This window comes from Nonomuraea sp. NPDC050451, from assembly GCF_044458585.1.
In genome coordinates this window covers 1-56,444 of the sequence record NZ_JBITHZ010000022.1, presented here as the reverse complement: position 1 = coordinate 56,444, position 56,444 = coordinate 1, and the positions used below count along the sequence as shown (strand labels likewise).

At 71.1% G+C, this 56,444-nt stretch carries 48 protein-coding genes and 1 riboswitch (1 of these 49 running past the window's edge); of the genes, 24 read left to right on the top strand and 24 right to left on the bottom strand.

The genetic code is table 11. From position 1 onward, the window contains the following. The 8 genes from ACIBI9_RS43645 to ACIBI9_RS43610 all read right to left on the bottom strand — a co-directional run. Nucleotides 1–336, bottom strand: the 5' portion of a protein-coding gene (locus tag ACIBI9_RS43645) for a hypothetical protein (RefSeq protein ID WP_397231648.1). 225 nt of this gene lie to the left of the window's left edge; 336 of the gene's 561 nt are visible here — the first part of the coding sequence; it begins with the start codon at nucleotides 334–336; its stop codon lies beyond the left edge, outside the window. A gap of 94 nt (nucleotides 337–430) precedes the next feature. Continuing rightward, nucleotides 431–691 carry a 4a-hydroxytetrahydrobiopterin dehydratase gene (locus ACIBI9_RS43640; protein WP_397231646.1) on the bottom strand — a complete coding sequence of 87 codons (261 nt, stop codon included), beginning with the start codon at nucleotides 689–691 and terminating at the stop codon, nucleotides 431–433. A gap of 9 nt (nucleotides 692–700) precedes the next feature. Continuing rightward, nucleotides 701–1,546, bottom strand: a complete 846-nt coding sequence (locus ACIBI9_RS43635; RefSeq protein ID WP_397231644.1) for a carbohydrate ABC transporter permease — start codon at nucleotides 1,544–1,546, stop codon at nucleotides 701–703. Next, complete coding sequence (locus tag ACIBI9_RS43630; RefSeq protein WP_350728185.1) at nucleotides 1,547–2,461, bottom strand: sugar ABC transporter permease; 915 nt, start codon at nucleotides 2,459–2,461, stop codon at nucleotides 1,547–1,549. A gap of 4 nt (nucleotides 2,462–2,465) precedes the next feature. Then, nucleotides 2,466–3,905: an N-acetylglucosamine/diacetylchitobiose ABC transporter substrate-binding protein gene (gene ngcE / locus ACIBI9_RS43625; protein ID WP_397231642.1), complete on the bottom strand. Its 1,440-nt coding sequence runs from the start codon at nucleotides 3,903–3,905 to the stop codon at nucleotides 2,466–2,468. A gap of 162 nt (nucleotides 3,906–4,067) precedes the next feature. Next, on the bottom strand, nucleotides 4,068–4,985 hold the full coding sequence (locus ACIBI9_RS43620; RefSeq protein WP_397231640.1) for a hypothetical protein: 918 nt from the start codon (nucleotides 4,983–4,985) through the stop codon (nucleotides 4,068–4,070). Beyond that, complete coding sequence (locus ACIBI9_RS43615) at nucleotides 4,982–5,524, bottom strand: RNA polymerase sigma factor (protein WP_397231638.1); 543 nt, start codon at nucleotides 5,522–5,524, stop codon at nucleotides 4,982–4,984. The genes ACIBI9_RS43620 and ACIBI9_RS43615 overlap by 4 nt, the downstream gene beginning before the upstream one ends. A 398-nt stretch (nucleotides 5,525–5,922) precedes the next feature. Further along, nucleotides 5,923–6,231: a winged helix-turn-helix transcriptional regulator gene (locus tag ACIBI9_RS43610; RefSeq protein ID WP_397231636.1), complete on the bottom strand. Its 309-nt coding sequence runs from the start codon at nucleotides 6,229–6,231 to the stop codon at nucleotides 5,923–5,925. 96 nt (nucleotides 6,232–6,327) lie between these two features. On the opposite strand from ACIBI9_RS43610, the gene ACIBI9_RS43605 reads away from it, so the two are divergent. After that, a complete protein-coding gene (locus ACIBI9_RS43605) occupies nucleotides 6,328–6,930 on the top strand; it encodes an NAD(P)-dependent oxidoreductase (RefSeq protein WP_397231634.1) in 603 nt (200 codons plus the stop codon). On the opposite strand, the gene ACIBI9_RS43600 is transcribed toward ACIBI9_RS43605, so the two are convergent. Further along, nucleotides 6,924–8,132, bottom strand: a complete 1,209-nt coding sequence (locus ACIBI9_RS43600; protein WP_397231632.1) for a DUF4032 domain-containing protein — start codon at nucleotides 8,130–8,132, stop codon at nucleotides 6,924–6,926. The genes ACIBI9_RS43605 and ACIBI9_RS43600 overlap by 7 nt on opposite strands. Nucleotides 8,133–8,154: 22 nt before the next feature. Here ACIBI9_RS43600 and ACIBI9_RS43595 point away from each other — a divergent pair, with 22 nt between their 5' ends. After that, a complete protein-coding gene (locus tag ACIBI9_RS43595; protein WP_397231631.1) occupies nucleotides 8,155–9,723 on the top strand; it encodes a DUF885 domain-containing protein in 1,569 nt (522 codons plus the stop codon). On the opposite strand, the gene ACIBI9_RS43590 is transcribed toward ACIBI9_RS43595, so the two are convergent. Together ACIBI9_RS43590 and ACIBI9_RS43585 are read right to left on the bottom strand one after the other, a co-directional pair. Next, nucleotides 9,718–10,353: a class II aldolase/adducin family protein gene (locus ACIBI9_RS43590; protein WP_397231629.1), complete on the bottom strand. Its 636-nt coding sequence runs from the start codon at nucleotides 10,351–10,353 to the stop codon at nucleotides 9,718–9,720. The genes ACIBI9_RS43595 and ACIBI9_RS43590 overlap by 6 nt on opposite strands. Nucleotides 10,354–10,391: 38 nt before the next feature. Beyond that, the gene (locus tag ACIBI9_RS43585) at nucleotides 10,392–10,979 is read right to left on the bottom strand and encodes a TetR/AcrR family transcriptional regulator (protein ID WP_397231627.1); all 588 of its coding nucleotides are present in this window, start codon (nucleotides 10,977–10,979) and stop codon (nucleotides 10,392–10,394) included. 46 nt (nucleotides 10,980–11,025) lie between these two features. Here ACIBI9_RS43585 and ACIBI9_RS43580 point away from each other — a divergent pair, with 46 nt between their 5' ends. Together ACIBI9_RS43580 and ACIBI9_RS43575 are read left to right on the top strand one after the other, a co-directional pair. Beyond that, the gene (locus ACIBI9_RS43580) at nucleotides 11,026–11,943 is read left to right on the top strand and encodes a carbohydrate kinase family protein (RefSeq protein ID WP_397231625.1); all 918 of its coding nucleotides are present in this window, start codon (nucleotides 11,026–11,028) and stop codon (nucleotides 11,941–11,943) included. Continuing rightward, the gene (locus tag ACIBI9_RS43575) at nucleotides 11,940–13,154 is read left to right on the top strand and encodes an aminotransferase class III-fold pyridoxal phosphate-dependent enzyme (RefSeq protein ID WP_319719253.1); all 1,215 of its coding nucleotides are present in this window, start codon (nucleotides 11,940–11,942) and stop codon (nucleotides 13,152–13,154) included. Before ACIBI9_RS43580 ends, ACIBI9_RS43575 begins: the two co-directional genes overlap by 4 nt. Here the strand turns inward: ACIBI9_RS43575 and ACIBI9_RS43570 are convergent. The 4 genes from ACIBI9_RS43570 to ACIBI9_RS43555 form a co-directional block, all read right to left on the bottom strand. Beyond that, the gene (locus tag ACIBI9_RS43570) at nucleotides 13,151–13,996 is read right to left on the bottom strand and encodes an alpha/beta hydrolase (RefSeq protein WP_397231623.1); all 846 of its coding nucleotides are present in this window, start codon (nucleotides 13,994–13,996) and stop codon (nucleotides 13,151–13,153) included. The genes ACIBI9_RS43575 and ACIBI9_RS43570 overlap by 4 nt on opposite strands. 38 nt (nucleotides 13,997–14,034) lie before the next feature. Further along, nucleotides 14,035–14,724 carry a hypothetical protein gene (locus ACIBI9_RS43565; RefSeq protein ID WP_397231621.1) on the bottom strand — a complete coding sequence of 230 codons (690 nt, stop codon included), beginning with the start codon at nucleotides 14,722–14,724 and terminating at the stop codon, nucleotides 14,035–14,037. Between the two features lie 186 nt (nucleotides 14,725–14,910). Further along, nucleotides 14,911–15,045, bottom strand: a riboswitch (cyclic di-AMP (ydaO/yuaA leader). Between the two features lie 166 nt (nucleotides 15,046–15,211). Further along, entirely contained in the window at nucleotides 15,212–15,412 is a 201-nt protein-coding gene (locus tag ACIBI9_RS43560) for a DUF5302 domain-containing protein (RefSeq protein ID WP_397231619.1), read from the bottom strand. A 48-nt stretch (nucleotides 15,413–15,460) separates the two neighbouring features. Beyond that, nucleotides 15,461–16,567: an MFS transporter gene (locus ACIBI9_RS43555; RefSeq protein WP_397231896.1), complete on the bottom strand. Its 1,107-nt coding sequence runs from the start codon at nucleotides 16,565–16,567 to the stop codon at nucleotides 15,461–15,463. A 26-nt stretch (nucleotides 16,568–16,593) separates the two neighbouring features. Between ACIBI9_RS43555 and ACIBI9_RS43550 the strand changes: the two genes are divergently transcribed. From ACIBI9_RS43550 to ACIBI9_RS43540, 3 genes are all read left to right on the top strand, one after another. After that, a complete protein-coding gene (locus tag ACIBI9_RS43550) occupies nucleotides 16,594–16,995 on the top strand; it encodes a PadR family transcriptional regulator (protein WP_397231617.1) in 402 nt (133 codons plus the stop codon). A gap of 92 nt (nucleotides 16,996–17,087) precedes the next feature. After that, nucleotides 17,088–18,065: a rod shape-determining protein gene (locus ACIBI9_RS43545; RefSeq protein WP_397231615.1), complete on the top strand. Its 978-nt coding sequence runs from the start codon at nucleotides 17,088–17,090 to the stop codon at nucleotides 18,063–18,065. Nucleotides 18,066–18,123: 58 nt separating this feature from the next. Beyond that, entirely contained in the window at nucleotides 18,124–18,564 is a 441-nt protein-coding gene (locus ACIBI9_RS43540) for a hypothetical protein (RefSeq protein WP_397231613.1), read from the top strand. An 85-nt stretch (nucleotides 18,565–18,649) separates the two neighbouring features. Here the strand turns inward: ACIBI9_RS43540 and ACIBI9_RS43535 are convergent, their stop codons facing one another. The 4 genes from ACIBI9_RS43535 to ACIBI9_RS43520 are packed head-to-tail and all read right to left on the bottom strand — an operon-like array spanning nucleotide 18,650 to nucleotide 22,216. Continuing rightward, nucleotides 18,650–19,870: an ABC transporter permease gene (locus ACIBI9_RS43535; protein ID WP_397231611.1), complete on the bottom strand. Its 1,221-nt coding sequence runs from the start codon at nucleotides 19,868–19,870 to the stop codon at nucleotides 18,650–18,652. Next, on the bottom strand, nucleotides 19,870–20,565 hold the full coding sequence (locus ACIBI9_RS43530) for an ABC transporter ATP-binding protein (protein ID WP_397231609.1): 696 nt from the start codon (nucleotides 20,563–20,565) through the stop codon (nucleotides 19,870–19,872). The genes ACIBI9_RS43535 and ACIBI9_RS43530 overlap by 1 nt, the downstream gene beginning before the upstream one ends. Next, the gene (locus ACIBI9_RS43525; RefSeq protein WP_397231607.1) at nucleotides 20,562–21,695 is read right to left on the bottom strand and encodes a peptidoglycan-binding protein; all 1,134 of its coding nucleotides are present in this window, start codon (nucleotides 21,693–21,695) and stop codon (nucleotides 20,562–20,564) included. The genes ACIBI9_RS43530 and ACIBI9_RS43525 overlap by 4 nt, the downstream gene beginning before the upstream one ends. Beyond that, nucleotides 21,695–22,216 carry a hypothetical protein gene (locus ACIBI9_RS43520; protein WP_397231605.1) on the bottom strand — a complete coding sequence of 174 codons (522 nt, stop codon included), beginning with the start codon at nucleotides 22,214–22,216 and terminating at the stop codon, nucleotides 21,695–21,697. Before ACIBI9_RS43520 ends, ACIBI9_RS43525 begins: the two co-directional genes overlap by 1 nt. A 144-nt stretch (nucleotides 22,217–22,360) precedes the next feature. Between ACIBI9_RS43520 and ACIBI9_RS43515 the strand changes: the two genes are divergently transcribed. From ACIBI9_RS43515 to ACIBI9_RS43505, 3 genes are read left to right on the top strand one after another with little or no spacing between them, the layout of a single operon-like run. Continuing rightward, nucleotides 22,361–23,017: a response regulator transcription factor gene (locus ACIBI9_RS43515; RefSeq protein WP_185067817.1), complete on the top strand. Its 657-nt coding sequence runs from the start codon at nucleotides 22,361–22,363 to the stop codon at nucleotides 23,015–23,017. Next, nucleotides 23,014–24,234 (top strand): sensor histidine kinase, encoded by a 1,221-nt coding sequence (locus tag ACIBI9_RS43510; protein WP_397231603.1) that lies wholly within the window; start codon nucleotides 23,014–23,016, stop codon nucleotides 24,232–24,234. Before ACIBI9_RS43515 ends, ACIBI9_RS43510 begins: the two co-directional genes overlap by 4 nt. Before the next feature lie 19 nt (nucleotides 24,235–24,253). After that, nucleotides 24,254–24,610 (top strand): ArsC/Spx/MgsR family protein, encoded by a 357-nt coding sequence (locus ACIBI9_RS43505; protein ID WP_397231601.1) that lies wholly within the window; start codon nucleotides 24,254–24,256, stop codon nucleotides 24,608–24,610. A 428-nt stretch (nucleotides 24,611–25,038) separates the two neighbouring features. Here ACIBI9_RS43505 and ACIBI9_RS43500 read toward each other — a convergent pair whose 3' ends face one another. The 3 genes from ACIBI9_RS43500 to ACIBI9_RS43490 all read right to left on the bottom strand — a co-directional run bounded on the left by ACIBI9_RS43500 (nucleotide 25,039) and on the right by ACIBI9_RS43490 (nucleotide 28,113). Continuing rightward, a complete protein-coding gene (locus ACIBI9_RS43500; RefSeq protein WP_397231894.1) occupies nucleotides 25,039–25,527 on the bottom strand; it encodes a hypothetical protein in 489 nt (162 codons plus the stop codon). A 61-nt stretch (nucleotides 25,528–25,588) separates the two neighbouring features. Then, nucleotides 25,589–26,791, bottom strand: a complete 1,203-nt coding sequence (locus ACIBI9_RS43495; protein ID WP_397231599.1) for an MFS transporter — start codon at nucleotides 26,789–26,791, stop codon at nucleotides 25,589–25,591. A gap of 665 nt (nucleotides 26,792–27,456) precedes the next feature. Beyond that, nucleotides 27,457–28,113, bottom strand: coding sequence for a class I SAM-dependent methyltransferase (locus tag ACIBI9_RS43490; RefSeq protein ID WP_397231597.1), 657 nt, complete (start codon nucleotides 28,111–28,113; stop codon nucleotides 27,457–27,459). A 132-nt stretch (nucleotides 28,114–28,245) separates the two neighbouring features. Here ACIBI9_RS43490 and ACIBI9_RS43485 point away from each other — a divergent pair, with 132 nt between their 5' ends. Further along, nucleotides 28,246–30,054, top strand: a complete 1,809-nt coding sequence (locus ACIBI9_RS43485; RefSeq protein ID WP_397231595.1) for a protein kinase — start codon at nucleotides 28,246–28,248, stop codon at nucleotides 30,052–30,054. Beyond that, on the top strand, nucleotides 30,051–31,841 hold the full coding sequence (locus tag ACIBI9_RS43480; protein ID WP_397231593.1) for a serine/threonine protein kinase: 1,791 nt from the start codon (nucleotides 30,051–30,053) through the stop codon (nucleotides 31,839–31,841). Before ACIBI9_RS43485 ends, ACIBI9_RS43480 begins: the two co-directional genes overlap by 4 nt. On the opposite strand, the gene ACIBI9_RS43475 is transcribed toward ACIBI9_RS43480, so the two are convergent. Beyond that, nucleotides 31,838–32,680: an SDR family oxidoreductase gene (locus ACIBI9_RS43475; RefSeq protein WP_397231591.1), complete on the bottom strand. Its 843-nt coding sequence runs from the start codon at nucleotides 32,678–32,680 to the stop codon at nucleotides 31,838–31,840. The two genes, ACIBI9_RS43480 and ACIBI9_RS43475, sit on opposite strands and share 4 nt — an antisense overlap. 87 nt (nucleotides 32,681–32,767) lie before the next feature. Here ACIBI9_RS43475 and ACIBI9_RS43470 point away from each other — a divergent pair, with 87 nt between their 5' ends. The 3 genes from ACIBI9_RS43470 to ACIBI9_RS43460 all read left to right on the top strand — a co-directional run bounded on the left by ACIBI9_RS43470 (nucleotide 32,768) and on the right by ACIBI9_RS43460 (nucleotide 36,075). Next, the gene (locus ACIBI9_RS43470) at nucleotides 32,768–33,508 is read left to right on the top strand and encodes a hypothetical protein (protein WP_397231589.1); all 741 of its coding nucleotides are present in this window, start codon (nucleotides 32,768–32,770) and stop codon (nucleotides 33,506–33,508) included. A gap of 228 nt (nucleotides 33,509–33,736) precedes the next feature. Then, complete coding sequence (locus ACIBI9_RS43465; protein WP_397231587.1) at nucleotides 33,737–35,119, top strand: phenylacetate--CoA ligase family protein; 1,383 nt, start codon at nucleotides 33,737–33,739, stop codon at nucleotides 35,117–35,119. Continuing rightward, nucleotides 35,116–36,075, top strand: coding sequence for a hypothetical protein (locus tag ACIBI9_RS43460; RefSeq protein WP_397231585.1), 960 nt, complete (start codon nucleotides 35,116–35,118; stop codon nucleotides 36,073–36,075). The genes ACIBI9_RS43465 and ACIBI9_RS43460 overlap by 4 nt, the downstream gene beginning before the upstream one ends. Before the next feature lie 15 nt (nucleotides 36,076–36,090). Here the strand turns inward: ACIBI9_RS43460 and ACIBI9_RS43455 are convergent, their stop codons facing one another. Continuing rightward, a complete protein-coding gene (locus ACIBI9_RS43455) occupies nucleotides 36,091–39,048 on the bottom strand; it encodes a BTAD domain-containing putative transcriptional regulator (protein ID WP_397231583.1) in 2,958 nt (985 codons plus the stop codon). Nucleotides 39,049–39,146: 98 nt separating this feature from the next. Here ACIBI9_RS43455 and ACIBI9_RS43450 point away from each other — a divergent pair, with 98 nt between their 5' ends. The 9 genes from ACIBI9_RS43450 to ACIBI9_RS43410 all read left to right on the top strand — a co-directional run bounded on the left by ACIBI9_RS43450 (nucleotide 39,147) and on the right by ACIBI9_RS43410 (nucleotide 56,351). Further along, complete coding sequence (locus tag ACIBI9_RS43450) at nucleotides 39,147–40,946, top strand: glycoside hydrolase family 15 protein (RefSeq protein WP_397231581.1); 1,800 nt, start codon at nucleotides 39,147–39,149, stop codon at nucleotides 40,944–40,946. Nucleotides 40,947–40,973: 27 nt separating this feature from the next. Further along, a complete protein-coding gene (locus ACIBI9_RS43445; RefSeq protein ID WP_397231579.1) occupies nucleotides 40,974–41,864 on the top strand; it encodes an SseB family protein in 891 nt (296 codons plus the stop codon). Beyond that, on the top strand, nucleotides 41,861–42,265 hold the full coding sequence (locus ACIBI9_RS43440) for a hypothetical protein (RefSeq protein ID WP_397231577.1): 405 nt from the start codon (nucleotides 41,861–41,863) through the stop codon (nucleotides 42,263–42,265). Before ACIBI9_RS43445 ends, ACIBI9_RS43440 begins: the two co-directional genes overlap by 4 nt. Before the next feature lie 103 nt (nucleotides 42,266–42,368). Beyond that, entirely contained in the window at nucleotides 42,369–42,773 is a 405-nt protein-coding gene (locus tag ACIBI9_RS43435) for a YbaB/EbfC family nucleoid-associated protein (RefSeq protein ID WP_397231575.1), read from the top strand. Continuing rightward, nucleotides 42,770–43,114 carry a hypothetical protein gene (locus tag ACIBI9_RS43430; RefSeq protein WP_397231573.1) on the top strand — a complete coding sequence of 115 codons (345 nt, stop codon included), beginning with the start codon at nucleotides 42,770–42,772 and terminating at the stop codon, nucleotides 43,112–43,114. Before ACIBI9_RS43435 ends, ACIBI9_RS43430 begins: the two co-directional genes overlap by 4 nt. Before the next feature lie 10 nt (nucleotides 43,115–43,124). Continuing rightward, the gene (locus tag ACIBI9_RS43425; RefSeq protein ID WP_397231571.1) at nucleotides 43,125–53,396 is read left to right on the top strand and encodes a hypothetical protein; all 10,272 of its coding nucleotides are present in this window, start codon (nucleotides 43,125–43,127) and stop codon (nucleotides 53,394–53,396) included. A 49-nt stretch (nucleotides 53,397–53,445) separates the two neighbouring features. Continuing rightward, nucleotides 53,446–53,970 (top strand): hypothetical protein, encoded by a 525-nt coding sequence (locus ACIBI9_RS43420; RefSeq protein ID WP_397231569.1) that lies wholly within the window; start codon nucleotides 53,446–53,448, stop codon nucleotides 53,968–53,970. Next, a complete protein-coding gene (locus ACIBI9_RS43415; protein WP_397231567.1) occupies nucleotides 53,963–54,511 on the top strand; it encodes a hypothetical protein in 549 nt (182 codons plus the stop codon). The genes ACIBI9_RS43420 and ACIBI9_RS43415 overlap by 8 nt, the downstream gene beginning before the upstream one ends. A gap of 115 nt (nucleotides 54,512–54,626) precedes the next feature. Beyond that, nucleotides 54,627–56,351, top strand: a complete 1,725-nt coding sequence (locus ACIBI9_RS43410) for a right-handed parallel beta-helix repeat-containing protein (protein ID WP_397231565.1) — start codon at nucleotides 54,627–54,629, stop codon at nucleotides 56,349–56,351. The last annotated feature ends 93 nt before the right edge of the window (nucleotides 56,352–56,444 follow it).

Here is a 56,444-nt window from a genome sequence, read left to right as displayed (position 1 = left end):
GTAGTGCGGCCCCGACTCGTCGGGCTTCTTCCCGCAGGGCTTGACATGGAGGTGGGCGCCGTAGCGGCGGTTGGGGAGCAGGCCCTCGACGACGAGGGTGGTGCGGGTCTGGCCGTCGGCCGACTCGACATGGGCGCTGCCCTGGGCCCCCTGCGGGACCAGCTTGCGGTCGTAGACGATGGCGGAGGTGTCGGAGGTGGTGAACTCCCCCTCGCCGGACAGCCTGATCGCCCCGCCGGTGGGCCCCTCGCTGGGGCTCATGACCTGCTGGAGCGGGGCGGGCGGCCCCGCGCAGGCTGCGGTGAGCATGATGAGCAGGAGTGCGGGCACGCGCATGAGACCCTCCATGGTTCGAGCCCCTTCGACAGGAGGGCTCGGGAGGGCACCCACTCTAACGAGTAATCGAGCTACTACGGTGAGTGTTCGGCGGTTAGGCGCCGTGTTTCGCCGCGATGTCGTCGATGATGGCGGCCAGCGTGAAGTCGAGGTCGGTGAGCCCGCCCGCGTCGTGGGTGGTCAGGGCCAGGTGGAGGGTACGCCAGCGGATATCGATGTCGGGGTGGTGGTTGAGCTCCTCGGCCTTCACCGCGATCTCGTCGACGATGCGGATGGCCGTGGGGAAGTCGGGCGCCTCGATCGTGCGCCGGATCTCGTCGCCCTCGCGCCGCCATTCGGGCAGGTTCTCGGTCATGGCGCCACGTTACTTCAGCGCCCCGGAGCCGAGCCCGGACTGGATCTGGCGTTGGAAGATGATGTACACGACCATGACCGGCAGGATCGTCATGCTCAGCGCGGCGAACAGGCCCGGCCAGTCCGCCTCGTATCCGGCCAGGGTGGAGATCTTGGCGATGCCCTGGGTGAGGACCCATTTGTCCGGGTCGCCGGCCAGGAGCACGAGGGGCAGCAGATACTGGTTCCATTGGCCGAGGACGTTGAAGATGGTGATGCTGATCAGGCCGGGGCGGGCCATGGGCACCATGATCTGGAAGAACGTCCGGGTGTGCGAGGCGCCGTCGATCATGGCGGCCTCGGCGACGGTTTCCGGCAGCGTCCGGAAGAACGCCGCCAAGAAGAAGACAGTGAAGGGGAGAGAATAGGCGATATATACGAGGACGAGGCCGAAGTGGGAGTTCAGCAGGCCGAACTGCTTGACGACGAAGAAGAGCGGCCCGAGAGCCAGGAACACCGGAAAAGCCAGTCCGGCCACGAAGTAGTAGTAAATCAGTTTGTTGCCGATGAATTTGTAGCGGGCCAGCACGTACGCCGCCATCGACCCGAACAACATCGTGCCCGCCGTGCCGAAGAAGACGACGACTACGGTGTTGAACATGTACTGCCCGATGTGCGCCTTGTCCCACGCCCGGCCCCACGAGTCCAGCCGCAGCGCCCCCGGGAGTTGCAGCGGGTCGCCGAAGATCTCGGTGTTGTTCTTGAACGACGCCAGGAACGTCCACAGCAGCGGCAGGACGATCAGCAACGCCCAGACGGCCAGCGCCACATGCGAGAGCCCGTTGAGCATGCCGGGCCGCGGCCTGTTTCTGGCCATCTAGAGCTCAACCCTTTCACGCCTGGTCGTACGCAAGGTCAGCACGGCGAAGGTCACGGTGAGGAAGAACAGCGCGACGCCCATCGCGGAGGCGTACCCGACCTTGTTGTAGGCGAAAGCCGTTTTGTAGATGGTGACCGGGAGAATGGTCGTGGCGCCGTCCGGCTCGCCTTTGTCGCCGGCCAGCACCTGCACCAACGCGAATCCGTCGAAGGCCGCGATCCCGAGATAGATCCAGCCGACCTGGATGGTGTCGCGGAGCAGCGGCAGCGTTATCGAGAAGAACAGCCGGACGCGTCCGGCGCCGTCGAGCGCGGCGGCCTCGAAATAGTCCTTGGGAATGGCCGCCATGCCCGCCGAGAACAGCACCACGTAAAAGCCGACGCCCTGCCAGATCATCACCGCGATGATCGACCAGAGGGCGAGGTCCGGCTCGGTGAGCCAGCCGACGGGCTCGGCGCCGAACCTGGCGAGCACGCCGTTGATGACGCCGTCCGCGTCGGGGCGGTAAACCGCCTGGAAGAGCACGCCCACCACGGCCACGGCCAGGACCTGGGGGAAGAAGAACACCACCCGGTAGAACTTCGACCCCCAGACCCCTCTCATGCCCGCGCCGCGCGTGCCGCCGCCCAGGTTCAGCAGGAACGACAGGAACAGCGCGATGACGATCGTCGCGATCGGCAGCACGAGCAGCATGATCCCGTGGTTGCGCAGGGCCTGCCAGAACACCTCGTCGTCGAACAGCCGGCCGAAGTTGTCCAGCCCCACGTACCGCACGATCGAGCTGTATCCGTTCCAGCTCGTCAGGGAGAGCTGGAACGCCTGGACATAGGGGCTGATGACGAAGACCGAATAGAGCGCCAGGGGTACGACGAGGAATCCGGCGACGAACCCGTACTTGCGCAGCCGCTCCATCTGCTCACTGGCTCCGCGTCTGCTTGGTGACCGCGTCGTCCTTCTTGATGTCGTCGGCCTTCTTCTGCATGTTCGCGCAGAACTTCTCCGGGGTGATGCGCCCGGCCATGACCACGTTGATCTGCTGGGTGCCGTAGTCGAACAGTTCCTTGTACCAGCCCTCGAAACGCGCGTCGGTGATGATGTTCTGGCCGGCCGCGTCCTGGGCCTTGGCGGCGCTCATCAGTCCGGCGGGCAGGTCGAGTCCGGCGGCGGCGCCGTTCACCACGGTGAGGTTCTGGGTCTTCTCCGTGAATCCGCGCGCCCCCTCCTTGGACAGCATGACGCGCAGGTATTCGAGGCCGCCCTGCGGATTCTTGCCCTTGGCCGCGACGACGAAGTTCTCGCCGACGCCTACCTGGATGGCGCCGTACGGCATCTTGTCGGCGGCGGTGACGTCGGGAATGGGGGCGATGGCGTATTCGAAGTCGTCGGGCTTGTCCTTGGCCATCTCGTTCTCGATCCAGGAGCCCACGGGGTAGAAGAGCAGCTTGTTCTGGAGCTGCTTGACCTGGGTCTGGGTGTGGTCGAGGCCGAAGTACGCTTTGTCGCCATATTTCGCCTGGACGTCCACCCAGGCCGCGACCGCCTGCTTCATCGGCTCGGCGTTCCAGGCGTTGTCGACCAGGTTGTCGATGTCAATGATGACCTGGTTTCCGCCGATCTTGGCGGCCGTGTAGAGGACGTTCCAGAGCTGGTAGTACGGGCCCTTCTGCCCCGGATACGCGAAGAGCAGGATGCCCTCCTGCTTGGCCTTGTCCCCCAGCGCCGTGAACTCGGCCCACGTCCTCGGCAGCGACCACCCCTTGGAGGCGAACAGCTTGGCGTTGTACCAGAGCGCGCGGTGGGAGACCGTGTAGTTCAGGACGAGGTCCTTGCCGTTGATCTTGGCGTTGTCGATCACGGCGGGGGTGACGGTGTCGCGGATCTTCTTGGCCGGGTCGTCGATCGACGGGGCGTCGAAGAGCACGGTCAGGTCGGCGAGATGGTTCTCGGCGGCCAGCGCGGCCAGGTCCATCGAGTCGGGGCCGGAGTTGTTGAGCACGTCGGGCACGTCGCCGCCGACGAAGCGCGGGCGTAACTGGGTGCCGATCTGCTGGGTGGCGTTGTGCTTGACCGACACGCCGGGGAACTCCTTCTTGTAGAGCTCCTCGTGCAGGTCCTTGGCGTACGCGTCGCCGTACCCGCCGCTGAAGATGACCACCTCCAGCGGCTTCTTGGGGTCGACGCCGAACGGGTTCTTGGTGTCGGCGGAGGCGGTGATGCTGGGGGCGGCCGAAGGCTCGCCCCCCGTGCCGGCCGTGGCGCAGGCGCTCAGGAGGCCCACACCGGGGCCGGCGACGAACGCGGTCATACCGAGGCGGCGCAGCATCTGACGCCGAGTGATCTCGCCCGGATGGGTCATGAGGGCTCCTGAATTAGGAAAGTTTCCTAAACGATTGCCCGAACGTACGAACGGCCGCCGACACGCGTCAAGGGGGCGCAATCGAGACGTGACCTTGCCGTGATCCCCTCGCCTGAACAGATGCCAGCATCGTGGACGGGGGCGTGGACGGCAAGAGCAGGTTCAGTCCCTCCACCAGTCGGGAGCCTCGAGCGGGGCGGCTTTGGGCAGCGAGTTCAGCGGCGCCCCGGGACCGGCTTCCACCGTCAGCCGGACAGCGTCGGACGCGGTCTTGCTGGCAAAAGCGACGATCCAGTCGTCGTTGATGTACGCGTCCTCCACGTGGTACCCCTCGCCGGCACCGTCGGGGCTGGTCGTCCACATCACCACATACGTGATCTTCAGCCCGAGACGTTCCATATCGGCCCTGACCTCGGCGACCCGCTTGCCATGAGCCTTATAGCCGTCGACGGGCCCGCCGTCGGAGGGCGGGGAGATCTGGCCCTGAGTGGCGTAGCGCTCCCCCGGCGCGGCCGGCCGGCCGATCCCGAAGATGACCTTCCCTTTGAAGTGGACAGGGATGGAGACCGTGCCACACCAGGCGGAAGAGCAATCGCCCTTACGGCTGCTCGTCACGCCCGCGCCGGGCGGGAACTCTCCGTCCATGATCGGGCCGACCAGCTCGCCCACGTCCTCCGGCGCCACCGGCGCCTTCTTCACCTCGGCGTCCAGCCCGACCGCCCGGAACGCCTCCGTGAACTCCGCCGCTTCTGCCTCGGGGTCGTTGATCGCCACTTCCAGGTAGTCGTCGCCGGCCTTGACCGAGACGGCGGCGTTGGCGTACTCGGTGACGGGGCCGCCGAACGGCACCCCGACGACGAGCGCGACGGACGCTGCGACCGCCACCGTGGCCAGCCCGAGCCACCGCCCTCTGCGCGGGGAACGCCTTCGTACCGGCACCCGCTCCTCGGCCATGATCGACTCCATCAGCGCCCGCGCCCCCGCGCCGGACGCCTGCCCCACCGGGTCCCCGGCCAGGTCCTCGTCGCGTACGCGGGCGAGCTCGGCGATGTTCACGGGCTGTTCCCTTCGGATGCTCACAGGCTGCTCCCTTCGATCGCGACGGCATTCGAGTACTCGACCCCGGCCTCGGCCAGACCCCGGGCGAAGCGTTTTCGGGCCCGGAAGAGCCTGACCCGCACGGCGTTGCGCGAGATGCCGAGGATCTTGGCGATCTGACCCGGATCCAGCCGCTCCCACGCGACCAGAGCGAGCAACTCCCGGTCGTCCTCGGACAGGGCCCGGAACACCATGCCCATCTGCGAGAGGTCGTCGCCGGGCAACTCCGCGACGAGCGGCGAGGCGGCCAGTTGCTCACGCAGGGCGGCGGTGCGCTGCTCATGCCGCCGCTCACCGCGCCGCTGGTTGGCCAGCACCCTCCTCGCCACCCCGAAGAGCCACAACCTCGCCTCGTCGCCTTCGGGCACCTCCTCTATCCGACGCCACGCGACCATGAACGTCTCCGCCACTACGTCGGCGGCGTCGTCCGGGTCCGAGCAGCGGCGTAACGCGTAGCCGAGCAGCTGGGGGTATGCCGCTTCGTAGATCGCCTCGAACCGGCTTTCGGGATCGACTCCCATCCGTTCTCCTCACTGTGGTTCACCACCACTCACCCCATGTCCGGAATTCCGCCCCCATTACCGACCATCGCGTCCGGGTGGGCAGTCCGCCTCACGGACGCGAACGATGAGGGCGCAACGATGCGAGGACGGACGCACCTGCGGGCAAGGAACGGGCACACCGACCCTCGACGGGCGCCCGACGAACGAGCACGGCGGACGGACACCACGAATGGGGAAGGCAACGAACGCCGAGGCGCACCGCTCGGGGTCCTCCGGCGCCGGTGCGGCGAGAGGGCACACGGCGGCACTCGGCGCAACGCGTACGGCGCATGGGTGGCGGACGCTCCGGCGGCGCGGTGCCGTCGTGAGCGGTGCCGTCGTGAGCGGTGCGGCCGCGGGCAGTGCGGTGGGGTGGGTCAGGCGGATTGGGTGCGGTGGGTGAGGATTTCGGTTATGTGGTCCTCGGCCCACGCCGCCACCGCCGAAACCGGCCCGCGCAGTGAGCGTCCCAGGGGCGTCAGCTCGTACTCCACCCGCGGCGGCACCTCCGCGAACACCTCCCGCGTCACCAGCCCGTCCGTCTCCATCGCCCGCAACGTCTGCGTCAGCACCTTCGGGGTGACCCCGCCGATCCGCCCTCGGAGGGCGGTGAAGCGCATGGGGCCGTGGGAGAGGCTGAGGAGCACCAGCACCGACCATTTGTCGCCGATCCGATCCAGAACCACTCGGGTCGGGCAATTAGGGTCGAAAACATCGCCAGTATCCATAAGGTACTTATAGCACGATGAAGTAACCAGTATCCGATGGATACTCTGGCGCACATGAAGATCCTGCTCTTTGGCGCGACCGGCATGATCGGCCAGCGCATTGCCGCCGAACTCACGAATCGCAACCACCAGGTGACCGCCCTCAGCCGCAAGGGGCCCGTCAAGGGTGACGTCCACGACGCCGCCGCCCTGGCCAAGGGCTACGACGCCGTCGTCTCCGCCATCGCCCCGCCGCGCGACGGCACCGAGCCCGAGCCGCCGTTCCTGGACGCCAACCGCGCGCTCATCGAGGGCGTGCGCGCGGCCGGCGTACGCAGGCTGATCGTCGTGGGCGGCGCCGGCAGCCTCCAGATCGCGCCGGGACAGGACCTGGTCGACACGCCCGACTTCCCGGAGCTCTACAAAAAGGAGTCCAAGGCCCAGAGGTCGGCCCTCGGCCTCTACCGGGAGGTCGAGGACCTGGACTGGACGTACATCTCACCGGCCGCGGAGATCGCCCCGGGCGAGCGCACCGGCGTCTACCGCATCGGCGGCGACACGCTGCTGGCCGACGCCGAGGGCCGCAGCTTCATCTCGGCCGAGGACTACGCGGTCGCCGTCGCGGACGAGCTGGAGAACGGGGCCCACCCGCGCAAGCGCATCACCGTGGCCTATTGAGCCGCCTCCTCCGGGAGCAGCGCCTTCTCGTCGGGCTTGTGAACGAGCACGTTGTCCACGTACGACTTCACGGCCGCGGCAAGACCCACGTCCGCGCCCGTCTCCTCGGACAGGTACCAGCGGTGGTCGAGTATCTCGTGGAAGAGCTGCGCGGGCTCCAGCTTGCCGCGCAGCTCCGCGGGGATGGCCTCGACCGTCGGCTGGAACACCTCCGCCAGCCACCGGTGCGCCACGATGGCCTCGTCCTCGTGCCGCAGCCCCTTGGCCACCCTGAACCCGTCGAGGTCGTTGAGCAGCCGCCGCGCCTGGTTCTCCTCCACGTCGAGCCCGGTCAGCCGGAGCAGCCGCCGCTGGTGGTGGCCGGCGTCCACGACCTTGGGCCGTACGATGAGCCGCCCGGTGCCGACCTTGCGCCGCACCATCATCTCGGCCACGTCGAAGCCGAGCAGGTTCAGCCGGCGGATCCGCTGCTCCACGCGGTGCCAGTCGACCTCCTCGATGATCTCGCTCTGGGTGATCTCGTCCCACAGGCGGTGGTAGCGGTTGACGATGTCCTCGGCGGTGTCCATGGGGTCGATGGACGGATGCAGCAGCCCGCCGGCCTCCAGGTCGAGCATCTCGCCGAAGATGTTCGTGTGCGCGGTGTCGATGTCGGCCAGCCGCTGCCCCTCGCTGATCATCGGGTGCATCTCGCCGGTCTCGGCGTCCACCAGGTACGCGGCGAAGGCCCCCGCGTCCCTGCGGAACAGCGTGTTGGACAGCGAGCAGTCGCCCCAGTAGAACCCGTTCAGGTGCAGCCGCACCAACAGCACGGCCAGCGCGTCCAGCAGGCGGGTGAGCGTGTCGGGGCGCAGCGTGCCCGACATGACGGCGCGGTACGGCAGCGAGAACTGCAGGTGCCGGGTGATCAGCGCCGCGTCCAGCCCTTCCTCGCGGCCGGTGACGTAGGCGACGGGCTCCACGGCGGGCGCGTCGAGGCGGGCCAGGTCCCACAGCAGCTGGTATTCACGCTTGGCGTACCGTTCGCTGATCTCCTTGATCGCGTACACCTTGCCGGACAGCCGGGCGAACCGCACCACGTGCCGTGATATACCGCGCGGCAGATCGACGAGATGGTACTGCGGCCAGTCTTGGAGGGGGACCTCCCAAGGGAGGCGGATCAGGTCAGGGTCGCCTAGCGCGCCAGTGATCTGCAGGGGCATTTCCACAGGATATGGTGCATCGGTGGACGAGTTTCTCAAGTGGTACTTTTCCGACCGTCCCGTCGTGGCCAGCTCATTGGGGGCCGACGGTTACGATCACACCCTCGGCGACTTCACCGCCTCCGCCTGGACCGCTCGCGAGCGTGAAGAGGCCCGCTGGCTCGACCGCCTCTCCGGACTCCAAACCGCCACCCTCGACGACGCCATCGACAGAGACCTGGTCCTCTCCCAGCTGAGAGGCTCGATCGCGCTCGCCTCCTGGCCCGAGTGGCGGCGTGACCCGGCCGTCTACCTGTCCGCGATCTTCGCCTCCATGTACACGCCGTTCCAGCGGCGCCTCAAGCCGGAGCCCGAGCTCGTGTCCTCGGCACTCTCCCGGCTGGCCGAGGTGCCCGGCGTGCTGGCCGCCTGCCGCGCCAACCTCGACCCCGAGCTGGCCTCCCCGCTGCTGGTCAAGCGCGGGCTCGGCCAGGCCCGTACCGGCCGCAACTTCCTCACCCGTACGGTCCCGTCCATGGTCGAGGACCCCGACCTGGCCGCCAAGCTGGCCGAGGCCGCCGAACCGGCCGCGCGGGCGTTCGACGAGCTGGTCGCGTTCCTCGAGGGCTTCGAGTGCGGCGGCACCTGGCGGATGGGCGAGAAGCTCTACTCCACACTGCTGCGCGAACGCGAGATGCTCGGCTACGGCGCCGCCGAGCTGCACGAGAAGGGCAAGGCCGCCTGGGCCGAGCTGGACGCCCGGATGCGCCAGGTGGCGCTGCGGGTCAACGGCGGCGAGGACTGGCGGGCGGCGATGGAGTTCCTCATGGACGACCATCCGCCGACCCTGGCCGACATGCGGGCCGAGTACGACGCCGAGACCCAGCGGGCCAGGGAGTTCGTGCGGGAGCGGGACCTGGTCACGTTCGCCGACGGCGAGGAGTGCGACGTGCTCCCGTCCGCCGAGTACACCCGTCCCGTCCTGTCCGTCGCCCACTACCTGGCGCCGCCCCCGCTCAGCGCCTCGCGCAAGGGCGTCTTCTTCGTCCCCTACACGCCCGACGACTTCACCCCCGAGCAGGTACGCCAGCGCCTGCGGACGAACTCGCGGGCCCAGATGCCCTCGATCTCCGTGCACGAGGCCTACCCGGGGCATCACTGGCACCTGTCGTACATGGCGGGCAATCCCCGTACCGTCAGGAAGGTCTTCCGCACCCCGTACTTCACCGAGGGCTGGGCCCTGTACGTGGAGAAGCTCCTGCACGAGCAGGGCTACTTCGACACCCCCGCCACCGAGCTGGCCCACCTGGACTGCCGGATCTTCCGCGCCGCCAGGATCGTCGTGGACACCGCGCTGCACTGCGAGGACATGTCGATCGAGGAGGCGGAGACGTTCATGGCGACCAGGGCGTCGCTGTCGCCGGGCACCGCTCAGGGCGAGGTGAACCGCTACTGCGCGTGGCCCACGCAGGCGCCTTCCTACCTCACGGGCGCGATCGAGATCGACCGCATCCGGGAGTCGTTCCAGGGGTCGCTGAAGGAGTTCCATGACCGGATCGCCGGGTCGGGCGGGCTGCCGCTGGGCCTGGCGGAGCAGGCCGCACTCTCATAGGCGGCGAGGGAACGTCGGGGGGTTCAGCGCGCGCTCGATCACCGCGTTGAGCTGCTCGTTCGTGAGGATGGCCGGCTTGCCCACGCTGAGCCCCCGGACGTACACCTCGCACAGCCACTCCAGCAGCCGGGTGGCCTCGAACGCCTCCTCCAGCGTCGCCCCGACGGTCACCCCGCCGTGGTTGGCCATCAGGGCGGCCTTCTTGCCCTCCATCGCCGCCCGGACGTTGGCGGCCAGCTCGGGCGTGCCGTACGTGGCGTACTCGGCCACCTTGACCACCCCGCCGAGCAGCAGCGCGTTGTAGTGCACGGGCGGCAGCTCGGTCATCGTGGTGGCCACGATCGTGCCGAACACCGAGTGCGTGTGCACGATCGCCTGGGCGTCCGTGGTGGCGTAGACGGCCAGGTGCATGGGGGTCTCGCTGGACGGCTGCAGGCCGCCCTCGACGAGGTAGCCCTCGACGTCCACGACCGGGCACATCTCCGGGGTCAGCCGGTCGAGCGCCACGCCCGAGGGGGTGACCGCGACCAGATCCCCCTCGCGCACGCTCAGGTTGCCGGACGTGCCGATGACCAGGCCGAGCTCGACCGCGCGCCGGCCGTACTCGCACAACTGCTCGCGCAGGCTCATGCGGGCAATTTAGTCGGTCGTCCGAATTCCATCAACGGTCACAGACGATCGAGCGCTTGGAGCATGAGGCGCTCGACGTCGACGCGCCTGAGCCGGCCCGGGTAGAGGAGCAGGTGCAGGCTGAGGCCGTCGACCAGGGCGAGCAGGTGCTCGGTCAGGTCGTCCAGGTTGTCGTCGGTGCTGCGCAGCTCGCCGGCCGCGCGCGCCTGTGCCAGCAGGTCGCGTACGGCGGCGCGCAGCTCGTCCGCCTCCGTGCGCTGGACCTCGGCCAGGCGTTCCGAGGCCAGGCTGCGGCTCCAGAAGCTGACCTCCAGGCGCGACTCCTGGGTGCGCTCGGCGTCCAGCGGCAGGTTGTCCAGCAGCAGCTCGCGCAGCGCGGCCAGCCCGGTCGCGCCCTCGACCTTGCGGGTCAGCCGGTCGCGGATGCGCTGGTGCGACTGGCGCAGCGCCGACAGCAGGATCTCGTCCTTGTCGGCGAAATAGTGGGCGAGCACGCCGTTGGAGTATCCGGCCTCCTTGGCGATGGCCCGCGTGGTGGCGGCGTCGATGCCGTCCCTGACGATCACCCGGCGGGCGGCTGACAGGACCTCGCGCCGGCGCTCGTCGTGATCGACGATCTTGGGCATCGGCTCCTCCATTGACTTTTTATTCGGACGTCTGTCTATTTAGACTATGACCGTCGCCACCGTCGGCGTCCACATCGTCGACATTCTCGCCAGGCCCATCGATCACATCCCCGAGGGCCAGGACACCGTACTGGTGGAGCAGATCCGCCTCACCGCCGCCGGCGCCGCCGCCGGGACCGCCGTCGATCTGGTCAAGCTCGGCAACTCCGTGGTCACCATGGGAGCCGCCGGCGACGACGAGCTGGGCGACTTCCTGGTGGCGGTGCTCACCAAGCGCGGCGTCGACGTCTCGCGCCTCGTGCGCAGGGCGGGCGAGCAGACGGCCGCGTCGATCCTGCCCATCAGGCCCGACGGCGGGCGGCCCAGCTTCCACGTGCCGGGGGCGAACCTCAGCGTGACGTACGCGGACCTCGACCCCGACGTGCTGCGCGGCGTGCGGGCGATCCACCTGGGCGGGATGGACGTCACCTTCGGCCTCGGGGATCCGACGTTCTTCGCCCTCCTGGACGAGGTACGCGCGTCCGGCACCATCATCACCATGGACCTCCTTTCGGAGATGCCTGACTTATTGGGAATGGCCCGCGCTTTCCTGCCGCACGTGGACTACGTGCTGCCGAACGAGTCGCAGGCCCTCCTCATGACCGGCGCCTCCGACGTCCACGAGGCCGCCCGGGCCCTGCTGGCCGACGGGCCGCGCGGCGTGCTCGTCACGCTGGGGGCGGCGGGCAGCCTGGTGGTCACCCCGGAAGGGGCGGAGACGGTGCCCGCGCTCAAGGTGGACGTCGCGGACACGACCGGCTGCGGCGACGCGTACTGCGCGGGGTTCCTGACGGGCCTCCTGCACGGGCAGGACGTGCTGACCGCGGCCCGCTGGGGCACGGCCGCCGCCGCCCGCGTCGCCACGGGGCTCGGCTCGGACGCCGGCCTCATCGATCTCGACTCGACTCTAAGGACTCTCGGATGACCGACGCAGAACTCCGTCAGCGCGCGCTGAAGGTCGTCCCCGGCGGCATGTACGGGCACCTCAACGCCGCCCTCTTCGCCCCCGGCTTCCCGCAGTTCTTCGAACGCGGCGAGGGCTGCCGCCAGTGGGACGTGGACGGTCGCGAGTACATCGACTTCATGTGCAGCTGGGGCCCGGTCGTGCTCGGCCACCGCCACCCGCGCGTGGAGGAGGCCGCCGCCCGGCAGGCCGCGCTCGGCGACTGCCTCAACGGCCCCGGCCCGATCATGGTCGAGCTGGCCGAGCTGCTGGTGGACACCGTGCCCAGCGCCGACTGGGCGATGTTCTCCAAGAACGGCACCGACGCGACCACGCAGGCGCTCATGGTCGCCCGCGCCGCCACCGGCCGGACCAAGGTCCTGATGGCGCACGGCGCCTACCACGGGGCGGACCCCTGGTGCACGCCCTCCCTGGCGGGCACGACGCCCAACGAGCGGGCGGACCTGGTGGAGTTCACGTACAACTCACTCGAATCGCTGGAGGCCGCGGCGGCGACCGTGGAGGGCGACGTGGCGGCGATCATCGTGACGCCGTTCAAGCACGACTCGTTCGAGGACCAGGAGCTGGTGGAGCCCGCCTTCGCGCGGGGTGCCCGCGCCCTGGCCGACCGGCTCGGGGCCGCGCTGGTGATCGACGACGTGCGGGCCGGGTTCCGGGTCGACCTGCGGGGATCCTGGGAGCCGTACGGGGTGCGGCCCGACCTGACCGCCTGGTCGAAGGCCATGGCGAACGGCTACCCGATCGCCGCCGTCACCGGCACGGACGCGCTGCGCGGACCGGCGCAGACGCTGTACTCGACGGGGTCGTTCTGGTTCTCGGCGGTCGCCATGGCGGCGGCCAAGGCGACCATCGAGACGCTGCGCGACACGGACGGCATCGGCGCCATGGAGCGCGCGGGCACGCAGCTCCGCGAGGGGCTCTACGCGCAGGCCAAGTCCCACGGGTTCGTGGTGAACCAGACGGGGCCCGTCACGATCCCGTGGCTCAGCTTCGACGGGGACGCCGACCTGTCCGTCGCGATGTGGTGGAGCGACGCCTGCCTGCGGCACGGGGTCTACCTGCATCCGTGGCACAACTGGTTCATGTCGGCCGCGCACACGGAGGCCGACGTGGCCAGGGCGCTGGAGGGCACGGACCAGGCGTTCGCGGAGACCCGTGCCCACTTCGGCTAGGTGGCGGTGAGCTTGGCGATCTCGGCCACGACCGACGGCCAGAGCGGGCGCGGCAGGTCGTGGCCCATGCCCGGGTAGGTCACCAGCCGGGCGCCCGGCACGGCCGCGGCCGTGGCGTGGCCGCCCGCGACCGGGACGAGCTGGTCCGCCTCCCCGTGCAGCACCAGCGTGGGCACCCGCACCCCGGCGAGCCCGAGGGTGCGGTCGCCCGAGGCCATGATGGCGGCGAGCTGCCGGGCCGTCCCCTCGGGGTCGAAGCAGCGGTCGAACGCGAGTCCGGCCAGCAGGGTGATCCGGTCGTGGTCCAGCTCGTATCCGGGCGAGCCGATGACCGACCAGGTGCGCACCGCCTGGGCCAGGACCGCTTCGCGGTCGGCGGGGGGCGCGGCCATGAGGGCGGCGAGCGCGGCCTCGGTGGGCGGGGCCACCGAGGGGCCGGGAGTTGACATGATCGAGGTCAGGGTCAGCACCCGGTCCGGGTGGCGGATGGCCAGGGCCTGAGCGATCATGCCGCCCATCGACGCCCCGACCACGTGGGCGGCCGGCCAGCCCAGCGCGTCCATGAGTCCCGCCGCGTCGTCGGCCAGGTCGTCCAGCAGATACGGCGAGGGCGCCCCCATCGCGGGAACGCCCTGATCGTGGAAGTGGGTGGACAGGCCGGCGTCGCGGTTGTCGAACCGTACGACGTGGTGTCCCTGGTCCGCCAGCAGCTCGCAGAGGCCTTCATCCCAGTGGATGAGCTGCGCGCCGAGCCCCATGATGAGGAGCAGGGGGCGTCCTTCGTGCGAGCCGAAGCTCTCGTAGGCGATTTCGATGCCGTTCGCGGCTACGCGGGTGGTCACGTGGACCAGAATGACATTCTGGTCCAGGTCCGTAAAGTTCAGCCCTTGAGGAGATTGCGTACGCGGTCGCTGGCGAGCGCCACGCCGCCGCCCACCGCGGCCACGGCGCTGGCCACGACGGCGCCCGTGCCGGCGCTCCACTCTCCGGCCTCGCGCGCGGGCGGCACGGCCGCGGCGCCCGCCGGGGGCTCGGCCGGGTTGTCGTCGTGTTCGGACCAGGCGCCGGTCGAGAACGGGACCGGGTAGTTCTTCTTGCCGGGACCGTTGCCCCACTTGGTGATGACGTAGTCGACCTTGATGTGCCCCTCGCCGCCGTTGCCGTCGACGCCGAGCGTGTCCATGTTGAACGTGCCGCCGGTCAGCTCCGCGAACGTCTTGCCGTCCAGGTCGAGCATGACCCCGTTGTTGGAGGGCACGCCCGGGCCGCGGTCGCCGACGAAGAAGGGCAGCTTCTTGCCGTCGTGGATCACGTAGCCCTCGGTCATGAGCGGCCAGCTCGGGCTGGCGGCCAGGCCTTTCTGCATGGGCTTGCCACTGGCGGGCAGGCCGGTGTCCCCGGCGCGGCCGGAGGCGTCGTCCCAGAAGTACGAAGCGGTGGTCGAGCCCTTGAGCAGGACCTTCTCGTCCGTGTTGGAGTCGGCGTGGGCCGCGGTGCCGGCGATGGTGAGCGCGCCGACGGTGGAGGCGGTGAGCAGAGCGAGGGTACGCAGGCCAAAACGTGCAGACATGAAAAGTAAGTCCTTCGCGAGGGGGCAGGGAGGTTGCGCTCGCTTGAAAAAGGGCGTAGCAGGGCAAAGCACCTGACAAGGGGGAAAGCTACGCGGAGCGCGAAACGAGCCTGGGGAAGGGACCGCTCAGAGGGCGGTCGTCATCACGCCGTGTGGATGTTCTACGTGATCATTCAAGTTATGCATATGTCCTCTCCATCTCGCCTACCGGGTTAGCTGACGGGTTCGGGCGTGGAGGTGCCCTACCGACACGTGGTCGGATTCACCCCAGGGAGGTGGGTCCCCGGCTCCCGAGTGATCGGGATTAGGCGCCAGCCGGCTGGTTCCTTCTGTGGTCCACGCCACCGGCTGGTAAGTGGGCATCACTCTAACCACGTATTCCGGACAAACACAAACAGTTCGTCATGAATCGGTGTAAAGATCTACCTGTCCCCGGGCATAGAGAAAGGGGGCACGGCATTGCCGTACCCCCTTGAAATTCCCGGCCTCAGCCGCCGCTCTTGCGCCTGAACGATCTTTTACTCGCAGCCGGACCATGCGTCCCGTGGATCTTTGATGGGTCGCCGCCCTTGCCACCCGCGCCCGAGCCCGCGTGCTGGCCGCGCTTGCGCTCCAGCGCCTCGCGGAACTTGCGCTTCAACTCGTCCTCGGGAGTCTCGCTGACTTCCGGCTCCGGTGTATCCGCCATGAGGACCTCCATGGTGTTGGGGACTATCACAGCTTCGCACGGCGCCGCTTATGACGCGAAACTGGCCTCCGCCCTGCTCTCCGGCGTGGCGGGCACCTCCAACCGCCTGGCCGGCATCGCCACCAGCGCCACCAGGGCGAGCAGCGCCCCCGCCACCCCCAGCGACGGGATGACCGCCGCCGCGGCGGAGGCGTGCGCGGCGGCCAGCCCGTGCGCGGGCGCGTCCGCGGTGACCGTCGAGGTGTAGAGGGTGCCGCCGACGGCCAGCGCCACGGAGCCGCCGATCTGGCGGAAGAAGGTCAGGTTCGCCGAGGCGACGCCGATGTACTGCGGCTCGACGGACTGCTGGGAGGCCACGGTCAGCCCGGACAACATCGGGCCCATGCCCAGCCCGATCAGCAGCATCCAGCCGGCCAGCAGCAGCCCGTCGGTGTGCGCGGTCAGGTTCAGGCAGAGCAGGGTGCCCGCGACGAGCAGGAACGGGGAGGCGACCAGCCACGGCTTGTAGACCCTCGTCCTGGACATGAGCGCGCCCATGACGACGCTGCCCACGACCATGGCCAGCGTCATCGGGTAGATCCTCAGCCCGGACTCGGTGGCGCTGACGCCGAGGGACTCCTGGAAGTAACGCGGCAGGAACACCACGCCGGCGTACATGCAGAAGGCCGTGAAGAACGACGTGACGTTCACGAGCGTGTAGGTGCGGTTGCCGAACAGGTGCATGGGCATGATCGGGCTGACCGCCCGCCTCTCGACCAGCACGAACACCGCCAGCAACGCGGCCGCCAGCACGATCGGCCCGGCCACGGCGGCGTCGTTCCAGGTGTGGCCGTCCAGACCCTTCTCCGTCAGGCCCAGCAGCAGCGCGCTGATGGCCACGGTGAAGACCGCGATGCCCGCGTAGTCGGGGCGCCCGCCGCCGCCCACGCCCGGCCGGTTCGGCAGGCGGCGCGCGACGATCGCGATCAACACGAGGCCGAGCGGCACGTTCACGTAGAAGGCCCAGCGCCAGGTCGCATGGTCGGTGAACAGCCCGCCCAGGAACGGCCCGGCCAGGTACGTCAGCCCCATCACGCCGCCGAGCGCGCCCTGGACTCGGGCGCCGTTCGTACCGGGCGGGAACATCTCCATCACCAACGCCATCGACAGCGGCAGGAGCGCGCCCGCGCTCGCTCAACCACGTGTGGCAGGCCGGGCACACGCAGATCTATCCCGAGCTGGTGAAGATGGCGGCCGACGGCCTGGTGGCGGCCTCGTCCGAGGGCGCGAGGGGGCGCAAGATCTACACGATCACCCCCGAGGGGGCGCGGGAGCTGCACACGTGGCTGGTGGAGCACGAACCGGTCTTCGTCGTACGCAACGAGACCGCGCTGCAGGCGTTCCTGCTGCCGCTGCTGTCCACGGAGGAGGCGATCGCGGTGGTCGAGCGGATCAAGGCCGGGTACGAGGCCCGGCTGGTGGCCCTGGACTGCCAGCCCGGGGACGGCTCCGGCCGCTACGCGCTGCGGCTCGGGCTGGCCCAGGTCCGCACCGGCATCGAGTGGGCCGAGGAGACCCTGGCCGCCCTCAGGGGCCTCAGGTAAAGGGGAACCACTCCGTTCCTGGTGTTGGGTTGGAGCGGCCCCGGAAATAGACCCGGCATGCCCGCCACGATCGCGACGTCCGCAGTCCTGTCATGAGTCTCCTCGGCCGCGACCTGGCGATGGACCTCGGGGGCGCCCGTACCCGGATCTACGTCAGGGGCAAGGGCATCGTGCTCGACGAACCCTCCGCGGTGACGATCGACGGCCGTACCGGCAAGGTCATCGGGTACGGCGCGGACGCGACAGGCGACGAGACGTGCTGGCCGGTCAGCGGCGGCCTGCCGGCCGACGGCGAGCTCACCCGACGGATGGTCAAGCACTTCCTGAGCAAGGTGCACCGGCGCCGCCCGCTCGCCAGGCCGCGCCTGGTCATGGCGCTGCCGGACGACTCCACGCCGATCGAGCGGGCCACGCTGCGCGACGTGGCGTACGAGGCGGAGGCCAGGCAGATCCGGCTGATCCCGCACTCGCTCGCGGCGGCGCTCGGCGCGGGCCTGCCGGTCCGCGACTACGTGGGGGGCATGGTGATCGACATCGGGCGCGACTCCGCCCGGATCGCCGTGCTCTCCGGCGGGGAGGCCGTGGCCACGACGACGGTCCCGAACGGCGGCCGGACCGTGGACCGGGCCATCGCCCGCCTGGTCGAACACGAGCACGGCCGCACCCTCGACGAACACGAGGCGGAGGCGGCCAAACACCACGCCTGCGGGAACCCGTCACACCGGGATGTGACGGTACGCGCCCGGGATCCGGAGACCGGCCAGGAGCACGAAGTGCGGCTGCCCGTGGAGCGGATCCGGGAGGCGGCCGGTCCGGCGATCGAGTCGATCGTGTGGGCGGCGATGGAGACCGTCCAGCGCTGCCCCGCCGAACTGACCGCCGACCTCGGGGAACGCGGCGCGGTGCTGGTGGGGGGCGGCGCGCTGCTCGCGGGGCTCGCGCAGCGGCTGCGAGAGTCCCTGGGCATGCCGGTACGGCGGGCGGAACGGCCGCTGGAGTGCGTGGCGCTCGGCCTCGGCACCTGCGTGGACGACCTGGGACTGCGCGCCCGGCTCCGCCGGCGTCGGTGATCATTCTGTTTTCTGTTTTTTCCGGGTGGCCCCGGACGATCTCGGATATGGTCCGATCGTGCGCGCCTGCCGTCACGGCTTATCCGCGGTGCTCTTCTGCGTCGCGGCGATGACGGCCTGCACGGCGGCCTCCGAGCTGCCCACTCTCAAAGACGCCGCCCGGCGGCTCGACTCCGACGGCGGCGCCCTGCTCAGCTCCGCCGGCCTCCGGCTGTCGCCCGGGTCGCCGGTGGATGCCGACTCGTGCGTGCCGGGGCAGGTGCGGCGGTACTTCCGCGCCGAGAGCGACCTCGCCTCCGCCTCCGAGGGGCTGCTGGATCGGCTCCAGGCGATGGGGTACGACAAGGTGGTCGACGACCTGGACCTGCGGGATGGGGATCAGGACGTTTCCGTGCTGCGTAATCCTGAGACACGGCTGACGTTCGAGCTGACCGTGCTCTCGGGCGACAAGCCCGGCGTCCGGGTCATCGGCAAGACCACCTGCTACGCAACCGACTGACCCCACCACCCCGCCCACCACAACCGCATCCGGGCCCCTGGTCGGCGTGGGTCCCGGTACGGCGGTGGGCCGGTCGCAGGGGGCGTCAGGGGGTGGACAGGGCCTCGGTCGGGGAGAGGCGGGAGGCGCGGATGGCGGGGTAGAGGCCGGCGGCCGCGCCGATGGCCAGGGTCGCGGCCAGGCCGCCGACGGTGGCCCAGGCCGGAACCACGGAGGGCCAGCCGCTGTACAGCGCATACCCCATCGTGACCCCCGTCCCCAGGAGGATCCCCCCTCCCCCGCCCAGCGCCGACAGCAGCAGCGACTCCGCCAGGAACTGGGTGCGGATCTGCCCCCGGGTGGCCCCGAGCGAGCGGCGGAGGCCGATCTCGGCGCGGCGCTCAAGCACCGAGATGACCATCGTGTTGGCCACCCCCACCCCGCCCACGAGCAGGGCCACCGCCCCCACCCCCAGCAGGAGGTTGGCGAACGCCTGGCTGGTCGCCTGCTTGGCGGCCAGGGCGTCGGACGGTCGGGAGACGTCCACCTCGTTGGGCGCCTCCGGGTTGGCGGTGCCGGCCAGCACCTCGCGGACGGCCTCCAGCTTGGACTCCTCCGAACGGGTGTAGAGCGCGGTCGGATGCCCGTCGAAGCCCAGCCTGGACTCCGCCACCGGCCAGCCCACCAGGACGCCGCTGTCCAGTTCGGTGGCGAGCGCGACCGGGTTCATGACCCCGACGACCGCGAAGCGGACGCCGCCGATCACGACCTGCGTGTCGGCCCCGATCGAGCCCACGCCGAGCCGCTGGGCGGCGGAGGAGCCGAGCACGGCGGCCGGGTAGCGTTCGGTGGCGGCGTTGAGCCAGGTCCCGCTTCGCAGCGTCGCGCCGACGGTGGCGGGCAGGTCGAGGCGGGCCGCGTACGTGGTCATGCCGCCGGTCTGGGCCTCGGGGATCTCCTCGGACCGGTAGACCTTGGCCTCGCCTATGCGTCCGATCGACGAGACCGCCTGGACGGGGCCGATCCGTTCGATCATCGCCTCCGCGTCCTTCGGCATCTGCGCGGCCTCGCCCATGATCGTGGTGCCGGACGAGACCGTGAGCAGGTTGGTGCCGAGCGCGGAGAGCGTACGGTCGAGTTCGGCGCCCGACGAGGACGAGAGCCCGACCACGCTGACCATCGCCGCGATGCCGATGGCGATGCCGAGCGCCGACAGGAAGGCCCGCAGCGGTCGCGTGCGCAGGCCGACCGCCCCGACGCGCATCACGTCGCGGGGCCGCATCCTGGCCGGGGACAACTTCGGCCGGGTCGCCTCCATGACGGCCATCACACCGCCTCCAGCGGGACCCGCGCGGTATCGGAGATGATCCGGCCGTCGCGCATCCGCACCTGCCTGGGCAGGCTGGCGGCGATCTCCCGGTCGTGCGTGATGATCACGATGGTGGTGCCGCCCGCGTTCAGCTCGTGCAGCAGCTCCATCACCCCCGTACCCGAAACCGAGTCCAGGGCCCCGGTCGGTTCGTCGGCCAGGAGCAGCGGCGGGTCGCCCGCCACCGCCCTGGCGATGGCCACGCGCTGCCGCTCGCCGCCGGACAGCTCGTGCGGCTCGTGGTCCATCCGGTGCCCGAGCCCCACGCGTTCCAGCGCCCCGGCCGCGCGGCGGCGCCGCTCCGACCTGCTCAGGCCGGTGTAGACGAGGCCGTCGGCCACGTTGTCCAGCGCCGGGACCTTCGCGGCGAGGTGGAACGACTGGAACACGAACCCGATCGTGGTGGCCCGCAGCGCCGACAGCTGGTTGTCGGAGAGCTTGGAGACGTCGTACCCGTCGATGTGGATGGTCCCGGACGTGGGCCGGTCGAGGGTGCCGACGACGTTGAGCATCGTCGACTTGCCCGAGCCGGACGGCCCGACGATGGCGGCCAGCTCACCGTGCTCGATGCGCAGCGACACCGACCGCAGCGCCGCCACCCCGCCGGCGTACGTCCTGGAGACGTCCGTCAGCGCGATCATGGGGTACGTCATTTCGGCATCCCCACGGTCATGCCCTCGGTGAGCCCGTCACCGCTGACCTCCACCCGTCCCCCGGCGAACAGCCCCGTCTCGACCTTGATGTAGCGGGACCCGCCCCCTTCGACGACCTCCAGGCCGTAGCCGCCCTCCCGCAGCGCCACCAGCGCCGCGACCGGCACGGTCAGGACGTTCTTGCGCTGGGAGGCCGTGAACGTCACGTCCACCGCCGCCTTGTCCAGCCCCTTGGCGGACTTGGAGTCGCCGATCGAGACGAGGGCCTCGACCCGGGTCTCCGGTTCGGCGTTCTGGCCCTCGCCCGGCTTGACGACCGTGGCCACCTCGGTGACCTTGCCCCGTACGTTCTTGCCGTCCGGCAGCGTGACCTGGACCTTGGCGCCCTTCTTGGCCATCCGCTGGTCCTCGGCCTCCAGCTCGACCGTGATCACCTTGGACGTGCCCGTGTAAGTCAGGACCTTCTGCCCGGGGGCGGCCGGCTGGCCCTCCTCGGACTCCAGGCTCTCCACCCGTACCTTGCCGGGTGCGAAGACGACCCGGCCCAGCTCGACCACGCCCGTCTCGTCCAGGCCGCGGTCCTCCTGCCACTCCTTGACGGCCTCGGCGGTGTCGTAGGTGTACTCGTCGTCGACCGTGAAACCGTCGTAGCCGAGCTTCTTGAGGTTGCGCTCCAGGTTCTCGACGTCCTTGCCCTCCACGCCGACCTTGAGGTCGCGGTAGGCGGGCGTGTCGCCGTACAGGAGCATGACCGGCTGGTTGTCCACCCGGTACAGCGACCGGCCGCGGGCGATCTGGGCGCCGCTGTCGGGCAGCCAGGTGATCGTGCCGGGCTTCCTGCTCACCGCCGTGGTCACGGGACCGTAGCCGAGCTCGCCGTCGGCGTCCCTGGTGTCGTTCAGGGTCTGCCTGGTCACCGGGGTGGTGGCCGGGGGCAGGGCGCTGGCCGACTGCGTGGGACCGGCGCCGCCCTTCAGCAGGCCGGCGCTGTTGATCGCCACGAATCCGCCGCCCGCCCCGACCAGCACGATCAGGAGCCCGGCGACCACCTTGCCCCGGCCACGCCGGCGGCGCGGCCGGGAGGGCGGGGAGCCGGGCTCCGCCTTCCCGTCGATGGTGGCCATCCCCATCACATGCCTCCCATGCCCGCCTCAGAGAGCTCCTTCTCGCACTTCTGCTGGGCGGACTTGAAATCGGGGTCCTCGCCGACCGAACCGGTGATGCGCATCCCGCCGCCCTCGGGGTCGGGGAAGGACTCGACGCCGTTGTCACGCATGCACTGGGCGACCTTGCGCAGTGCCTCGGCCCTCTGGGGGTCGACCTTGCCGCCCTGCCCGCCCATCATCGGCGCGTACTGCTTGCACGCCTGCTGGGCCGCCTCGACCTTCTCCTTCGGAACGCTGCCGTCGAACTTCATCATGATGCCCTTGCCGGGCTCGGGGTCGGGGATGTCGACGCCGTTCTCGCGCATGCACTGGGCGAATTTGAGACCGCGCTCGTGCGGGTCCTCGCTGGGCTTCGCGCTGGCCGCGGCCTGGGTTCCGGTGCCGGACACCGACGCCACGTCGGAGCCGCCGCCGTCGCCCGAGCCGCAGGCGGCCAGGGTCAGGGCGAGCGCCAGGGCCATCGCGCTGAGGACTGGTCCTCGCATGGGTGTTCTCCTCCGTCGAATGAACGTGGTTCGAGGGGAGATGCAATAGGGGCCGCTGTTTCCTCAGCGTTTCCGTCCGCGGCTTATTCGGAGCAAATGCCGTCTACGCCACACTCAGCTTCGTAAGCAGAAGAAAGGTGCACGATGCGGGTGCTGGTGGTTGAGGACGAGCCGCTGCTCGCCGACGCGATCGCCGAGTGGCTGCGCGAGGAGACGCACGCGGTCGATCTGGCGCATGACGGCGAGGCGGCGTTGGAACGGATCGCGGTCAACGACTACGACGTGGTCGTGCTGGACCGCGATCTGCCGCGCGTGCACGGCGACGACGTGTGCCGGGAGCTCGTCGCGTCCGAGCGCGACGCGCGGGTGCTGATGCTGACCGCGGCCGTCCAGCTCGACGACCGGGTGACGGGGCTGTCCCTGGGGGCCGACGACTATCTGTCGAAGCCGTTCGCGTTCCCCGAGCTGGCCGCGCGGGTCCTGGCGCTGGGGCGGCGCTCGCGGCCGGCCGTGCCGCCGGTGCTGCGCAGGGCCGGGATCACGCTGGACCCGGCACGCAGGGAGGTCTTCAGGAACGGGCGGTTCGTCCCGTTGTCGAAGAAGGAGTTCGCCGTCCTGACGGAGCTGATGCGGGCGAACGGCACCGTGGTCTCGGCCGAGCGGCTGCTGGAGAAGGCGTGGGACGAGCACGCCGACCCGTTCACGGGCGCGGTCAGGCTCACCATTCTCAAGCTGCGCCGCAAGCTCGCCGACCCGCCGGTGGTGGAGACCGTGCCGGGGGTCGGGTACCGGATCGCATGAGCTTCCTGAGGCGGCTCGTACGGCCGCGGCCCACGCTGCGGCTGCGGCTCACCCTGTTGTACGGCGCCCTGTTCATGCTCGCCGGGCTGACCCTGCTCGGCGTCACCTATCTGCTGTTCAACCAGCAGCTGACGCAGTCGTTCGAGAGCCGGTTCATCGCCCCGCCGGGCAAGTCCAAGCAGCTGTTCTTCGTCGAGGACGGCGTCAGGCTCTCCGGCGACGCGGCGTACGAGTGGCTGCGGCAGCAGGAGCTGGAGCTGCGCGGCGCGGCCATCACGTCACTCCTCACGCAGGGCCTGATCGCGCTGGTCCTGGTCGGCGCCGCGGCCGTCTGGCTCGGCTGGGTGGTCGCCGGACGGGTGCTGGCCCCGCTGCACCGGGTCACCGAGACGGCGCGCAGGATCGCCGCCGCGCCCATGGCCGAGCGCGGGCTGCACGAGCGGATCGCGCTGGAGGGGCCGGACGACGACGTCAAGACGCTCGCCGACACCTTCGACACCATGGTGGAGCGGCTGGACCAGTCCTTCGACGGGCAACGCAGGTTCGTGGCGAACGCCTCGCACGAGCTGCGCACGCCGCTGACGCTGAACCGGGCGCTGGTCGAGCTGGCCATGCACCGCCGTACGGCCTCAACGGAGATCAAGGAGCTGGGCGAGAGCCTGCTGGAGATCAACGCCCGCCACGAACGGCTCATCTCCGGGCTGTTGCTGCTGGCCAGGTCGGAACAGGAGATCGCGGACCGCTCGCCGGTGGACCTCGCCGACGTGGTGACGCACGTGGTCAGGCAGACCTCCGCGGACGCCCACGACTCCAAGGTCACCGTGTACGAGGTCCCCGCGCAGGCGCCCACCGTCGGGGACGCTCTGTTGCTGGAACGCCTGGTGCACAACCTGGTCGAGAACGGCATCCGGCACAACCTGGACGACGGGACCGGATGGGTGCGGGTGGTGAGCCGGGTCGTGTCCGGCGAATCGGGCGGGAAAGCCGAGGTCGAGGTCAGCAACACCGGGCCAGGCGTGCCGCCGTACGAGATCCCGCAGCTCTTCAAGCCGTTCCACCGGCACGGGGCCGAGCGAGTGATCACGGCCAGGAGCGCGGGGCTGGGACTGTCGATCGTACGGTCGGTGGCGGTGGCGCACGGCGGGGACGTCCGTGCGGAGCCCCGGGAGGGCGGCGGCCTGGTCGTGACCGCGTCGCTCCCGCTCGCCGTCCATTAGCTCGGTACTGTCGCGTGTCATGGAGATCTGGATCAATCCGGCGTGCTCGAAGTGCCGCTCCGCGCTGTCCATCCTGGACGCCGAGGCCGCCGAGTACACCGTGCGCCGCTACCTGGAGGACCCGCCCGGCGAGGCCGAGATCCGCGCGGTCCTGGCCCGGCTGGGGCTCGAACCGTGGGACGTCACCAGGACCGGCGAGGCACGGGCGGCCGAGCTCGGCATGGCCACCTGGCCACGCGACGCGGACACCCGTGACCGGTGGGTCAGGGCGCTGGCGGAGAACCCGATCCTGATCCAGCGACCGATCATCACGGCCGACGACGGGACGACGGTGGTCGCCCGCTCGGAGGACGCCGTCCGATCCGTACTCCCCTGACCGTTCCCAGCGGATCGCCGCCAAGCACGCTCAGGCCCGCGGAGGCGTACGCGACGGTCCCACCGCCACCAGTCCGCGCCGGTTCGGTTGCGCCCTGCAGACGAGCAGGTCGTGCTCGCGAGGGCGAGCGGCGAGGACTACGGCGCCGACACCAACCGGCCGCGGGCGTGTGACCGACCTCTTGTCGTTGACGGCGCTTGGGCGGCGGTGGGCAGCCCCGGCCCCGACTCTGCGGGCGGCGGTGTACGGCCTCGCCCTCAGCGCTGCGGGCGGCGGTATGCGATCACACCCCCGGCGCTGCCGGTGGCGGTATGCGCCCCGCGCCCGACTCCGCCCCGCCCCGACTCCAACTCTGACTCGGCCGCAGCGGGGGTGAGGGTGGGGCTTGGTGTGGGCGCGATCCTATGACCCCCGTGTGGATCGCTTGGTCAGTTGACGCAGTCCTGCGTCTTGAGGCCGAGCGCCAGCTCGTAGACCTTGCCCTTGGAGAGCAGGAACGAGTAGTAGGCCTTGGAGTTGCCGGGGGCGCTCACGTACGGGTATCCGCTCGCCGCGGTCTTGACCCCCGGGTACGCCTTCTTGATCTGCTTCATCGTGGAGCCGAGGCCGATGCCCTCAGGCGTCTTGACGCCCTTCGCGGCGAAGATCAGGGCCACACCGCGCTTCTTGGAGAGGAACAGGCCCACGTTGCCCTTGCCGCTGGGCAGGGCCTTCAGGTCCCAGCCCGAGCACGAGCCCGCCTCGCCGGCCCTCTTGAACACGACCGCTCCGGTCGCCTTGGCCTGCTTCTCGCTCATGCCGAGCCTGACCTTGCCGTAGCCGTACGGCCCCAGCGTGGTCTTGGCGGACTGGGCGAACGCGGGCGCGCCGGCGGTCAGCAGTGCCCCGCCTGCCAGGACCGCCACAAGCACCTTCATCACGATGATCTCCCTGTGTCGAACGGTACGCATGCTTCGAGTGGCGGGCCCGGCGCAAAGTTCAGCCGCTTTCGTCACGAATGCGCCACACCGGCGATGCGAGCAGGGTCGCGACCGTGAGGAGCACAGCCGCGACGGCGCCCACAGTCAGAACGGGCCCGCTGCCCAGCAACGCCGCCGCGGGTCCCGCGAGGCCCATGCCGATGGGCGCGGCCACGAGGGCGCCGAGCATGGTGACGGAGGTGGCTCGGGCGACGAATTCCTCGGGGAGGTGGCGCTGGATCGCGGTGGTCTGGAGGACGTTGTAAACCACCAGCTCCATGCCGGCGGCCGCCGCCGCGAGCGCCAGTAACCAGAGCGCGGCGGGGATCGCCAGCAGCCCGGGGAGCGGGGCGATCAGGAGGAAGAAGAGGAGCGCCGCGACCACAGGCCGCCCCGGCCGCCAGCGGGCGCCGACGAAGCCTCCGGCCAGCCCGCCGACGGCGTACGCGATGCCGACGACCGACCAGGCGGGGGCGCCGCCGAGGTGCTGGTCGGCGACGTACGGGCCGAGGACCAGGATCGGGGAAACCACGAGCACGTTCGTGAGCGCGCTGTGGATCGTCCACATCCACAACCACCGGTGCCGGGAGAACTCCGCGAACCCGCCGCCGATGCCGGCCAGCACACCGCCACTCGGGCGCGGTCGTTCCGTGTCGAGGGGCAGGCGGTACAGGAAGGCCGCGCTCACCAGGAACGTCAGCGCGTCGACCAGGATGGCCCAACCCGGCCCGACCAGCGCCACCAGGGCTCCGGCGGCACCCAGCGCCAGGATCGACGCCGCGCTCCTGGAGATCGAGATCAGGGAGTTGGCCGCCTGTACGTGCTCCCTGCCGGCCAGCCCGGTGACGAGGCCCGCCGCGGCCGGGGTGAAGAACGCCGATCCCGCACCGGCGATCAGCTGCAGGGCGATCAGCATCCAGAGGTGTGCGGCGCCGGTGAGCAGCAGGACCGCCGTCGTGCCGTGCGCGGCGAAGCGGGTCAGGTCGGCGAGCAGCATGACGGTCCTGCGGGAGAACCGGTCGCCGACCGCGCCGCCCAGCAGGGTCAGGAGGATGACGGGCAGCCGGGTGCTCAGGATCACGATCCCCAGGTCTGCGGGTGATCCGGTGAGGTGCAGTACGGCGAACGCGATCGCCAGCGGGGTCAGCGAGTCGCCGAACGCGGAGGCGGTCTGGCCCAGGTAATAGCGCCGGAAGCCCTTGGCCGCCAGCGGCGCCAACATCGAACGCGAACGCGAACGCTTCGAGGCTCCCCGACCACCGGCGTCCCGCTGCCCGCCCGCACCGAGCCGAACGCCAGCATCGGGCCGAACGCCTGTGGCGGCTGAAGCACGGGTATTGAAGCGGACGGCCATAGCGGATGAAGCACCGGCATCGGAATGATCGGCCGTGGTGGGCTGAGCTCCGGCATCGGGTCCGATGGCCGTGGCGGGGCGCGCACCGGCGTCAGGTCCGCTGGTCGCGGGTGCTGGAACGGCGGCATCAGTGACGGTGGCCGTGCCATGGGGGTCGGGCTCGACGACCGTGGGACCCGGGGTGCTCGGGCCGAGTGGCGCGGCGAGGTGGCGGGCGTCGGGCATGGCGAGGTGGCGGGTGTCGGCTGCGGTGACGTGACGGGCGTCGGGCATGGCGAGGTGGCGAACGTCGGCTGCGGCGAGGTGGCGGGTGTCGGGGGCGGCGGGGTGACGAACGTCGGCTGCGGCGAGGTGGCGGGGGTCGGGCGTGGCGGGGGTGAGTGGGTGGGGGGCGGTTGTGGTTTGGCGGGTGCGATCGGACACCGTGCCCCCTTTCGATGCGCGTGTGGCATCGGCACTCGGGCCTGGTCGCCGGTGCCGGTCCGAAGATTTCGGGGACACTCTGCCAGGCACCACCGACAGTTCCGGGGTGGTCAGGTCGGTGCGTAGTGGGCGTTGACGGCGGGTTGGCCGGTGTAGTTGGGGCCGGCCTGGTCGTCCGCACCCAGGTAGCGGTATGGGAGGTCGAGGCGCTTGCGGCCCCGGCAGCTGATCCTTCTGGTGCGCCCGTCGTACGTCATCCCTTGTGAGCGCAGGGCGGCGGTCAGGCGGCGGCCGGCAGGGGTGCCGTCCGGGAGGCGGATGCTCCGGGTGTCGAAGTTCGCGACCAAGAGGCCGTCTTCGGTGAGCCAGTCGGCGGCCTTGGCCAGGAGCGCGAGCTTGTCGCCGATGTAGTGGAGGCCGTGCACGCAGGTGATGAGGTCGAACGGGGCATCGGGGTGCCAGCTGGCGGCGGAGGCGGCGATCAGTCGCAGTTGTGGCGGTCTCGGCGGGCAGGCGAAGAGATCGACCAGGTCCACGCCCACGATCTCGGCGTCCTGTCCGAGCAGTGCGGCGGCCTCGTTGAGGGCGTTCGCCGTGCCGCAGCAGAGGTCCGGCCAGCGCGCCGGTCGGGCTTCCGTGGCGTGGAGCACGTCGACGACGTCGATGCCGAGCTCCCGGTTGTAGGAGGGGAGGCGGCGTTCGCGGTTCATCAGGCTGTTGGCCACGACGGGCGAGTCCTCCAGCTCGTCGTCCGTGGTCAGCGGCATGATCACACCCTTCTGGCCGCGCCCCGGGTAACCGGAAGGTTTCCGACAGATCCGGAACTTCGCCACAAATCCGTATGCAGTCGCTATCGTACGTAACGATCAACCGCCCCCGTCTCAGGAGTCACTTCTCTCATGCCGCAAGTCGAACCGCTGCGGGAGGATGACCCGGCGACAGTAGGGGCATACCGCCTGTTCGGCCGGCTGGGCGCGGGCGGCCAGGGGACCGTCTACCTCGCGCAGGCTCCCGACGGAAGTCCCGTGGCGGTCAAGGTGCTGCGCGAGGGTTCGGGGTTCGACGACAGGCTGGCGAAGGAGATCGCGGCCGCGCGGCGGGTGGAGCCGTTCTGCATCGCGCAGGTGCTGGACGCCTCGCTGAGCGGCCCACGGCCGTACATCGTGACCGAGTACGTGGACGGCCCCTCGCTCCAGCAGGCCGGTCGCCACAGCGGGGCCGACCTGCAACGGCTCGCGGTCGCCACGGCCACCGCGCTGGCTGCCATCCACCAGGCGGGCATCGTGCACCGGGACTTCAAGCCCGCGAACGTGCTGCTCGGTCCCGGCGGGCCACGCGTCATCGACTTCGGCATCGCCCGGGCCATGGACGACGCCCTCACGCACACCAGCAGCATCGTCGGCACGCCCGCGTACATGGCGCCCGAGCAGTTGGCGGGGCAGTCGGTGGGACCGGCGGCGGACGTGTTCGCCTGGGCGTCGGTCATGGCGTGGGCGGCCAACGGGACGCCGCCGTTCGGGCAGGACACGCTGCCGGCCATCATCAACCGCATCCTCCACAACGAACCCCAGCTCGGCGACCTCCCGCAGCCGTTGAGGGGCATCGTGTACGACTGCCTGGCCAAGGATCCGCATGCCCGGCCGACGATGCGGGACGTCATCCTGCGGTTGCTGAGTGGGCAGAACTCCGCAGGAGGTCAGGGGCCTCAGGCGCAGGCGCAGGCTCAGCAGTACTTCCAGATGCCAGGGCAGGGTCCGATGCCTGGAGTCCCTCAGGGGGCGGGGCCCGGTCCGACGCCAGGATCCGCGTGGAGCCCGGTGCCAGGCCAAGGGTCGGTGCCGGGGCAAGGGCAGGTGCCGGGGCAAGGGCAGGTTTTCGGGCCTGGGAACGGGCCGATGCCGATGCAAGGGCCGGTGCAAGGGCCGATGCACGGGCAGGGGCCGGCTCCTGGGCCGGGGCATAGTCCGATTCCCGGCCCGAGGCAGGGGTCGATGTCTGGGCCGGGTCAGGGGTCGAGGCGGCGGGGGGCGGCTGGGCGGCGGGTTGTGCTTCCGGTGGCCTTGGGGGTGTCGGGGGTCATGGTGGTGGCGCTGGTCGGCGGTGTCGTCTGGCTCGCTCCCTGGTCGAAGCAGCCCGGCCAGGCGTCGTTCGCCGCCGATCTGCCCAGCCCGTCCGCCACCACCACCCAGACCACGGATCCTCCAGCCTCAAAGACGTCACCCCGGAAGACCCCGAAGACCACCCCCAAACCCGCCCAGAAGAACACTCCCAAGGCGACGCCCACACGCACGACACCGTCGGCGACGCCCACTCCCAAGCGCACCACGGTGCGCCCGACCGTGACTCCCACCCCCACCAAGACCACCAAGAAGCCGGTCACGAGCGCCAGGACCAGCATCCTCGAGATCGAGCTGTTCGGCGGCCCCGGCCAGAGCCAGGGAAGCGGCTGCTACATGCCGCCGGTCCACTTCCAGACCAACGTGGAGTCGACCCGGCAAGAGGTGTGGGTGTCCTACACGTGGCTGTTGGACGGCAAGGCGGTCTCACGGAACAGGTCGTGGGTGTCCAAGGGCGGGTACACCGCGTTCGCGTCGACCTCCGGCCAGTACATGCTCAAGGCCGGGCGCCACACGGTCGCCCTCAAGGTCACCTCCCCTTCGGCGGCGCAGAAGAGCGTGTCGTTCAACGTCTGCGCCATCCCGACATGATGATGCCGGAGGCCATCGGCCCGTACCGGGTCGTCAAGCAGCTCGGCGAGGGCGGCCAGGGCGTGGTCTACCTGGCCACCGCCCCCGACGGCACCCGGGTCGCCGTCAAGGCGCTGCGCGAGGGGATGCCGGGTGACGGCCGGTTCGCGAAGGAGATCGCGGCCGCGCGGCGGGTGGAGCCGTTCTGCATCGCGCAGGTGCTGGACGCCTCGCTGGGCGCGCGGCCGTACATCGTGACCGAGTACGTGGACGGCCCCTCGCTCCAGCAGGCCGGTCTCCACAGCGGGGCCGACCTGCAACGGCTCGCGGTCGCCACGGCCACCGCGCTCGCCGCCATCCACCGGGCCGGCGTCGTCCACCGCGACTTCAAGCCCGCGAACGTCCTGCTCGGACGCGACGGGCCGCGCGTCATCGACTTCGGCATCGCCCGCGCCATGGACGCCGCGCTGACCCGTACCAGCAGCGTCGTGGGGACGCCCGCGTACATGGCGCCCGAGCAGTTCATGGGCGCCACCGCAGGTCCGGCGGTGGACGTGTTCGCGTGGGGGGCCGTCATCGTGTACGCGGCCACGGGCGCCCCGCCGTTCGGCAACGACTCCGTGCCCGCGGTGCTCAGGCGGATCCAGTACGAGGAGCCGCAGCTCGGCGGGGTGCCGGAGCCGCTGCGCTCGATCGTGTACGCCTGCCTGGCCAAGGATCCGGCGGCCCGCCCGGCCATGCAGGACGTCCTGTTCCAGCTGATCGGCGGGCAGGCGCCCCCACCTCCAGGCCGACCGGCTCATCCGGCCGCCCCAGCCCCGCCGGCCCCAGGCTCAGCGCCCCCCGGCTCAGCGCCCCTGCGATCAGGGCACGCGGGCCCAGCGGCATCTCCAGGCCCTGCGGCGTCTCCAGGCTCGGGGGCGTTTCCGGGCTCGGGGGCGTTTCCGGGCTCGGGGGCGTTTCCGGGCTCGGGGGCGTTTCCAGGTCCGGCCGCGTTTCAGGGAGGCCCCCCGCACGTGGCCGTCCCTGGTCAGGTGCCTTTCCCGGGCGGACCCCATGGGCCTGGCCCGAACTGGGGGCCCGCGCATCCCGGCGGGCCCCATCAGCCGCCGGTTTCCCACCTGCGGACCAACCCCGGACGGGCGTCCTCCGGCAACGGCCGCATCCTCGCGGTCCTGGCCGGCGTGACCGCGGTCGTCGTGACCGGCGCCGTGGCGGCCGCCTGGGCCTGGGCCCCGTGGTGGCCCGGCCGGGCCACCACCGCCAACCTCGTCACGGCCTCCACCCCGACCGTCTCCGACTCGGGCGCCAGGGCGAAAGAGCCCACCAAGACCGCCAAAACCCCCAAGACCTCGAAAACTCCCAAGACCTCCACGACCCCCAAGGCCACCACCACGACGCGCCCCACCGCGGAGCCCCCCGTCAGCCGAACGTCCAGGCCCACCACCACGCCCACCACGAAGCCCAGCACCTCCAAGCCGACCGCGACCAGCGGCGGCGGGGTGAAGTCGGTGACCTTCAGGTACGAGGGCTACAAGCTGAGCGACTGCTGGCGCAATGACACGAACATCTGGGCCACGGTCTCGGCCTCGGGCACCTACAGCTACCGGTGGCTCGTCAACGGCCAGAACCAGGGCAGGCAGGAGGGCACGTCCTCGTCGAAACCCCTGCTGCCGTCCATCACGTGGAAGGGCGCCGGCACGTACAACATCGTCTTCGAGGTGGTCACCCCGACGAGGTTCACGAAGAGCACGACGGTGAAGATCTGCAGCAACAGCGAAAGCTGGGGCGAGGAGTGGCCGGACTAGCCTCGGCCCTTGGCCAGGAGCTCCTCGAACGTGGTCGCGGGGTGCCCGGTGAGCGTGGGGATCGCGTCGCCGACCCCCTCCAGCTCACCGGCGGCGATGGCCTCGTACGTCGACACCCACGCCGCCACCTGCCACGCGGGCGCGTCATAGCCACGGCGGGACTCGTACGCCTCGTCGACCGTCTCCGCGTGGTACGTGATCGCGCGTCCGGTCGCCCTGGTCAGCGTGGCGGCCACCTCGTCCAGCGTCAGGGCCTGCGGCCCGGTGAGGTCGTAGGTCGCGCCCTCGTGCGCGCCCGGGTCCAGCAGGACCGCGGTCGCCGCCTCCGCGATGTCGTCCTGGGCCACCGCCGCGACCCGCCCCTGCCCGGCCGGGCCGCGGATCACGCCGTCCTCCCCCACCATGCCCGGCAGGAAGTCGGCGTACAGGTTGTCACGCAGGAAGGTGAAGGGCAGGCCGCTGTCGCGAATGTGCTGCTCGGTGGCCCAGTGGTCGCGCGCCAGCGTGAACGTGGCATCCGGGGCGGCGCCGTAGAACGAGATGTACACCAGGTGGGCGACACCGGCGTCGCGGGCGGCGTCCACGAACGTGCGATGCCGGTCGAGGCGGTCGGCGCTCTCCGACGCGGACACGAACAGCACGGTCGAGGCCCCTTCGAGCGCCCGCCGCACCGCGCCGTGATCCCCGTACTCGGCGCTGACCGCGGTCGCGCCCGCGAGCGGGGCGACGCGGTCGGCCTGCCGTGAGACGAGCCGCTGCTCGACCCCGGCGGCGGCGAGCAGCGCGGCCACCCGCCCGCCGAGGCGGCCGGTGGCACCGGTGGTGACGATGAAGCCCATGCCGTCACCTTATTGCGCCCGGAGCTGTCAACCAGGCGTCCCCGCGCCCCGTCTCCTCATGGTCCCCATCCGTCGCAAGGAGTCGCCGTGCGTGTTCTGCTGCTCGTCCCAGCCGCCACCCTGTTGCTCTCGTCCGCCTCCGCCGGGGCAGACGTCGTGGAGTACGCCTGCAAGGTCAGCGCCACGGGCGAGACGCAGGACGTGAAGGTCCAGGTCGAGCTGACGGTGCCGACGGACGCGCAGGTGGGCAAGGAGATGGCCATCGGCTGGCACGGCTCGTACGTCGAGGGCTCCGAGTTACGCGCACCCGCCACGGGCCTGGAGGACGACCTCAACCTGTACGCGTACGCGGGCATCAGCGGCATCGACAAGCTGACGTCGGCCACCGGCGTCGCGGCGATCGGGCCGATCATCCCCGGGGCACCCATCCCGCTCCCCGCGACGACGGTCAACATGAAGACGACAGCCAACAAAGCGGGCACCGGTACCGTTCACGCGGCCTCCATCAACTTCGGCCCTCGCCCCAGCGAGCGCGTGATCGAGTGCGAGGTCAAGAACGAGGACGCCCGGACGGAATACCCCCTCACCATCCCCGGAACCGGCGAGACCACGAGCCCGAGCCCCGGAACCGACGAGACCACCAGCCCGAGCGCCAGCCCCACCGAGACGGCTACGAAGACCAGCACCCCCGCGGGCGGAGCCGACACGGGTGGCGGTGGTGAGGCGGGGCCCGACGGGCGGGTGCTGGTGGCGGTGGGGTCCCTGCTCGTCCTCGCCTCCGCAACCGGCCTGGTGCTGCGGCGACGCCGGCTTGTAGCGGGCTTGTAGCGGCCCTGTAGGCCCCGGGCTGATCGTTTACGGCAGAGGGGCGCGAGAAGCCCCTCGTCCCGCACAACGAGGGAGAGTCCCATGGTCAAGACCGTTCGCCGGTACGCCAAGTACGCCATCAGCACGCTGTCGACCGCGGTTTTCGTCCTCAACGGCTGACACCCGGGTGTCCCCCGGGCGCTCCGGGCCCGGGGGACACACTGCACCATCGCGACAGGAGGGCGAGGCGTGTTCGGCACAGCGGTGCGGCAACTGGGCTACGCGTGGACGATGATGTCCGGCCGCAGGTTCCGGATCAAGGACGTGCGGGCGCTGGTGGAGGACACGCGGGCGACCATGGAGGCGTTCGGATCGCCCGGTGAGGGCTCCGACGACATGCTCGCCGCCGCCGACCCGGAGATCCAGGAGGACCTCACGAAGCGGCGCCTGCGCCGGACGATCAGGCACGCCCGCGCGGAGGTCCCGTACTACCGCGGTCTCGAGTCGGACGACCTGGCCGGCATCGCCCCCACCCCGAAGCAGGCACTGCGCGGCATGTCCGCCGCGTTCGTCTCCGAGCTGGCCCGTCCCGCCGTGCTCGCGCACACGACCGGCACGACCGGCAGCCCCACGCTCGTGTGGTTCTCCGCGTACGAGATCGAGCTGATGTCGTCGATGGCGGCGCTCGCCGCGATGCTGAACGGCGGCCTGCGCTCCGAGCACCTGTGGGCCAACGCCATCAGCTCCCGTTCCATCGCCCAGATCGTGGCCGAGCGGGCGGTGCCGATGACGGGCGCGGGCTTCGTGCACCTCGGCATGATCGACCCGCGCGCCACCCTCGACCGGCTGGCCACCCCGATGCACGTCCCCGGCAAGCAGCCCCTGATCACGCACCTGAACGTGACCGCCTCCTACCTGGCCGCGCTGGTGCAGGAGGCCGAGCGCGGCGGCTGGAGCCCGCGCGACTTCGGGCTGGTCGAAGTGACGTCCGGCGGCGAGGTGCTCACCGACGCGCTGCGCCTGCGCGCCGAGGAAGCCCTGGGAGCCAGGGTCTACGACGGCTACTCCATGACCGAGGTCGCGCCCGTCACCGGGCGGGTCTGCGACGACGGCCACCTGCATCTTCCGTCCGACCAGGGCCTGATCGAGGTGCTCGACCCGGTCACCATGGAGCCCGCCGGGCCGGACGCGCTCGGCGTCCTGGTCATCACCCCGTACTCCACCTTCCGTGACACCACGCTGCTGCTCCGGTACGTCACCGGTGACCTGGTCAGAACCCTGCCCGAGCCGCCCACGTGCGCCCTGGCGGCGATCCCGGCGACCTCCCGCATCCTGGGACGCGCCGTGGACGGCGACGTGACCACCCGTGACGTGCTGGACCTGCTGCAGGCCGAGCACGCGCTGCCGCTGCCGACCAGGTTCGCGGTCGAGGACGGGATCCTGCACGTCGTGTCGGGCAAGGACGACCCGGCGCTGCTCGGCCGGCTGGAGGAGCGGGCCGCCGCGACGGAGCTCAAGGGCATCGTGCTGGTCGAGAGCCCCGACGACCTGCCGCGCCCCTGCCACGTCCGGGCGGACCTGATCGAGCAGAGCTTCGAGCACGCAGTGCACCTCCCGATCGGAGCCCGATGACCGCGCACGTCCTGGGCCTGCACACGCTCATCGCGCTGACCGTCGCGCTGGCGGCCCTGTTCCTGTCCCGGTACGAGATCCCGCGCCCGCCGGTCGGCAAGTTCGTCGGGTCCGACATCGCCGTCATGATCGTGGCCCTGGTGGCGATGCCGTTCGCGTACCTGCACATCCCCGTCGGCATCGTCGTGACGATCTTCGGCGTGGTGGTGTTCACGCTCGCGCAGCTCACGCTGGCGCCGGTGCTCGGCGGGCGGACGGCGGCGATCGCGGCAGCGGTGCTGTGCGGCGGCGACGTGGCCGCGTACTTCGCCGGCTGGGAGCCCGCCGTCCTCGTGCTGAACGACGTGGCGGTGATCCTGCTCGTCGTCGGCGTGGTCAACCTCTGGGTCCAGACGGCCGTCACCCCGGCCCAGGTGGCCGCCCTGGCCGCCGCCCTGACCTGCTACGACACGCTCGCCACCGGGCTCAGCTCGCTCACGCTCGACTTCGTGGCGCGGCTGGACGGGCTGCCGTTCGCGCCGGTGCTGGCCACCCGCTACGGCGCCGACGCCTCGCTCGTCGGGCTGGGCGACTGCCTCATGCTCACGTTGTGGCCGCTGGTGGCGTACAAGAGGTACGGCAGGGTCGCCGGCTGGCTGGCGGCCGGGATCGACGCCGCGCTGCTGGCCGTCGCGGCCACGGCCTTCCTGTCCGGGAGCGGCGCGATCCCGCTGCTGACCCCGCTCGGCCCGCTCATCGTCGCGCAGTGGCTCTTCTGGCGCACCCGCCCCGTGCCGGCGCCGTCGCGGCCGGTGGTGGAGCGGGCGCTGGGCGACGTGATCCCGGCAGGCGTGTGGGTGGCGCTGGCCGACGGCGAGATCGTGGGCGAGGGCCCCACACCGGGAAGCGCCCGGCGGGCGGCGCGGCAGTCGGGCCTCGAAACCGTCCCCGTGGTGCGGCACCGCCCGGCCGAGTAGGGCCACCCGGTCGGGTCAGTCCTGGTCCGCGCTCAGGAAGGTCTCGACCTGTGCCCGTTCCGGCCCGCTCTCGAACAGCTCGGCCGACTCGCGCCACACCGCCGCCGCGCACGGGTGCTCCCCCAGCTCGGCGTACGCGCGGCCGAGCTCCCTGAGCACGCGGGCCCGCCAGGTCGGCGGCCCGCCGGGCCCGAGCCCGTCGCGGGCGGTGACCAGCAGGCCGAGCGCCTCCGCGGCGCGTCCCTGCCGCAGCCGCACCTCGCCCAGCGCGTACGTGGCCAGCGCCTCCCCCAGCCCGTCCCCGCACTCGCGGAACAGCGACCTGGCCCGGTCGAGCGCCTCCACGGCCTCGTCGAACCGCCCGAGCGCCCCCAGCGCCTCGCCGAGCCTGCGCAACCCCTTGCTGGCCGCGACGCGATCCCCGATCATCTCGCTGATCACCAGGCTCTCCTGGTAGCACCACACGGCGTCGGTCACCTCGCCGTGCCGGTAGTGGGCGATGCCCAGGGCACGCAGCAGGTCGCCGCGGGCCCGCCGGTCCTCCCCCGCCTTGGCCAGCCGCTCCTGGCAGAGCCGGACCGCCTCGCCGTACCGGCCCAGCTCCATGTGGATGTAGACGGGCCACGTCCAGGCGTAGTCGAGCCCGCCCTCGTCGCCCAGCTCCTCCAGCAGGGCGATGGCCCGGTACGCGTCGTCCAGCCCCTCCTCGAACAGCCCCGCCCCGTGGAGGCAGGCCGCCCGGTTGATCAGCGCGTACGCGGCCCCGTGGGAGTCCCCGACCCGCAAACAGTCCTGATATATCCGGCGGAAGTGCTCCCCCGCCGACCCGTAGGCCCCGCGCGACAGCGGCACCCCGGCCAGCACCAGCTCGGCCCGCAGCGCGATCCGCTCGCTCGGCGCCGCCTCGATCACGATCCGCTGCAGCCGCTCCACGTCGTCGAAGAACCCCTCCAGGTTCAGGTACGCCGACAGGTGGTGCGCCAGCTCGGCCGCCTCCTCCGCCATCCCGAGCTCGACGGCCGCCGACACGCTGTGGACGAGCGTCCTGCGCTCCGCGGCCAGCCACGCGATCCCCACCCCGTCGCCCACCTCGTCCGGCCCCTGCGCCTGCGGGTACGGCGGCGCCGTCGGGATGGGCAGGTCTCTGGTGGCCGCCCTGAGCCGGCGCAGGCACTCCAGCACGTGCCGGGTCAGCGCCGCCCGCTGCTCCTCCAGGTCGTCCTCGACCCGGGCCCGCTCTTCGGCGTACACGCGTAACAGGTCGTGCAGCCGGTATCGCGGCTGCCCCGCCCCGTCGACCTCGCCCGAGTCGAGCATGCCCCTGGCGACCAGCGTCTCCAGCGCCGCGTCCGCCTCCAGCCCGGACGAGCCGAGCAGGGCCGCCGCCGACCACTCGGCGATGCTCCCCAGGTCGGCCAGCCCCAGCAGCCGGAACGCCCGCCGCGCCGGCTCCGGCAGGGCCGCGTAGCTCTCCCCGAACGTGCCCCGCACGTCCAGCCCGCCCACGATCAGCTCGTCGAGCCGCCGGTCCTCGAGCCTGCTGGCGAACACGCCGACCGGCCAGGAGGGCCGGATCGCCAGCCGCGCGCCCGCGACCCTGATCGCCAGCGGGAGCAGCCCGCAGGCCTTCAGGATCGCGCGCGCGGCCTCCGGCGCCGCGCGGAAGCGGGCCCCGCCCGCCACCTGCTCCAGCAGCAGCCGGGCGTCGTGCTCGCCGGGCAGGTCGAGCTGCAGCTGGGTGGCCCCTTCAAGGGCGGGCAGCCGCGACCTGGACGTCACCAGCACGCAGCTTCGCGCGGTGCCCGGCAGCAGGTGGCGCACCTGCGTCTCGTCCTGGGCGTCGTCGAGCACGATGAGCACGGCCATGTCGGCCAGGCGCTGCCTGAGCAGGCTCGCCCGCTCCTCCAGCGGCCCCGGGACCAGCGTGCCGTCCACGCCCAGCGAGCGCAGCAGCTCGCCGAGCAGGTCCTCGGGCCGCCGCGGGCCGGCCGCGTCCCGGCCCAGCCGCAGGAAGACCTGCCCGTCGGGGTGGTCGGCGCGTAACAGGTGCGCCGCGTGCACGGTGAGCGTGGTCTTCCCCACTCCGGGCAGCCCCGACACGACCACGATGGGCGGCGACATCCGCTCCGGCCGGGCCCGCGCGGCGGAGAGCAGCACGTCCAGCTCGGCCTTGCGGCCCACGAAGTCGGAGGTGTCGGCGGGCAGCTGGCACAGCGGCACGCGCGGGGCGGCCGTGGCGCTGGGCGCGGGATCGCCGGCCAGCAGGGCGGCGTGCAGGTCGGCCAGCTCGCGGCCCGGCTCGATGCCCAGCTCGCTGCTGAGCACCGCGCGGGCCTGGCGGAAGGCGTCGAGCGCCTCGCTGCGCCGCCCGGTCTTGTGCAGGGCCAGCATGAGCTGCGCCCACAGCCGCTCGCGCAGCGGGTGGGCGGCGACCAGCGTGCGCAGCTCGACCACCAGGTCCTCGCCGCCGAGCTCCAGCCGGACGTCGATCCACTCGGACCTGGCCAGGAGAAGCTGCTCCTCCAGCTCGGCGATCCTGGGCTCCATCGCGCTGCCGAGCCGGCTGTCCTCGGCGGGCCTGCCCCGCCACAGGGACACCGCCACCTTGTAGGCCTGCTCCGCGGCCTGGTGCTCGCCCGCCTGCCGCGCGCGCCGGGCCCGGCGTACGACCTCCTCGAACGCGAGCAGGTCGAGCTGGCCGGGCGAGAGCTCGCACGCGTACCCGGCGGGCTCCGTGCGCAGGCGGAGGGCGGTGCCGCTCACGACGCGGCGCAGCTGGGAGACGTACGTCTGGAGGTTGGCCACGGCCGAGCGCGGCGGGTCGTCCCAGACGGCGGCGACCAAGCGCTCGGTTGAAATCACGACGTTGGGATGGAGCAGCAGGACGCTGAGCACCGCGCGCTGCTTGGCGCTCAGCCGAACGGGCCCATCTGCGCCTTGTACGCGCAAGGAGCCCAGAATCGAGAAATCCATCGTGGCAATCTCCCCGAGGCCGTCCGGACCCACGACGCAGTACATCCCTTGCCGGATGTTTTGGCAACTGCCGACCTTGACGGGTCTAGTTTGATGTCATGGGATATCTGCCGATCGGCGAACATGGGCTGATCGGCGACCTGCGAACGGTCGCCCTGGTCGGCACGGACGGCACGATCGACTGGTACTGCTGCCCGCGCTTCGACGCGCCCAGCGTGTTCGGCTCGATCCTGGACACCGAGCGGGGCGGCTGTTTCGAACTGGCCGCCGACCTCGACATGCGGACCAAGCAGTTCTACATCCCCGACACGAACGTGCTGGTCACCCGGTTCTTCGCGGACGAGGGGATGGCCGAGGTCCAGGACTTCATGCCGGTCGTCGAGGAGGAGACGCACGAGGCCGACCGGCACCGGCTGGTCAGGCGGCTGGTGTGCGTGCGCGGCTCGCTGCCGTTCCGCGTGCTGGTCGCGCCCCGGTTCGACTACGCCGCGCAGGAGCACACCGTGCGCATGCACGACGACCGGGTCACGTTCGAAGCATCCGGGCTCTCCCTGACCTTGACCTCCACCGTGCCGCTGGAGAGCGACGGGCGTGACGTGCGTGCGCAGTTCACGCTCTCCGAGGGCGAGCAGGCCGTCTTCGCGCTCGACCGGACGGACACGGGGCTCGGCCCGAAGTCGTGCGCGTTCGCCGAGGCCGAGCGGGAGCTGACCGATACAGTCCGGTTCTGGCGGAAGTGGCTGTCCGGCTCCCGTTACCGCGGCAGGTGGCGGGAGATGGTGCACCGCTCGGCGCTGACGCTGAAGCTGCTCACGTACGCGCCGACCGGCGGCATCGTCGCGGCTCCCACCACGAGCCTGCCGGAGCAGATCGGCGGCCCGCGCAACTGGGACTACCGCTACGTGTGGGTGCGCGACGCGGCCTTCTGCGTGTACGCGCTGCTCAGGCTGGGCTTCACCGAGGAGGCCGAGGCGTTCATGAGCTTCCTGTCGAAGCACGTCACGCTCGGCCGCGGCGACCCGTCGGGCCCGCTGCAGATCATGTACGGCATCGACGGCCGCGTCGAGTTCCCGGAGCGCGAGCTCCCCCACCTGGAGGGCTACCGTGGATCGGCCCCGGTACGCGTGGGCAACGCCGCCGCCGGCCAGCTCCAGATGGACATCTACGGCGCGCTCATCGACTCCGTCTACCTGTACGACAAGTGGGGCCAGCCCATCTCCAGCGACCGCTGGGACGAGCTGTGCACGCTGGTCGACTGGGTCTCCGGCAACTGGGACCAGCCGGACGAAGGCATCTGGGAGACCCGAGGCGGGCGCAAGAACTTCGTCTACTCGAGGCTCATGTGCTGGGTCGCCATCGAGCGGGCCATGCGCATGGCCATCCACCGCGGGCTCCCGGCCGACATACCGCGCTGGCGCGAGGCCCGCGACGGCATCTACCGCCAGATCATGCGGCACGGCTATTCGGCCTCGCTGAACGCCTTCGTCCAGCACTTCGGCGAGGACGTGCTGGACGCTTCGGTGCTGATGATGCCCCTGGCCAAGTTCGTCTCGCCCATGGACCCGAAATGGCTGTCCACGCTCGACGCGCTCGCCGACGGGCTGGTCTCCGACGCGCTGGTCTACCGCTACGACCCCGAGGTCAGCCCCGACGGGCTGCAGGGCTCGGAGGGCACGTTCTCGATCTGCACGTTCTGGTACGTCGAGGCACTGGCCAGGGCGGGCCGGGTGGAGGAGGCCCGCCGGGTCTTCGACAACATCCTGAGCTACGCCAACCACCTGGGCCTGTACGCCGAGGAGATCGGACGCTCAGGGGAGCAGCTCGGCAACTTCCCCCAGGCGTTCACCCACCTGGCGCTGATCAGCGCCGCCTTCAACCTCGATCACGCCCTGGGTTGACGCGGTCCGCTCCGGCAAACTGGGCGGATGACGTCGAGTGATCACGAACCGGCCACGCCGTTCGAGGAGCGGTTGTGGGCGGCGCACCGGGACGGGCAGGGCGCGCTGTGCCTGAGCCTGCTCCGCGAAGCGGACCTGGCGCTGCCGATCACCGCCGCCGCGGCGGCCGGGACCGAGGCCCCCGCGTGGGCGACCGCCGCCGACGCCGAGCGGACGTGGCTGCTGGCCTACACCTCCGTGGAGGCGATGCGGCTGGCCACCGGGGGCGTCGCCACGCACTGCCGCGTCCTGTCCCTGGTCGAGCTGGCGGCCGGCTGGCCGGACCCGCGATGGGGGTTGGCGATCAATCCGGGGCTGACGGCCGCCTTCCTGCTGGAGTCCGGGACGGTGGCCAGGCTGGCGGTGCCCACGCTGGCCCAGGACCTCATGCTCGATCCCGCCTCGGGGGTGCCGGCGGTCCAGAAGCTGCTGTCCCCCGCCGCCGTCCATGACCTGCTGACCGGGGGCGAGCCGCGCGTCTCCGGCTACTGCCATCACGCCCTGGACGTCTCGCACATCGCGACGCCCGTCGTGCTCGCCGAGGCGCTGGGGCAGCCGGACCTGCTGACCGAGAACGGCTCGCTGAACATCCTGCGCTGGCGCCCCGTGGGCCTGGACGGCTACCGCACCCCCTACGGCGGGACCGACGAGGAGGGCAGGGCCGCGGTGGCGGGCTGGGTGGTCGAGGAGCCGCCGTTCGTGGGGATGGGCCTGGTGCCGAACGTCGACCACGTCATCCGCGAGTACAAGGTCTACGGCGTGGGCCTGCCGCACGGCGCGGAGATCTGGGAGCTCACCTTCAGAGGGACGGAGCACCGGCGCGCCATCTACCACGGCGACCTGGGGCGATGGCTGCTGGTCGGGAGGCGGACGGGATGAGCCGGCACTTCTACCGGGCCCGCTGGCAGGGCATGGACTACGTGGCCAGCCCCGAGCCGCACTCTGCGGAGCTGTGGATCCGGCTGCGCAGCCCTGAGCCGGCGGACGGGTTCGAGGAGGTCGAGCCCGGTTGCCACGTGCGCCCGGTGCCCGTGTCCGAGTGCGCGTCCCTGCACTTCGTGACGACGGTGTGCACCTGGCGGGGAGAGCGCTTCGACGTGCACGACGAGCGTGACGGGCGGCTGCTGCTCGAGTACCTGGGCGGGTCCGCGCCCGCGGCGGTGGAGCTCGGGCTGGAGCGCGTCGAGCGGGGTGTGTACCGCCTCTGGGTGCCCCGGGCCGAGGTGACGGATCTCCACGAACACGCCGAACCACTAAATGTCGCGAAACAACACTTTTGAACACAGTCTTGTCTCATGGTGTTCATGTGACGGAAACTAACTAGAAACGTGGAAGTTCCGTAAGAGGATTTCCCGTGGGGGAGGCCCGGCTTCAGGGGGTGTCATGGATTCGCTTGACCAGCCCGATTCGGCGGCGATGAGGGCATACGCCGACGAGCTGCGCGACATGTTCCGGCAGATCCAGGACGCGGGCGTGGAGCTGCATGCCCAGGCCAGAGCGGTCCAGGTCACCGAGAAGTCGCGCGACGGCCTGGTGTCGGTCACGGTCGGTCCGCGCGGCGAGCTCGTCCGGCTCGACCTGGATCCGCGCATCTACCGGCGGCCCGAGGCGCGGCAGCTGGCCGACACGATCGTCGAGACGGCTCAGCGGGCGGCGGCCGGCGCCCGGGAGCGCATCACGGAGATCCTCGAGCCGGTGATCCCCCGGGCGGAGCTCGAGGCACACCTCGACGGCGACGTCGAAACCGCCCTGACGCAGCTCGCCGAGCGGATGGAGGGTGAAAGATGAGACTCTGGGACGGCACACAGATCACCAAGACCACCGTGGACCGTGGGCTCTCCGAGTGGTCGGCGATGGCCGAAGACCTCGAACGCGAGTCGGCGAGGCTGGTCGCCAAGGTCCAGGAGGCGCTCGACGCCGCTCCATGGGGTCCTGGCGCCGAGGGGGAGGCGTTCAGGGCCGCCCATTTCCGCAACGGCGGCCCCACCCAGATGCTCAGCCAGTGCACCCAGCTGGCTCAGGAGATCACCGGCGCGGGGTGCGGAGTGCGCACGGCCGTCGACAACACCCTGAAGATGGATCTCGACATCAAGCGCGACATGGCGGCCGGGCTGGTGCGGGAGATCTGAGGCCCAGGACGTGACGGTCAACGCCGATACCGGCGTCCACGGCTCCGGCAGCCAGAACGGCGGCGGCCTGGCCGCCTCGCAGCCCGCGGTCCGCATCGACAGCGACGTCCTCCCCGCGTGGGAGACCGAGGAGCTGCCCGACTGGGTCGTCTACTGGCTGATCCCCCTGCTGTCGGCCGGGCAGAAATGGCCGGGCGCCAGCGAGAGCGGGCTGTCGAAGCTGTCCGCGGCGTACGACGATCTGGCCGAGGGATCCGTCAGCTCCGCGCCCGCCGCGGGCGCGGCCACGCGCGTCCTCCTGGACGGGTGGATCTCACCCGCGACCGCGAACTTCGTCACCAGGGCCACCTTCCTGTACGGCCACGAGGGCGGGCTGTCCGGGGTGTCCGGGAACGCGCGGGCCTATTCGCAGCAGGCCAGCAACTTCGCCGTCGAGACGCAGTACTCCAAGCTCTCCGTCAACGTGGCCTTCTGGGTGACGGTCGTCGCGATCGCGATCGCCCTCTTCGTGGCCTTCTTCACCGCCGGCTCCTCCACCGCGATCATCGGGCCGTACGCGGCGGGGGCCCGCGCGGCCATCACGCGGATCCTCGTCAGGCTCATGACCCTGGGCGGCAGGGAACTGAGCGTGACGCAGCTGGCCAGGGTGACCGCGCTCAGCGGCGCCACCGGGCGCGGCCTCATCGCCAGGCTGCTGGTCTCGCCGATCGGCCGGGAGCTGATCGAGGAGATCGGCGAGGAGTTCTTCATCGACGCGGCCGCCCAGTACCAGCAGCGCGAGATGGGCACCGTCCAGGACTGGAACTGGGACAAGTCCGCCGCCTCGATCATCGGCGCGGGCAGCGGCGCGGTCTTCGGCACGGCGCTGGCCGGGCCCATGTCCCGCGTCACCAGCCACGTGCCGGGATTCGCGGGCCGCGCCCTGACCACGGGCCTGACCAACACGATCGCCTCCCCGGCCGGCAGCTTCATCGCCAACGGCGTGGTCTACGACCAGTGGCAGAACCCGTTCACGACCGATTCCCTCCTGGGCGGCTTCATGGGCGGTGCCGGGCGCACCGGGACGATCAGCCCGTTCAACCCCGAGGTCTACACCGCGCTGGCCCATCCGGTCACCTCTCTCGCCTCCGCGTACGACATCGCCGCGCACACCGACGCCGTCCGCGCGGCGGGTGGCCCGCCAGGGGGCACGGCGGACGGGAACACGACGGGCGGCGGCCCCACGAACGGCGGCCCCCAGCCCGGCATGCCCGCAAACGTGCGCCAGCCGGATCCCGCGGCGCCCGCCACCGTGAGGTCCGGCGGGCCGGCGACCGCACCGGCGGCCCCGAGGCCCGACGCTCCTGCGACCCCGAGGCCCGACGGCAGCCGGGACGGCGACGGCCGGCGCGCTCCCTCCGCGCCGGAGCCGGACGCGGCCGATCGCCGGCGGGGCTCCAGGGACGACGGTCCCGACCAGGCGGACCCACGTACGGCGGCTCCCGACCAGGACGACGCCGCGCCGCAGTCCCCGCCGGCGGGACAGGCGCCGGACGGCACCACCGCGCCCGACGCCAACCCGGCCCAGCCGGACAGCGACCCCGCCCAGCCCGACGCCAACCCCGCGCACCCGGACAACAGCGGCCAACCCGACGCCGACCCGGCACACTCCGACAACAGCCCCGCCCAGCCGGACGGCCAGACCGTGCCCGACGCCCAGGCTGCGCCCGACGGCCAGACTGCGCCCGACGCTCAGGTTGTGCCCGACGCCCAGGCCGCGACCGGCTCGACGCAGCTCGCCGACGACGGCTCCGGGCACCCGGTCACCTCCCTCGACGGGGCGGCCCCCGCTGGCCAGCCCGTGTCCGCCGCCACCCGGGCCCGTACGGCGCTGATCGGCGCGCTCACCACGAACTTCCCCGACGCGGTGATCGGCCCGGAGGGCGACCTCCTCATCTCCACCGCCGAGGGCGTGCGCGTGATCTCTGCGGCCACCATGGGCCGCGTCCGCTCCGCGCTGGACATGCGGGCCGAGGAGGTCTCGGACCTCGCGGACCTGCAGGCCGAGGCCACCGCCCTGCTGACGGTCGCCCAGGCCGGGGAGCCGGCCGCCCCCGCGGCGGCCGCCCCTGCGGCGGCGGCCCCGGCACCCGACGAGGGCCCCGCCGCACCGGCGTACACGAGCAAGCCGGGGACGGTCACGTCGCGGCCGATCGCCGGCACCAGGTACGTGACCGACGGCCGCCAGGGCCCGGACCTGGACCTCGACGAGGTGCGGAGCTCGATAGGAAACTGGCTCGCCCGCCACTTCCTCGACCAGGGCGTCAAGCGCTTCACCTGGTCGACGGATTCGGAGGGCCGCCGGACGCTGGCGGTCCACACGGAGACGGACGGCGTCCACCACTTCCGCCCCGTCATCGGCGGCCTGCCCTCGGATCTGATGGGCCAGACCGAGATCAGATCGGGCAGGAGCCCGGACGAAGCCCACGTGGTGCACTTCAACCCCCGCGTGGACTCCGACCAGCTGTCCAGGGTCTGGCTGCATGAGATCACCGACACACTGCAGGAAGTGCGGTCGGCCGGCGAGGGCAGGCGGCAGGGCTTCCTACGGCGCCGGCGCGGCGGCGAGGCCACGCAGGACGCGTGCGTCCCCGCCTTCTACAACGAGTTGTCGTTGCTGGCCGGGAAGTGGCATCAGGCCCAGACGCTCCCGGAGAAGCGGCTCCTCGCCGTCGACATCGACGGCGTGGCGCGCAAGCTGAGCGAACGCGGTCACACTCCGCCCCTGCCGCCCTGGGCGCCCGGACAATCCACCCGGCCGAGCCACGCCCCGGCCTTACCCGGCGAGCACCCGTCCACCCAGGAGGTTCAGGACGTCATCAACGCGCTGATCGAGGCGGAGCATGCGCTCCAGAAGCAGATCAACGCCAAGAAGGACAGCGCGAAAGAGGCAGGTAAGGAGGCCCGCAAGGCCGCGCGGGACTCGGTGCAGGCGCGGATGCAGCACGACCAGGGCCGGTCCGTGCGGGCCCGCACGGCGCGGAAGGAGATGCGGAAGCACCTGGCCACGCAGCGGCGGCACTCCAGGATCGCGCAGGCGTACGCCCCCGCGCTGGCGGAGGCGACGAAGGCGCGGAAGACCTACGAGCAACTGCTCGCGGCGATGAACCAGCCAGGAGGGCCCACCCGGCCAGGAGAGGTCGGCATGGCCGCCATCGCCCGGTCGCTGGAGGCCGAGGCCAGGCGGCATCACAAGGGCTATCTGGACGCGCTGGCCGAGGCGCTGCCGCACAAGGACAGCCTGTCCACGGCCATGCCGACGGGCCGGCTCGCCCACCTCAACGCGCTCACCACCGCCGTCAACGAGATGCTGGAACGCAACGAGATCGGCCACCAGTTCACCCCGGACGAGCTGGAGCGCGCCCTGCGGGCCGACTTCCACAAGATCGTCTCCGACGGCGCCGTGCTGCGCGTCGGCCGCGGCGACAGGGCGGCGGAAGTGCGGGTCAGGCTCTCACTCGCCGACCTCGTCGAGGTGCTCGACCCGGGCGTCAAGGCATCGGAGATGATGGTCGGCCTGTTCTTCCAGGCGGGCCGCACGGTCACCGCCACCGAGTCGGGCAGCGGCGGGATGAACGTCGGCTTCGACAGCTCCGTCCTGGCTCAGCTCCTGGCCGAGGGCGAGGTGCCCAGGACGCTGGTCGAGCTGCTCGGGGTCGGCGTCGGGGTCGCCGCCGGGCGCAACTGGTCGGCGACGGGCGGCGCGGGGATGTACGCGCAGGGCGGCTCCGTCGCCGACAACAGGAGCGAGTCGCTGCTGTTCGACGCCGCCGCGACGTGGACTGTCGAGATCCGCACCGGGCAGGACGAGAGCTGGCGGGACACCACCGTGGTGAATTCCGGCAAACCCGGCGATTCCGCCGCGCAGCGGATATGGGTCTCGCACTCCTTCACCGACCAGCCGCCGCGGAAGCTGGCCTGGATCGACGACGACAAGCGGGACCCGAAGCTCCCCAACCACGTGCTCACCAGCATGGACGGCTTGGAGGGGGCCCTCGACGAGATCGCGGCGACGCTCGGCGGGGAGTACACCAAGGTCGGCGCCGTCCCCCACGACCAGCTGCGCACGTTCGTGACCGACGAGCTGCCCCACCGGCTGCGCGATGCCGCCAACAAAAAGCTGGAGCGGACCTTCACCAGGAACGGCAAGCCGCACGCGAAGGTAACCGCCAAGAGCCGGGTCGTGCTCGTGGAGAGCGAGCCGCTGGGCGGGACGACCGCGGACGAGTGGGAGGAGGAGGTGCTCGTCGACTTCGTCGCGACCCCGGGCGGCGCGTCATCCGGCGGGTCGCTGGAAGCGAGTGCCTCGGCCGGGTTCAAGCATGACGCGCTGCAGGGGGTCGGCGTCGGCGACTATCATCCCACCATCGGGCCGCAGGTCAGAGGCTCCCGGTCGGCGTCGCGGTCCTACTCGTCCACCGCCAACAAGCAGGCCATCCACCCGAGCGTGCACAGGAAGACCAGCCACAAGCAGAGCTACCGGCTCGTGGTGGTGACCACGTTCACCGTGGAGTTGATCGGCAAGCCGCCTGTCAAGCTGCGGCCGGTGCGCAGTGAGGCGGTGGTCAGCATGCGGGAGTCGGCCGCCTACCGCTTCGGCCTGCCCGTCGATCGCGCGGCGCTGATGTACAAGAACGGGCAGCCGCTCCTCGACGCGGACGGCAACCAGGTGCTGCGCGGCGACATGAATCCCGATCCGCCGCCGGGGCGCAAGCCCGAGCTGCCCGTGTGGCTCGGCGACGGCCCGGGACAGATGCGGGGCGCCGGCCCCGCCCTCGTCCAGGACATCGCCGGGCTGGACGACGTCAGGGACAAGGTGATGGACGACCTCGCCGAGCGGGGGATCATCCCGAAGATCGTGGACGGAGTGCCGCAGTACTCGTCCAACCTGCTCGCGCGCGCCTCCCAGGTTCTCAACGCCCAGGAGGTCGAGGAACAGCTGTCCGAACACCGGATCAGGTCCGCGTACGACTCGCTGGCCCAGGACGGCATTCAGGTCGACCTGATGATGCACGGCCTGAACAGCGCGCCGGAGCACTACGTGCTGCACCTGTCGCTGAAGCAGGACTTCGACGACGTGAAGTACCTCGGGCACACGGATTCGGAGACGGTGGTCAACCTCGAAATCGGCTCCGACACCTCGGCCCAGGGCACGAGCAGGTCCAGGACGTACGGGGGCGGTGCCTCCGTCAGCGAGAGCGACGGCCCCGACCAGGGGCACGACGGCCTGTCGCACGAGGTGGGCGTCAACGCCGGCGGCAACCGCACCCGTACGGCGGGCTCGAGTGACGGCGACACGGTCAACGTGGTGCCCATCCTGCACGAGAGCACCGACTTGGTCGCGGGCTTCTCGGTGCGCCACGACATGATCGCCAAGCTTGTGCACGACGGGAATACGACCACCCTGGCGTCCGAAAGTGGTAGGGCCAAGCTGCTGTTCGCGGCGGACCACCTTCCTCCGGACGACGGATCGGAGCCCCAGTCCATCGGCAAGATGTCGCGGAAGGTGCTGTCCAGGGCGAAGCTCATCCACTTCGACACGCACGGCAGTCTGGAGTCCGCGGCGAAGCAAGTGCTGCCGAGAGGTATGCGCGAGGATTCGGTGGCGTACCAGATGATCAAGGCGACCCTGGGCGTGCGCAATCTCGTCGCCCACCCCAGGACGCTGATGAGGATGCTCACCAGCGGTCTCGGGATCCGCACCCGGGGAATGCCCACCCGCTCGTCGCTGACGGTGCGGGGCGAGGTCGGCGACACGGATGTGGTGGGCGTCGTCGACCAGGTGAACGGCGACATCCTGTTCGGGCTCGGCAGCGCCGGCGTGTCCTGGGGCGGGTCGTCCGGCGTGTCCGCCGGCGCCTCGACGAACGTCTCCGACCTCGACGACGGCGGCACGTCGAACGACGGCGGCAAGCTCTCGCTGCCTTCCCGGTCGGGAGGCACCTCCCAGTCCACGTCGATCCTCGACATCTGGGGCACCGAGGAGCTCACGATCTTCTTCGGCCGCCAGTACGTCTTGCGTGCCAACGTGGACCTCACCCTCACCGGCTCGGAGAACGCGGCGCACGCGTTGCCGCTGGGGGACCGGGTCCCGCTCGGCGAGAACGGCGAGGCCCCGGCACAGGGCACCGGGCTGTTCCTGCTTCCCGAGGAGGAGGCGCTGCAGCTGTACGCCGAAGGCGAGCTCCCGCTGCCGGGTGCCCTGGTGGCCGACGCCATCGAGCGGTTGCTCAACGGCAGCCTGCCCCTCGACCCGATCCTCGCCGTGCCCGTGGTCCAGCGGTACGTCATGGACGTGGCCAAGGCGCGAAGGGCCGGCGAGGACGTGGGGTACGCCGACCGCACCCCCCGGCGGGCGCTGGCCGCCAAGCTCCAGGAGCTGACGGGCCTTGGCCCGAAGGCGACCACGGCCCGGCAGGCGAACGAGGAGAAGCAACTCGACCAGACGCTGAGCGAGGCGGCGGACCTGATCGAGCGCTCCAGGGATGTCGTGGTGTCGCCGTCGAACGAGAATGGGATGGGCCTGGGCTCGACGGAATCGCTCGAACTGACCGACGAACAAGGCAATCCCATCGACTTCACGGACGCCGTGCTGAAAGCCGTGGGAGCCGCCGCCCCCGAGGCGGTGGACGGGAGCTCGACCCTGGCTGAGGAGCTGAGCGTCAACTTCTCCCAGGATGCCGTGAAGATCCACGTTCCCGGCATGTTCTCGGCGCGCGGCTTCCAGAAGAGCTACCACGTGCGGACGGGCTCCCAGGTCGGGCACACCGAGGAAGTGACGGTCACGACCCGGCTGGTGTACGGCAAACCCGACGACTCCCGCAAGGCCACCTTGCTCTCGCGCTTCAAGCAGGCCGGGGTCATCATGCAGCGCTACCGCTACACCGACCTGTCGCACTCCGAGTCGTACAACGGCTCCTACTCCGCGGGCATGGACTACAGCAGTTCGGACCAGGGCGACGGCCGCGGGGCCGGCGTGTCGACGGACCGGGGCCGCTCTTACACGGGCTCCACCAACCAGCAGGGCACGCGGCTGCAGCGGCTAGCCCGGTTCAACGGCATCAACCGGGTCAAGCAGAAGCCCACGCTGGTCATCGAGGTCACGCGCACGCCGGTGCGTGGAGGCAAGATCCCGGCCAAGGCCCGGCGGGCGGCGGACAAGCTCCGGCGCAGGCCCCCCTCCACCTACACGGTCAAATACGACGCCACGCTCGTGCGGCGCATCCCGATCGGCATGGTTCGGCCCGCCGACGAGGATCCGGGGCCGGTCGTCATGATGTCCGATCCCCGGCAGGTCGAGCTGCACCCCGGCTTCTTCACGGACGCCCTGTGGGAGGACCCGCGTAAACCCAGCCTTTTCGACGTCGTCACCGCGCAGCTGACGAAGATGCTGGGCGCCAAGACGGTCACGGAACGCCTGTCCGAGATAACCAAGCGGCTGTCCCTGGAGGCGCTGCTGACCGGGTTCGAACGGATGACGGGGCCGGGCGGCGACATCGTCGTGCGGGTGGCCAGGCAGAAGTTCAAGGACCAGGGCGCCCAGGTCAGGATTCGGGCCCGCATGTCGGACTTCACCATCCTCGCCGGCCCGTTCGAGGCGGAGAAGGGCGAGGTCGACAGGACGGCCAACGCGCAGAACGTGACGGTGTCCCGCGGTCGCGCGGTGCCGGTCGGCGAGAGCGGCAGCATGAGCGACGGCCAATCGGGGCTCAACGGCGGCGTGCGGGCCGGGGAGCAGGCGTCCGAGAGCGTGACCGACCACCACGGAGGGCGCCGCGAGCGCACCAAGTCCGAGAAGAGCAGCCAGGCCTACACCGTCCGGCTCAGGGTGGACTACGACTTCACCTTCGAGCACGTGGCGCGGCGGCGGAACGGCGACGAGCGCGTCGTCGGCGACCCGGTCCACCTGCCGGGCGCCAGCAGCGGCTGGGTGGACGTGACGCTCTTCGAGGAGGAGATCGAGGAGCTGCGCGCCCGGGTGGAGGCGAACGTGCGGCTCACGCCCCTCGTTGATCAAGGATGGCCGAAGTTCAAGTTCGTGCCGGCCCAGGGCCGCGAAGGGCTGATCCAGGTCCTGCAGGACGCGCGCCTGGCCGCCCGCGAACGCGGTGCGGTGGCCCGTGTGGCGGTCCGGGAGGCGGACGGCCTCCACCGTTACCTGGCCGCCCCTGACGGCTCGCTGCACAGCGAGACCCCCGACGGCGGGTTCGCCGAGGCGTTCGCCACCCTCTCCCCCGCGGTGCTGGACGCCGCCGACCAGGCCGGCCTCGATCTGCGCGACGTCTTCATGAACTCCGAGAACCCCGGCACCTTCTCCCATCAGGTCAAGGCAGAGCTGATGGCGCGTGGCGTCTTCGCGCTCGACACCGCCAAGCCGGCCTGGCCTGCCGACCGGGAAGAGGAGAACCAGCCGGTGGGCGGAAGCGTCGCCCAAGGGGTGACCATGTCGGATCCCGCGATCGAGGGCACGCCCTTCAGCCGGTCGGCCCGGCCCGACGGGGTCCCCGACCTGACCCTGGACGAGCTGCGCGGCCAGAACATCACCCTCGGCGACCTGGGCGGCGCCGCCGCGCACGTCGCCTGGCACGGCGACGTGGTGACCGTCCAGGTCCCCACCGCGCCCGACCAGCACGTCCGCGTGCTGATCGGGGAACCGGGCGAAGGGCTAGACGCCTCCACCGAGTTGCGCGCGGGCACGCCGGACGACCCGCACATCATGCGCTTCTGGCCGCGCGTGCACCCGGACGTGGTGTCGTCGGTCCTGGTGCACGAGCTCTCGCACGTCCTGCAGGAGACGCTCGCCGCGTCGTCGGGCGCGCCGCAGGGCGTGATCAGGACCTCCTTGTCGGAGCACCAGGCCGAGGGCACCGACTACTGCCTGCTCCCCCGCCTGAACGAGCACGCCCACCTGTCGCGCAAGTGGCACGCGACCTCCGACCCGGCCACGCGCCTGCGCCTGGCCGAGGCGATAGACGCCATCGCGGCCGACCTCGAACGCCGCGGCCACACCCCACCCGCGCCGCCGTGGGGAACGGGCCCGCGGGCGCCGGCCGCCCCTCAGCCGCTGGGCCGGATCGCGAGGCTGCTCAACGGGGGAGGCCCCGTGGGGCTGGACACCTCGCCGGCCGGGCTCGGCAGGCTGGCGCAGACCGCCGGCGTCGCCGAGGTGGCTCCGGCGGGACCCGCGGGCGAGTTCACGGTGTCCACGAGGAGCGGGACCTTCACAGTCGCGCTGGCCGACGCCGCGCCGGGCGCCACGGACGTGACCGTCGACTCGCGTGAGCGGGGACGGCTGGCGCTTCGGGTGCCCGCCGACGGAGGCGGGCGCGGGATCGTCGCGGTGGCCGAGCAGATCGCCGCGCACGCGGCCGCGCTGGACGGCCGCCCGGCGGGCGGGGTGGCCGACGCCGCGACGCTCGCGCGGCTGCGCGGGCTGGCCCGCGCGGCATCCGAGGGCGAGTGGAGCGGCGCGGCCAAGGCGCTGCGTGCCGAGGCGGCTCGGGCCGGCCTCGCGCCCGGCCAGGCCGGGGCCGCGCCCCGGTTGCTGGCGCTGGCGCGGGCGGGCGAGCTCTCCCCTGCCGACGTCACGGCGATCCGCGGCCATGCGACGCTGCCGGAGACGGCCGCGGCCAGGGCCGTCGAGCGCGGCGCGGCGCTCATGGGCGCCCGCGTCCACGACCACGGCTCGGGCCTGCTGGACATCGTGATCCCCGGCCGCCCGCCCATCTCCGTCGAGGTACGGTCCGCCCCGGTGGACGGCACTGCGGGTGACCCGCAGCCGGGCATGCTGACCTTCCAGGTCGACGGCCACCTGACGATCGGCGCGAACGAGCGGGCCGCCGCCGCGACTGCCGCCGAGGCGGTCGCCCGTACGCTGGGCGCGACGGCCGCCGGCGACCACGCGGCCCTGGCCGAGCTGAACGAGGCCGTGCGCCAGGCACGCGCGGCCACCACCCGCCAGCGGCCGGCCCGGCTCGGCGTGCTCCACGACCTGCTCGCCACCACCCGCCCCCAGGTGTGGCAGCTCATCCCGCAGCCGCTGGCCGCCGAGCTCACCACGCTGGCGGACGGCGCGCGTCCCAAGGACTGGCCGACGTACATGGACCGCCTGCGCACGCTCGCCAACACGACCGGCTGGTACCCGCCGGAAGAAGAGAACTGCCGGTGCCCCGCCGACGGGCCGTGCGAGTGCGGCCTGCGCGACGGGCAGGCACCGGCAGCGGCGCGCACGATGGCGGTGTGACCGGGATCGCGCGTTCCGGCATGATGGGACTCCCGAGGAGAGGACGGCTATGGCATTCGCGGTGGCGCGGACGAGGGATGAGGCGCATCTCTACCTCGACCTGCACCCGTGCACGTGTGGGTCGGTCGACACGACCTGGAACAGCGGGCTGGTAAGCGTCGAGGATGGGCTGGTCAACCGCTACTCCGGCGTGTGCGGGGAGTGCGGGACAGCCCGGGAATACCTGTTCGGCCTGCCGGAGCGTCCCGTGCTGCCCACCGGCTATCCGACGTTCGGCGGGGCGGAGCCGTCCGAGCTGCTCGACGCGGGCGAATGGTTGTGGGTGGCCGACCTGAGCGCGGGCAACGTGCCGGTGGACGACCGGGCCGAGGCCCGGCGCACGCTGCGGGTCGCGACCGCGGCGGTGGAGGAAATCGTCAAGTTCGTGCCGCCCGGGGCGGACGCGGTGCCCGACGACGGGTTCTGGTCCGAGCGCGGGCAGCAGATGCGGGCGGCCGACCCCGGCAGGTTCCAGCTCGACCGGTTGCTCGTCGTCAGGGACACCTACCAGGACCTGGCGGGCCGGCATGCCTGAGCGCGGTCTGGCCCGTTCCCTCGTGGAGGCGTACGTCTACTTCGACCTGGTGGCCGACGGCGGTGAGGCGGGCGCGTCGCGCCGGGCGGTCGTCGAGGAGGACGCCGAGGGCTGGGTGGTGCGGCTCGGCGACACGGAGGTCCTGGTTCCCGAGGAGGCCGAGGTCGTGGCGAGGCAGGCGGGGCTGATCTTCGGCACCGGCCTCTCCGAGCTGATCGACCCCGGCCAGTGGGTGCTCATCGCCGCCACCTACGCGAGCCGGGCTCTGGAGGGCGCGCTGTTCTTCGCCGCGGACCCCTCGGACCCCGAGGAGTTCGGCAAGATCGAGACCGACTGGCGCTTCGCCGCCGACGCCGTGGCCGAGGCGCTGAAGTTCTTCCCCGGCGGCGCCGCCGAGCTCCCCCCTGACGACTTCTGGAGCGAGATGGGCAGGGCGTTGCGGGAGTCCGAGCCTCATCGCCTCACCAGGCAGAAGCTGGAGAGCGATCTCGCCTTCTACCGCCAGAGCCTGGACGACTTCCGCCACCTGCACAACGGCTGACCCCGGGAGGGGTTGGTCAAACGATTGATTTCCCAGCGCGATGGAGTTACGGTCGGCGAAAACTGTCATATTTTATCGATTGAGGGATAAGTTGCGCCGCAGTCGAATCAGAAGTGTGCTGGTTGTCCTGGTCGCGGCCTTACCGGCGACCGCCGCGACGGAAGCCCTGGCCACAGCCGCCCCGCTTACCGTGTACGTGTCACCGGACGGCAGGGACGGGGCCCACGGCACCCGGCAGGACCCGTTCGCGACCGTCGAGCAGGCCCGCGACGCGCTGGCGGGCCGGACGAACGCCCGCTCCCCCGGGGTGGTGCGCATCAGGGGCGGCGTCTACCGGACGTCCAGCACCATCCAGCTCAGCGGAAAGCGCAACTCCTACGTCACCTATGCCGCCTATCCGGGCGAGCGGGTGGAGTTCGCCGGGGTCACCACGCTCTCGCCGGAGAAGTTCCGCAGGCTGGGCGACGTCCCGGCGGGCGAGGCCAAGTGGTCGTCGAGGTCGCGGGTCCGGGACTCGGTGTACGGGAACGTCCACGTCTACGACCTGGGCGCCGAGGGCATCCCGGCCGGGCGGCTCAACAAGAACGGGTTTAACTGGAAGCCGCAGCCGTACGCACCCGAATTGATCACCGACGACGTGGCGCAGACGCTGGCGCAGTACCCGAACGGCGGCGAGAAGCTGGACCGCGCCGACCTCACCGTCAAGGAGGCGCCGAAGGGCGCCCGCGACTACTTCTCGGACAAGACCGCGGACGGCACCACCATGCCCTACGAGGACATGCTGAAGCTGCCCGGCCCCGCCTACACCGCCGTCGACCCCGCGCTCAAGGAGCGCTCCGCCGCGTGGGCCCCGCCCGGCGGGACGCCCGACAACACGAAGTACGAGACCGACGGCTGGCTGTCCGGATATTTCGGCAACAACTATGCCAACGACCGCGTACGCATCGACTCTGTCAACGGCGACGAGCTCAGGACCCGCTACCCCACGATGTACGCCGCCACGGACAAATGGACGTCGTTCGTGGCCCAGAACGTGCTGAGCGAACTGGACGCCGAGGGCGAGTACTACATCGACCGCTGGAACGGCGGCGACGTCCTCTACTACTATCCGCCCGGCGGCACGGTCGAGGGCAAGCGGATCAGCCTGACCTCCTTCGACGCCCCGTTCTTCACGCTGGAGAACGTCAAGGGGGTGACGCTCAAGGGGCTGCGGCTCAACGGCACGACCGGCACCGGCGTACGCCTGCTCGACGCGGAGTCGTGCACCGTCGACGGCCTGGAGATCCTCAACGTCAGCATGGACGCGGTCGCGATCGGCGAGGCCAACGACGCGATCACGGCCATCGCCGAATACCGCACCAGCCGGGGCGGCCACCGCAACCGGGTGGTCAACAGCAGGCTGCACGACCTGGGCGGCGGCGGGGTGTTCACGGCCGGCGGCGACCGCGACTCGCTGGAGCGCGGCGACCACGTCGTGGAGCACAACGAGATCTACGACTTCTCCAAGCTCGCCACCTACACCCCGGCGGGCTACCTGTACGGAGTCGGCAACACCTTCAGGTACAACAACGTCCACGACGCGCCGCACATGGCCATCCAGATCATGGGCAACGACATGGAGATCAGTCACAACAGGTTCGAGAACCTCGTGACGCACGCCTCGGACCAGGGGGTGATCTACGCGGGCCGCGACTACACGTACCTGAACAACGTGATCTCCTACAACCTCTTCAGGAACGTCGGACCGGCCGGCAACCAGGCCGTCTACATGGACGACGGGATGTCGGGGATGGTGATCCACCACAACTTCTTCGACAAGGCCCAGCACGGCCTGTTCTAGGGCCTGTACGGAGTTCAGATCTTCAGATGGGTTGAAGGCTTCGGATCCACAAGATGGCTCCGCGTAGGTGAAGGCCGGCGAGGTAGCTGTCGG

Bases quoted from the DNA above. Each gene is read 5' to 3' on its own strand.
- ACIBI9_RS43640 (WP_397231646.1), bottom strand. From the start codon at position 691: ATGACCGAGAACCTGCCCGAATGGCGGCGCGAGGGCGACGAGATCCGG.
- ACIBI9_RS43635 (WP_397231644.1), bottom strand. From the start codon at position 1,546: ATGGCCAGAAACAGGCCGCGGCCCGGCATGCTCAACGGGCTCTCGCAT.
- ACIBI9_RS43630 (WP_350728185.1), bottom strand. From the start codon at position 2,461: ATGGAGCGGCTGCGCAAGTACGGGTTCGTCGCCGGATTCCTCGTCGTA.
- ngcE (WP_397231642.1), bottom strand. From the start codon at position 3,905: ATGACCCATCCGGGCGAGATCACTCGGCGTCAGATGCTGCGCCGCCTC.
- ACIBI9_RS43615 (WP_397231638.1), bottom strand. From the start codon at position 5,524: ATGGGAGTCGATCCCGAAAGCCGGTTCGAGGCGATCTACGAAGCGGCA.
- ACIBI9_RS43605 (WP_397231634.1), top strand. From the start codon at position 6,328: ATGAAGATCCTGCTCTTTGGCGCGACCGGCATGATCGGCCAGCGCATT.
- ACIBI9_RS43600 (WP_397231632.1), bottom strand. From the start codon at position 8,132: ATGCCCCTGCAGATCACTGGCGCGCTAGGCGACCCTGACCTGATCCGC.
- ACIBI9_RS43590 (WP_397231629.1), bottom strand. From the start codon at position 10,353: ATGAGCCTGCGCGAGCAGTTGTGCGAGTACGGCCGGCGCGCGGTCGAG.
- ACIBI9_RS43585 (WP_397231627.1), bottom strand. From the start codon at position 10,979: ATGCCCAAGATCGTCGATCACGACGAGCGCCGGCGCGAGGTCCTGTCA.
- ACIBI9_RS43580 (WP_397231625.1), top strand. From the start codon at position 11,026: ATGACCGTCGCCACCGTCGGCGTCCACATCGTCGACATTCTCGCCAGG.
- ACIBI9_RS43575 (WP_319719253.1), top strand. From the start codon at position 11,940: ATGACCGACGCAGAACTCCGTCAGCGCGCGCTGAAGGTCGTCCCCGGC.
- ACIBI9_RS43565 (WP_397231621.1), bottom strand. From the start codon at position 14,724: ATGTCTGCACGTTTTGGCCTGCGTACCCTCGCTCTGCTCACCGCCTCC.
- ACIBI9_RS43560 (WP_397231619.1), bottom strand. From the start codon at position 15,412: ATGGCGGATACACCGGAGCCGGAAGTCAGCGAGACTCCCGAGGACGAG.
- ACIBI9_RS43545 (WP_397231615.1), top strand. From the start codon at position 17,088: ATGAGTCTCCTCGGCCGCGACCTGGCGATGGACCTCGGGGGCGCCCGT.
- ACIBI9_RS43535 (WP_397231611.1), bottom strand. From the start codon at position 19,870: ATGGCCGTCATGGAGGCGACCCGGCCGAAGTTGTCCCCGGCCAGGATG.
- ACIBI9_RS43530 (WP_397231609.1), bottom strand. From the start codon at position 20,565: ATGACGTACCCCATGATCGCGCTGACGGACGTCTCCAGGACGTACGCC.
- ACIBI9_RS43525 (WP_397231607.1), bottom strand. From the start codon at position 21,695: ATGGGGATGGCCACCATCGACGGGAAGGCGGAGCCCGGCTCCCCGCCC.
- ACIBI9_RS43520 (WP_397231605.1), bottom strand. From the start codon at position 22,216: ATGCGAGGACCAGTCCTCAGCGCGATGGCCCTGGCGCTCGCCCTGACC.
- ACIBI9_RS43515 (WP_185067817.1), top strand. From the start codon at position 22,361: ATGCGGGTGCTGGTGGTTGAGGACGAGCCGCTGCTCGCCGACGCGATC.
- ACIBI9_RS43510 (WP_397231603.1), top strand. From the start codon at position 23,014: ATGAGCTTCCTGAGGCGGCTCGTACGGCCGCGGCCCACGCTGCGGCTG.
- ACIBI9_RS43505 (WP_397231601.1), top strand. From the start codon at position 24,254: ATGGAGATCTGGATCAATCCGGCGTGCTCGAAGTGCCGCTCCGCGCTG.
- ACIBI9_RS43500 (WP_397231894.1), bottom strand. From the start codon at position 25,527: ATGAAGGTGCTTGTGGCGGTCCTGGCAGGCGGGGCACTGCTGACCGCC.
- ACIBI9_RS43495 (WP_397231599.1), bottom strand. From the start codon at position 26,791: ATGTTGGCGCCGCTGGCGGCCAAGGGCTTCCGGCGCTATTACCTGGGC.
- ACIBI9_RS43490 (WP_397231597.1), bottom strand. From the start codon at position 28,113: ATGCCGCTGACCACGGACGACGAGCTGGAGGACTCGCCCGTCGTGGCC.
- ACIBI9_RS43485 (WP_397231595.1), top strand. From the start codon at position 28,246: ATGCCGCAAGTCGAACCGCTGCGGGAGGATGACCCGGCGACAGTAGGG.
- ACIBI9_RS43480 (WP_397231593.1), top strand. From the start codon at position 30,051: ATGATGATGCCGGAGGCCATCGGCCCGTACCGGGTCGTCAAGCAGCTC.
- ACIBI9_RS43475 (WP_397231591.1), bottom strand. From the start codon at position 32,680: ATGGGCTTCATCGTCACCACCGGTGCCACCGGCCGCCTCGGCGGGCGG.
- ACIBI9_RS43460 (WP_397231585.1), top strand. From the start codon at position 35,116: ATGACCGCGCACGTCCTGGGCCTGCACACGCTCATCGCGCTGACCGTC.
- ACIBI9_RS43455 (WP_397231583.1), bottom strand. From the start codon at position 39,048: ATGGATTTCTCGATTCTGGGCTCCTTGCGCGTACAAGGCGCAGATGGG.
- ACIBI9_RS43450 (WP_397231581.1), top strand. From the start codon at position 39,147: ATGGGATATCTGCCGATCGGCGAACATGGGCTGATCGGCGACCTGCGA.
- ACIBI9_RS43445 (WP_397231579.1), top strand. From the start codon at position 40,974: ATGACGTCGAGTGATCACGAACCGGCCACGCCGTTCGAGGAGCGGTTG.
- ACIBI9_RS43440 (WP_397231577.1), top strand. From the start codon at position 41,861: ATGAGCCGGCACTTCTACCGGGCCCGCTGGCAGGGCATGGACTACGTG.
- ACIBI9_RS43435 (WP_397231575.1), top strand. From the start codon at position 42,369: ATGGATTCGCTTGACCAGCCCGATTCGGCGGCGATGAGGGCATACGCC.
- ACIBI9_RS43430 (WP_397231573.1), top strand. From the start codon at position 42,770: ATGAGACTCTGGGACGGCACACAGATCACCAAGACCACCGTGGACCGT.
- ACIBI9_RS43420 (WP_397231569.1), top strand. From the start codon at position 53,446: ATGGCATTCGCGGTGGCGCGGACGAGGGATGAGGCGCATCTCTACCTC.
- ACIBI9_RS43415 (WP_397231567.1), top strand. From the start codon at position 53,963: ATGCCTGAGCGCGGTCTGGCCCGTTCCCTCGTGGAGGCGTACGTCTAC.